At 35.6% G+C, this 57,671-nt stretch carries 50 protein-coding genes, 3 pseudogenes and 1 riboswitch (1 of these 54 only partly in view); of the genes and pseudogenes, 6 read left to right on the top strand and 47 right to left on the bottom strand.

The window, feature by feature from the left end; genetic code table 11:
- Positions 1–4 precede the first annotated feature (4 nt).
- From KI338_RS04625 to KI338_RS04570, 13 genes and pseudogenes are all read right to left on the bottom strand, one after another.
- The gene (locus KI338_RS04625; RefSeq protein ID WP_212919780.1) at positions 5–1,447 is read right to left on the bottom strand and encodes a serine hydrolase domain-containing protein; all 1,443 of its coding nucleotides are present in this window, start codon (positions 1,445–1,447) and stop codon (positions 5–7) included.
- 506 nt (positions 1,448–1,953) lie between these two features.
- Positions 1,954–2,316, bottom strand: coding sequence for a cytoplasmic protein (locus tag KI338_RS04620; protein WP_373306327.1), 363 nt, complete (start codon positions 2,314–2,316; stop codon positions 1,954–1,956).
- Positions 2,317–2,384: 68 nt separating this feature from the next.
- Positions 2,385–2,504 (bottom strand): annotated as a pseudogene (locus tag KI338_RS04615) (transposase); the annotation flags it as partial.
- A gap of 474 nt (positions 2,505–2,978) precedes the next feature.
- Positions 2,979–3,251 (bottom strand): DUF2277 domain-containing protein, encoded by a 273-nt coding sequence (locus KI338_RS04610; RefSeq protein WP_212919779.1) that lies wholly within the window; start codon positions 3,249–3,251, stop codon positions 2,979–2,981.
- 129 nt (positions 3,252–3,380) lie between these two features.
- A complete protein-coding gene (locus tag KI338_RS17915; protein WP_373306326.1) occupies positions 3,381–3,569 on the bottom strand; it encodes a GNAT family N-acetyltransferase in 189 nt (62 codons plus the stop codon).
- A 16-nt stretch (positions 3,570–3,585) separates the two neighbouring features.
- Positions 3,586–4,059 (bottom strand): GNAT family N-acetyltransferase, encoded by a 474-nt coding sequence (locus KI338_RS04605; protein WP_212919778.1) that lies wholly within the window; start codon positions 4,057–4,059, stop codon positions 3,586–3,588.
- Positions 4,060–4,596: 537 nt separating this feature from the next.
- The gene (locus tag KI338_RS04600; RefSeq protein WP_212919777.1) at positions 4,597–5,352 is read right to left on the bottom strand and encodes an SDR family oxidoreductase; all 756 of its coding nucleotides are present in this window, start codon (positions 5,350–5,352) and stop codon (positions 4,597–4,599) included.
- A 906-nt stretch (positions 5,353–6,258) separates the two neighbouring features.
- Positions 6,259–7,713 (bottom strand): NADP-dependent glyceraldehyde-3-phosphate dehydrogenase, encoded by a 1,455-nt coding sequence (locus KI338_RS04595; protein ID WP_212919776.1) that lies wholly within the window; start codon positions 7,711–7,713, stop codon positions 6,259–6,261.
- 291 nt (positions 7,714–8,004) lie between these two features.
- Positions 8,005–8,472 (bottom strand): 6,7-dimethyl-8-ribityllumazine synthase, encoded by a 468-nt coding sequence (gene ribH / locus KI338_RS04590; protein ID WP_212920048.1) that lies wholly within the window; start codon positions 8,470–8,472, stop codon positions 8,005–8,007.
- Positions 8,473–8,573: 101 nt separating this feature from the next.
- Positions 8,574–9,176, bottom strand: a pseudogene (gene ribB, locus KI338_RS04585) (3,4-dihydroxy-2-butanone-4-phosphate synthase); the annotation flags it as partial.
- 46 nt (positions 9,177–9,222) lie between these two features.
- Positions 9,223–9,873 (bottom strand): riboflavin synthase, encoded by a 651-nt coding sequence (gene ribE, locus KI338_RS04580; protein WP_212919774.1) that lies wholly within the window; start codon positions 9,871–9,873, stop codon positions 9,223–9,225.
- A gap of 872 nt (positions 9,874–10,745) precedes the next feature.
- Positions 10,746–10,894, bottom strand: a riboswitch (FMN riboswitch).
- Positions 10,895–11,073: 179 nt separating this feature from the next.
- On the bottom strand, positions 11,074–12,009 hold the full coding sequence (locus tag KI338_RS04575; protein WP_212919773.1) for a cation diffusion facilitator family transporter: 936 nt from the start codon (positions 12,007–12,009) through the stop codon (positions 11,074–11,076).
- 108 nt (positions 12,010–12,117) lie between these two features.
- Positions 12,118–12,444, bottom strand: a complete 327-nt coding sequence (locus KI338_RS04570; RefSeq protein WP_212919772.1) for an ArsR/SmtB family transcription factor — start codon at positions 12,442–12,444, stop codon at positions 12,118–12,120.
- A 219-nt stretch (positions 12,445–12,663) separates the two neighbouring features.
- Here KI338_RS04570 and KI338_RS17680 point away from each other — a divergent pair, with 219 nt between their 5' ends.
- Positions 12,664–13,389 carry a ZIP family metal transporter gene (locus KI338_RS17680; protein WP_244853338.1) on the top strand — a complete coding sequence of 242 codons (726 nt, stop codon included), beginning with the start codon at positions 12,664–12,666 and terminating at the stop codon, positions 13,387–13,389.
- A 216-nt stretch (positions 13,390–13,605) separates the two neighbouring features.
- Here KI338_RS17680 and KI338_RS04560 read toward each other — a convergent pair whose 3' ends face one another.
- Positions 13,606–14,109, bottom strand: coding sequence for a GNAT family N-acetyltransferase (locus tag KI338_RS04560; RefSeq protein WP_244853399.1), 504 nt, complete (start codon positions 14,107–14,109; stop codon positions 13,606–13,608).
- Between the two features lie 389 nt (positions 14,110–14,498).
- Here KI338_RS04560 and KI338_RS04555 point away from each other — a divergent pair, with 389 nt between their 5' ends.
- A complete protein-coding gene (locus tag KI338_RS04555; RefSeq protein WP_212919770.1) occupies positions 14,499–15,371 on the top strand; it encodes an AraC family transcriptional regulator in 873 nt (290 codons plus the stop codon).
- A gap of 132 nt (positions 15,372–15,503) precedes the next feature.
- Here KI338_RS04555 and KI338_RS04550 read toward each other — a convergent pair whose 3' ends face one another.
- The 11 genes from KI338_RS04550 to KI338_RS04500 form a co-directional block, all read right to left on the bottom strand.
- A complete protein-coding gene (locus tag KI338_RS04550; protein ID WP_212919769.1) occupies positions 15,504–16,910 on the bottom strand; it encodes a vWA domain-containing protein in 1,407 nt (468 codons plus the stop codon).
- A 198-nt stretch (positions 16,911–17,108) separates the two neighbouring features.
- Complete coding sequence (locus tag KI338_RS04545; protein WP_212919768.1) at positions 17,109–19,919, bottom strand: VWA domain-containing protein; 2,811 nt, start codon at positions 19,917–19,919, stop codon at positions 17,109–17,111.
- Positions 19,903–21,708 carry a vWA domain-containing protein gene (locus tag KI338_RS04540; protein ID WP_212919767.1) on the bottom strand — a complete coding sequence of 602 codons (1,806 nt, stop codon included), beginning with the start codon at positions 21,706–21,708 and terminating at the stop codon, positions 19,903–19,905. The genes KI338_RS04545 and KI338_RS04540 overlap by 17 nt, the downstream gene beginning before the upstream one ends.
- A gap of 4 nt (positions 21,709–21,712) precedes the next feature.
- Positions 21,713–22,591: a DUF58 domain-containing protein gene (locus KI338_RS04535; protein ID WP_212919766.1), complete on the bottom strand. Its 879-nt coding sequence runs from the start codon at positions 22,589–22,591 to the stop codon at positions 21,713–21,715.
- A gap of 2 nt (positions 22,592–22,593) precedes the next feature.
- Entirely contained in the window at positions 22,594–23,592 is a 999-nt protein-coding gene (locus KI338_RS04530) for an AAA family ATPase (RefSeq protein WP_212919765.1), read from the bottom strand.
- A 3-nt stretch (positions 23,593–23,595) separates the two neighbouring features.
- Complete coding sequence (locus tag KI338_RS04525; protein ID WP_212919764.1) at positions 23,596–25,158, bottom strand: DUF8809 domain-containing protein; 1,563 nt, start codon at positions 25,156–25,158, stop codon at positions 23,596–23,598.
- Between the two features lies 1 nt (position 25,159).
- On the bottom strand, positions 25,160–26,005 hold the full coding sequence (locus tag KI338_RS04520; RefSeq protein WP_212919763.1) for an ABC transporter permease: 846 nt from the start codon (positions 26,003–26,005) through the stop codon (positions 25,160–25,162).
- Entirely contained in the window at positions 26,002–26,940 is a 939-nt protein-coding gene (locus KI338_RS04515; RefSeq protein ID WP_212919762.1) for an ABC transporter ATP-binding protein, read from the bottom strand. The genes KI338_RS04520 and KI338_RS04515 overlap by 4 nt, the downstream gene beginning before the upstream one ends.
- The gene (locus KI338_RS04510; RefSeq protein ID WP_212919761.1) at positions 26,933–29,395 is read right to left on the bottom strand and encodes a DUF8725 domain-containing protein; all 2,463 of its coding nucleotides are present in this window, start codon (positions 29,393–29,395) and stop codon (positions 26,933–26,935) included. The genes KI338_RS04515 and KI338_RS04510 overlap by 8 nt, the downstream gene beginning before the upstream one ends.
- 171 nt (positions 29,396–29,566) lie before the next feature.
- Complete coding sequence (locus KI338_RS04505) at positions 29,567–30,187, bottom strand: CAP domain-containing protein (RefSeq protein WP_212919760.1); 621 nt, start codon at positions 30,185–30,187, stop codon at positions 29,567–29,569.
- Positions 30,188–30,322: 135 nt separating this feature from the next.
- The gene (locus KI338_RS04500; protein WP_212919759.1) at positions 30,323–30,982 is read right to left on the bottom strand and encodes a CPBP family intramembrane glutamic endopeptidase; all 660 of its coding nucleotides are present in this window, start codon (positions 30,980–30,982) and stop codon (positions 30,323–30,325) included.
- 252 nt (positions 30,983–31,234) lie between these two features.
- On the opposite strand from KI338_RS04500, the gene KI338_RS04495 reads away from it, so the two are divergent.
- Positions 31,235–31,411, top strand: coding sequence for a hypothetical protein (locus KI338_RS04495; protein ID WP_212919758.1), 177 nt, complete (start codon positions 31,235–31,237; stop codon positions 31,409–31,411).
- Between the two features lie 135 nt (positions 31,412–31,546).
- Here KI338_RS04495 and KI338_RS04490 read toward each other — a convergent pair whose 3' ends face one another.
- The 15 genes and pseudogenes from KI338_RS04490 to KI338_RS04425 form a co-directional block, all read right to left on the bottom strand.
- On the bottom strand, positions 31,547–32,410 hold the full coding sequence (locus tag KI338_RS04490; protein ID WP_212919757.1) for a 5'-3' exonuclease: 864 nt from the start codon (positions 32,408–32,410) through the stop codon (positions 31,547–31,549).
- 14 nt (positions 32,411–32,424) lie between these two features.
- Positions 32,425–36,042, bottom strand: a complete 3,618-nt coding sequence (locus KI338_RS04485) for a dynamin family protein (protein ID WP_212919756.1) — start codon at positions 36,040–36,042, stop codon at positions 32,425–32,427.
- Between the two features lie 76 nt (positions 36,043–36,118).
- Positions 36,119–36,577: a CBS domain-containing protein gene (locus KI338_RS04480; protein WP_212919755.1), complete on the bottom strand. Its 459-nt coding sequence runs from the start codon at positions 36,575–36,577 to the stop codon at positions 36,119–36,121.
- A gap of 366 nt (positions 36,578–36,943) precedes the next feature.
- A complete protein-coding gene (locus KI338_RS04475) occupies positions 36,944–38,473 on the bottom strand; it encodes an acyl-CoA carboxylase subunit beta (RefSeq protein WP_212919754.1) in 1,530 nt (509 codons plus the stop codon).
- 16 nt (positions 38,474–38,489) lie between these two features.
- Positions 38,490–39,272, bottom strand: coding sequence for an enoyl-CoA hydratase (locus KI338_RS04470; protein WP_373306331.1), 783 nt, complete (start codon positions 39,270–39,272; stop codon positions 38,490–38,492).
- A gap of 165 nt (positions 39,273–39,437) precedes the next feature.
- On the bottom strand, positions 39,438–39,650 hold the full coding sequence (locus KI338_RS04465) for an acetyl-CoA carboxylase biotin carboxyl carrier protein subunit (protein WP_212919752.1): 213 nt from the start codon (positions 39,648–39,650) through the stop codon (positions 39,438–39,440).
- An 18-nt stretch (positions 39,651–39,668) separates the two neighbouring features.
- Entirely contained in the window at positions 39,669–41,021 is a 1,353-nt protein-coding gene (locus tag KI338_RS04460; protein WP_212919751.1) for an acetyl-CoA carboxylase biotin carboxylase subunit, read from the bottom strand.
- A 35-nt stretch (positions 41,022–41,056) separates the two neighbouring features.
- Entirely contained in the window at positions 41,057–42,199 is a 1,143-nt protein-coding gene (locus KI338_RS04455; protein ID WP_212919750.1) for an acyl-CoA dehydrogenase family protein, read from the bottom strand.
- A gap of 101 nt (positions 42,200–42,300) precedes the next feature.
- Positions 42,301–42,726, bottom strand: coding sequence for a TetR-type transcription factor C-terminal domain-containing protein (locus KI338_RS04450; protein ID WP_244853336.1), 426 nt, complete (start codon positions 42,724–42,726; stop codon positions 42,301–42,303).
- A 3-nt stretch (positions 42,727–42,729) separates the two neighbouring features.
- Positions 42,730–42,849, bottom strand: a pseudogene (locus KI338_RS17910) (TetR/AcrR family transcriptional regulator); the annotation flags it as partial.
- A 91-nt stretch (positions 42,850–42,940) separates the two neighbouring features.
- Positions 42,941–43,717, bottom strand: a complete 777-nt coding sequence (locus KI338_RS04445) for a class I SAM-dependent methyltransferase (protein ID WP_212919749.1) — start codon at positions 43,715–43,717, stop codon at positions 42,941–42,943.
- A gap of 123 nt (positions 43,718–43,840) precedes the next feature.
- Positions 43,841–44,287: a hypothetical protein gene (locus KI338_RS04440; protein WP_212919748.1), complete on the bottom strand. Its 447-nt coding sequence runs from the start codon at positions 44,285–44,287 to the stop codon at positions 43,841–43,843.
- A 144-nt stretch (positions 44,288–44,431) separates the two neighbouring features.
- A complete protein-coding gene (gene parC / locus KI338_RS04435; protein WP_212919747.1) occupies positions 44,432–46,882 on the bottom strand; it encodes a DNA topoisomerase IV subunit A in 2,451 nt (816 codons plus the stop codon).
- A 39-nt stretch (positions 46,883–46,921) separates the two neighbouring features.
- Positions 46,922–48,874 carry a DNA topoisomerase IV subunit B gene (gene parE / locus KI338_RS04430; protein WP_212919746.1) on the bottom strand — a complete coding sequence of 651 codons (1,953 nt, stop codon included), beginning with the start codon at positions 48,872–48,874 and terminating at the stop codon, positions 46,922–46,924.
- Positions 48,875–49,089: 215 nt separating this feature from the next.
- The gene (locus KI338_RS04425) at positions 49,090–49,506 is read right to left on the bottom strand and encodes a CoA-binding protein (RefSeq protein WP_212919745.1); all 417 of its coding nucleotides are present in this window, start codon (positions 49,504–49,506) and stop codon (positions 49,090–49,092) included.
- 223 nt (positions 49,507–49,729) lie between these two features.
- Between KI338_RS04425 and plsY the strand changes: the two genes are divergently transcribed.
- From plsY to yidD, 3 genes are all read left to right on the top strand, one after another.
- Positions 49,730–50,311, top strand: coding sequence for a glycerol-3-phosphate 1-O-acyltransferase PlsY (gene plsY / locus KI338_RS04420; protein ID WP_212919744.1), 582 nt, complete (start codon positions 49,730–49,732; stop codon positions 50,309–50,311).
- A 143-nt stretch (positions 50,312–50,454) separates the two neighbouring features.
- Positions 50,455–51,372 carry a GTP cyclohydrolase FolE2 gene (gene folE2, locus KI338_RS04415; RefSeq protein ID WP_212919743.1) on the top strand — a complete coding sequence of 306 codons (918 nt, stop codon included), beginning with the start codon at positions 50,455–50,457 and terminating at the stop codon, positions 51,370–51,372.
- Between the two features lie 20 nt (positions 51,373–51,392).
- Entirely contained in the window at positions 51,393–51,632 is a 240-nt protein-coding gene (gene yidD / locus KI338_RS04410; RefSeq protein ID WP_212919742.1) for a membrane protein insertion efficiency factor YidD, read from the top strand.
- A gap of 17 nt (positions 51,633–51,649) precedes the next feature.
- On the opposite strand, the gene KI338_RS04405 is transcribed toward yidD, so the two are convergent.
- The 7 genes from KI338_RS04405 to KI338_RS04375 form a co-directional block, all read right to left on the bottom strand.
- Positions 51,650–51,949, bottom strand: coding sequence for a hypothetical protein (locus tag KI338_RS04405; RefSeq protein WP_212919741.1), 300 nt, complete (start codon positions 51,947–51,949; stop codon positions 51,650–51,652).
- The gene (locus KI338_RS04400; RefSeq protein ID WP_212919740.1) at positions 51,949–52,374 is read right to left on the bottom strand and encodes an acyl-CoA thioesterase; all 426 of its coding nucleotides are present in this window, start codon (positions 52,372–52,374) and stop codon (positions 51,949–51,951) included. Before KI338_RS04400 ends, KI338_RS04405 begins: the two co-directional genes overlap by 1 nt.
- A 99-nt stretch (positions 52,375–52,473) precedes the next feature.
- Positions 52,474–52,698 carry a small acid-soluble spore protein Tlp gene (gene tlp, locus KI338_RS04395; RefSeq protein ID WP_212919739.1) on the bottom strand — a complete coding sequence of 75 codons (225 nt, stop codon included), beginning with the start codon at positions 52,696–52,698 and terminating at the stop codon, positions 52,474–52,476.
- Positions 52,699–52,869: 171 nt separating this feature from the next.
- Complete coding sequence (locus tag KI338_RS04390; protein WP_244853334.1) at positions 52,870–53,052, bottom strand: FbpB family small basic protein; 183 nt, start codon at positions 53,050–53,052, stop codon at positions 52,870–52,872.
- A 41-nt stretch (positions 53,053–53,093) separates the two neighbouring features.
- Positions 53,094–53,684 carry a TlpA family protein disulfide reductase gene (locus tag KI338_RS04385; RefSeq protein ID WP_212919738.1) on the bottom strand — a complete coding sequence of 197 codons (591 nt, stop codon included), beginning with the start codon at positions 53,682–53,684 and terminating at the stop codon, positions 53,094–53,096.
- Between the two features lie 250 nt (positions 53,685–53,934).
- The gene (gene acnA / locus KI338_RS04380) at positions 53,935–56,640 is read right to left on the bottom strand and encodes an aconitate hydratase AcnA (RefSeq protein ID WP_212919737.1); all 2,706 of its coding nucleotides are present in this window, start codon (positions 56,638–56,640) and stop codon (positions 53,935–53,937) included.
- Between the two features lie 235 nt (positions 56,641–56,875).
- A protein-coding gene (locus tag KI338_RS04375; protein WP_212919736.1) for an ATP-binding protein crosses the window boundary here: on the bottom strand, positions 56,876–57,671 show its 3' portion. Its footprint extends 305 nt past the window's final position; only the last 796 of its 1,101 coding nucleotides appear in the window; its start codon lies beyond the right edge, outside the window — the gene reads right to left on this strand; it ends in the stop codon at positions 56,876–56,878.

The raw sequence follows: 57,671 nt of genomic DNA, 5'->3' as shown, positions 1-57,671 counted from the left end.
TTTTTTACCCTTTTTTTCGATAATAAATTCTCGAGATGATAAGAACTAATCCAATAATGAAAACAATAGCCAATAATACCATAGCAGCTGGCCAAAGTCCAAATGCATCTACTATCGTTGAACTATTATCCTCCAGTGATGGAACAATGAAGAATAACCATCCGATTCCAACAACAGGCACAAGCTGTGGGATTAGGCGTAAATAAAACCTCCAAGGAGAATTATTCTTACGTTTATCCGACCAATTTTTACTACGCAGTATCCCTCTAATTCCTAAAATCAAGTAAATCACTGTGATAACTCCAAGGGATAAATCGATTATTTTAGATACCGGTGCTTTTAATTCAGGTTCTTGTCCCTCGGTTAATTGGATAATACCCGAACTAATCTCATAAGCATGCTCAAATGTAGGGGTAAAACTATTTAGCATAACTGCAACGGCATAGCCACTACTTGGTATGATGTCTTGTTGCGTTTGATACGTCGTTTCCACTCCGCTATGTGAAATGCGTGCTGGCTTTACATCAGGTGAACTTAGCTCCCAACCTAGCCCGTATTTATTGGTTACTGGCTGCGGCGAATAGGATTCTTTCAATAATTTTGTTGATAGTAATTGCTCTCCTGTTCTAGACTTCCCCTGGTTCGTTTGCATGGATAGCCATTTCCCCATATCTGATGCTGTTGAAATAATACTTCCAGCCCCCATATTCATCGCTTCAAGCTCTGTCCAGGGTACTGCAATTCCATATGCAGTTACATATCCCTTAGGTAGTCCTTGTACAAAGTCTCTAGAATTACCAGTAGTGAGTGAATCATTCATTCCTAATGGTGAGAATACCTTTTGTTCTAAGTATTGAGAGAATTCTATTCCACTTACTTCCTCAACCAAAAGTGCTAAGACCCAATAATTCCCATTACTATAATAATATTTCTCTCCTGGGTTTGCGTGTAACTGCCAATCATTCAAACGTTCCACACCCTCCTTTAAGTTACTTGCTGGTGGAACAATAACTGGGTTTGGAAGTCCTGATGTGTGGCTTAATAGTTGACGTATTGTAACCTTATTCCATCTTGAATCATCGATTTTTACCTCGGGCAAATAATTAATTACTGATTCATCCAGTTGGATTTTGCCTTCATCAACAAGTTGTAAAACAGCAAATGCAGTAAATGATTTAGATGCGGAACCGATTCTCATTAACGACTTTTCTGTAATAGGTTTTCCTTCAGAATCGTGACCATATCCTTTCTCATATACTAATTTACCGTCTTTTACAACAACAATGGATGCGCCGGGTAGTCCATTGCGTTCGAGATAATTATTAATAAATACATCAATATTATCCGTATTAAGAGGACTAGCAGCATGAGCTGATAGAGGAAGATTCCACATTTGCAAGCAAATAATTGTTATAAGAAGAATAATACTTCGCTGTTTTTTACGCATACCCTATACTCCATTCTTTATTCAATATTTTTAGTTCCACCTATTTACATTCACACATAATTGATAATTCCCAATTTTTTAGATCACTCGAATTGTTTCCATTAATTTACTTCCTTTAGAAAGAATTCAATGACTAGACAACTTGTTCAAATCGCTACCTTCTCATTGCCTGACAAAGAAGTTGACTGGAGGGTTTGATACTAAAAGAATGGTCCATATTTCATTTTGAGTATTATTTCAAGTATGAAACACTGTTACAACGCATTAATTTATTATTCATATTATAACAAATGATATTGCTGAATTATTCGGAATTAAAAAAAGGCTATCGAGATTTTCTCGACAGCCTAAGAAGCCAGTTATGGCTTATTTCTCAGCTTTGTTAGTTTTTTGAAAATATAATCTAATTTTAAGGTTTAGTTCGGTAGTTAATGTTGTTCATTTAATGAAAATGGAAATACGATCACCACTTGACAATCTTGTACTAGGTTTAATAACTTGATTATTTAATAGAATAAAACCTTTACCAATCTTTTTTCTATGATCTGTGTTCTACTCCATTCCTCAATTTGTTTTGCTAGAATTTTATCTATACGATGTTTTCCTATTACATCATCTAGAACAAGGTATATCACCTTTGTTCCTTGTTCTTCTAAGCTGGTTATAGGCATGGTTGACGTATAGGAAGATTCTTCCTTCTGCTCATCAATCTCAGCAACATGCTCTGAGAACGTTTTATAAATAGCTAACTTTTTATTCCACGTATGATTTTTTTCGCATTTATAAATCGCAACTTTATATATCGTTTTTCCGTTTGCATTATGCCTTCGCACATTGGTATCTGTAAAAACTGATAATTTACCACACATTTTGCAGTGCTTCTTTACTTCCCGTACAGATATGTTAAAAAGTTTCCAGTGGAATGTTATATTTGACATATCGCCCCGATGTCTTTCCTTAACTTACCATATACTACTTTCCTTCTGTATTTTGGTATAAAGACTATATGATACTTACAATTCCATCGGGTGTGTGATAAACTATTGTCACTCGACATGAGTAGATCTCCTCTCGTTTTTTTAGATTTGGTTTGACGGCCATCTCTATTATACGATTGGAGATTCTTTTGTTACATCCCTAGAAGGTTTATTTTCACACTGGCAGAGCCTGTGGTTTTAAAAGCATTAATAAAAAGGAGATCCTATACAAGGACCTCCTTTACATCGAGATTGCAGGGTTGCTCGGTTCCTTTGTAATGAGAAAATGGGCATACTACCCCCTTTGAGAAAAACATTGTTTTTCAAGGGTGATGCTATCCAATTTGTTGATCATTACAAAGTAAATATTGGCATACGTGTTCCCCAGTACCCTTTCTATCCAAATAGAGTTACTTTCAATATACCGCATCATTACATTATAACGCAAGCACGCTTGCATCATTCTATCTCAAGTAAATACTCCAAATCCCACTGATGTGTTTAAAAATATCTCGTATTTCAATTTATTTATAATCAATTTTATTTAGCTGTAATTAGTTCGTTCCAAATCTTTTAGCTGCTCTAATACGTGCACGCTCAGCTTCTACCTCTCGATTACGAGGTTCTGCACTAGTCTCTAATGTATTCAATAAATTCCTAGTAACATTAGCTATTTCATTAATTGCCTGATTAAATGCTTCTTCGTTAATTTTTGAGGGTTTGTTAAAACCTGTAATCTTTCTTACATATTGAAGAGATGCCGCATGTACCTCCTCATTGGTAGCTGGTGGATCGAAATTATATAACGTTCTAATATTTCTACACATAAGATACTCCTTTTTAATTAATTTTGTTCTTAAGAACTTATATTTCTGATACATCTCGATAACCCATTTTTATAGATTAAGGATACCCCATTTAATTAGTTGCAAGTTCGCTCTTAACTGCGCCCTCCTTCATAGCATCCATAAGCATTTTTCCACAAAGTGCTTGGCCATTCCTTTACCTCTATGGGTATTTGAAGTAAATTCATCACTCAAAAAACATACCTTTTTATCTAATATTAAATTGCGTCCATATGATACAGGCTGTCCATTTTCCTCACCTACGTAAAAATGTAGGTTTGGATAATCTAATTTTTTCAAATTAATACGATAAGACCTAAATTAGTTTTTCCATAATATATTCATCATATGGGAGATTATAAAGTATCCGCTCTCCAACGATTCTATATCCCTTCCCCTCATACATTTTCGGTAAGTATGGGTGAGTTTGGGCGACGGTAAGCCTTATCTTAGTTTCTTCTTTCTTAGATAGCATCGATTCTGTATACGCTAATAATTTCGTGGCAAGCCCTTTCCCTTTATGTGTTGATTTTACAGCTAATCTACTTAATACATAACATTGCCAATCTTTACTATATTTTAGCCTCACAGTTGCTACTATGTTATTTGTAGTGTTTTCTTTGACTTTCAATATAATAGTATTCTGTAGCCAGTCCTTTACTTCTTCAATCTTTACCTTAGATGCGCTCGCAGGAAGCCCTAATTTTTCATTTTCAGAGTATGCATCATGATATATTTCTACTAATGACTCTGCATCAATATTTTCTGCCTTCTCTATAACTATTGTCAAAGACCTCTCCCCTTTATCTACTATTTCGAAAAAATTATCATTTACTTTAACCCTTGTTCTACAATTGTGCCCTTACTTAGATAACTTATTTTAACTTTAACATTAATTCCCGTCTGATTCACTTGAATATTAATAAGAATCAATTTATTTAGCCCTTCCAAAAGTATTATGAATACTAAAAATTTGGGAAGTGAGTAATTAGTTGTCGCAAAGGGTAAGGGGGCAGTAAGTAAATTGATGGGATTTATACACAAATATCATAAAACTTTCATCCTTATCTGTTCAGGTATTTTTACACAATGCAGCTGTTAAATCACGGTGCTCCACTAGAAGGTTCAGATCACTACAAAGTGAACCTCCAAAAGTTCATGCACAACAAAGTGGTAGTCTATGAGAAGAGCTTTTTAAAAAGTTTTTAAAATATTTAGGAGCAGCGCCAATTATACCAGCGTTTCTTTTATAAGCTATTGCGACCTTTAGTGGAACAAATAAGCTGTGTCCATTGACACAGCATCGGTTCATCTTTTATATATCTTTTTACCCTCGAATAAAACCACCTTCGGAATGAATAATTTGCCCAGTTATCCACTCAGCTTCTTCACTTGCCAGAAAAGCAATAATCCGCGCAACGTCATTTGGAGTTCCAATACGCCCCATTGGAAATTTTGGTAGAAGAAACTCTCTTATTTCATCTGTCATCCATGTTGAGTCTGTTGGACCCGGATTTACTGCATTAACTGTTATTCCCAACGGAGCAAGTTCTTGAGATAACGACCTAGTAAAAGCAGAAATAGCCCCTTTAGTAGCTACATAGGCTAACTCTCCAGGCATAGGAGCTATATCCTGTCCAGAAGTCATATTTATTATTCGCCCTGAACTTAGAGTAGTTTGTTCAAAACGACGTGCAAACTCTACACATAGTAGAAAATTTGACCTCATATTAACTGCATAATGCTCATCAAGTGTTCTTGCATCTAATTTCAAATAACCGTCGCTTGTTGAATGGGCAGCATTATTAATCAAAATGGATGGGAAATCAAGTTCATCGCTAACGGTATCAAGTATTGTAAATGCAGCATTAGCATCAGATAAATTAATTTTCATTTCTTTACAATTAACACCTAGTTCTACAATTTCTTGTTGGAAATCCTTTGCCCAACCAGCATCAGAATTCCAGTGAGTAAAAAAAACATTAATTCCCTGAGAGGCTAATTTGTGACAAATAGCGGAACCTATATCTCTTTGACTGCTTGCTCCTGTAATTAGTGCTGTTTTATTTTGAAAATGACTCATATTATTTCCCCCATTTTTAGGAACTATATGGTAAATGAGATGTACTTTCTCATATGAACAAAAGCAAATCTCTATAACGGCATCTGCCAAGTCGATAGATATTTAGACTTCTTACCACGCATCCCATGAGTGTTTACAATTTAAATAAATAGACACACCGTAACTGTAACGGTATATTAAGTTATCTACTTGTTTGTATTAACTGTCTTAAAATCTTCAATTATATTCCGATGCTTCACAGGTACTAGATGCCCCCACTCGTTGTAAAGCTGCTCCTTTGAAAGTATCTTCCAAGGATTAAGCATCGTTTGTCCATCCTTATTAAAATATTATTCTTCATCAATATGATATGTTGCATGTAGAGTAACACCTCTTTCATCTTTCCAAATTACAATATCCCTGGTTGAGTTTCTTCACCCAAGTACTCTTTATAGTTTTACTGAACTAAATTATCAATAAATGTTTGCTGATGAATCCGTTCATAAATAAACCAGTTTTGTTGCCCTTTTGAAATTGCAAACAAAACTGCTGCATTGTACCAATATTTAAATAAATTCACAACATCTTAGATTATGATAACATATTAATAACTGATTATAGTGTAATATTTAGTAATACCATTAAATTTCTATTTCAGTTTGAATGTGATTAGGTAAATAAAAGCCCTTGCGATTTTTTTAAAAAATTCGCAAGGGCTTTAAGGTTCTTTATGAAATTATCTTTCTTTAGGTCTATACTCGAACAATAATTAATTGATGTATCTATGGAACATGGATGGTGTTTTCTATTTCAAATATCCAGAATTATACAATCGCATGATAGTAGATTGTTCTGCTTTCTATTCAACGCACTAGATAACTTGTCATAGTTTCTAATTTAAAAAATCAGGGAATAATCCCTGATTTTTTATTCTTCTACGATATTTAGCACGGTTACTTTTTCGTGTGTCATTGACTCTAGACTTTTACGAATACCTTGTGCTCCCATACCCGATCCTTTTACACCGATGAATGGGAAATGGTCTGGTCCACGCTCTGTACGACCATTGATTTGAACAGATCCTGCTTCAATACGTTTGGCGATGGCAAATGCTCGATTGATATCTTTAGTAAAGATACTTGCTTGTAAGCCAAATTCTGATTCATTTGCGATGCGGATCGCTTCTTCATCAGAAGTAACTCGTATAATTGGAAGAATTGGGCCAAATGGTTCTTCCCAGGCAACCTGCATTTCACCAGTTACATGATCAAGAAGTGTTGGATAGATTAAGTTACCCTCTCTGCGATTACCTGTTACTACTGTTGCCCCTTTTTCTATAGCATCATCTAGTAAACCTTGGACAAAATCCGCTGATTTATTATTAATTAATGGGACAATAACACTATTTTCTTCAGGTGAACCCACAGATAACGTTTCAATTTGTTCTTTTAACAAGGAAACAAGCTCATCAGCTACCCTTTCATGAACTAATACACGTTTTATTGCTGTGCAACGCTGACCAGAGTAGGAAAAAGCTCCACTAATAATATGCTTTGCAGCTTCCTGCAAATCGGCATCATCCCTTACAATACCGGGGTCTTTTCCACCAAGTTCAAGAACTAAAGGAACCATAGTAGCTTTTTTCGCAAGATGTACACCGGTTTTGGTACCCCCTGTAAAAGAAATCATGTTTATCCCTTTATGTTCCACTAAATAATCTCCAATTACAGATCCACGTCCAGTAACTAGTCCTAATAAACCTTTTGGTAGTCCAGCTTTATCTAGTGCTTCTATCATCTTGATCCCGCTTATTGCTCCCTGTGTAGCTGGTTTAAAGACAACAGCGTTACCTGCCATTAATGCAGGTGCTAGTTTAGCAGCTGATAAGTTTACAGGATAATTAAACGGAGAAATTGCTAGAACAACACCACGGGGCACGCGGTTAATTATCGCAATTTTTGACTTAGAGCCACCTGGAAAACTGTCACCCATCATACTTTCCCCATGCATATGAAGTGCTTCCTCAACTGTGTAACGGATGAAATCAGCTGTACGTACTACCTCTTTCTTTGCGTCGTTCGCGCCTTTACCTACTTCTTTCATAATAGTATCTGCAATTTCATCTTGCATATTGATTAGCTCATCTGCCCACTTATATAAGTACTTCGCACGGTCTTGTAGTGAAACCTCTGCCCATTTTTTTTGAGCAGCATGAGCTGAACGAATTACTTCGTCTACCTCGTCTTGCGATATCGATTGAATTTTACCTAATGTTTCTGTAAGATACGGGGACTCTATATCAATAGTTTGTCCAGAACTACTTTCTCTCCACTCGCCATTTATATAAAATTTATATGTTGGTAGTTTCGTCTTTGATGTCATAATTATCTCCTATCTTTATTTAATGTATCTAAATTGTGCATAAGGAAAAGACAGTTTGAAAGGAATGTCTATTATTATATATAGAGTACCGTGTTTATACTAAATAATATGCTCACATTCAACTATATTATATGAACAAATTTTGAAGTTAAGAAAGGCTGCATAGCTCTACACCATATGCAGCCCCCGATAGATTAATTCTTGTCTACTAGTTTCAGGAATGGTTTTTTAATTGTATGTTGAAGCATCTTCGATTAACACCCCTGGTAGTTCACAGAAAATATAGTAACCTTAGTTGAAGCTTTTATATAGATTACCCATTTCTATTGCTCCAACAGCTGCTTCGTAGCCTTTATTTCCTGCTTTTGTACCTGCACGTTCTATAGCTTGTTCGATTGACTCTGTTGTCAGTACACCAAACATAATGGGGACTCCACTTTGTATCGCTATATTTGCTATTCCTTTCGCTACTTCACTGTTTACATATTCAAAATGCGGTGTGGCACCTCTTATTACGGTTCCTAACGTGATAATCGCGTCAAAACTACCGTTGGTAGCTAATTTCTTTGCTGCAAGTGGGATTTCAAAAGCTCCTGGTACCCAGACGATTGTAATATCATTCTCGTTAACACCATGTCTCTTTAGTGCATCGTTTGCTCCGACCAATAATTTGCTTGTAATAAACTCATTGAATCGTGAAACAACAATTCCTATTTTTAGACCTGTACCTACTAAGTTTCCTTCAAATACTTTTTCCATCATACTAATTCACTCCATTAGAAAAATATTTAATGTCCTAATTGTCCTATTAAACCTAACAACTCATATCAATCCCCTTATTCGGTAGGAGATTTATACTAGTCCTGCTTGAGTCGATACTCAATCAAGGCTTTGATTGTAATCATTTTTAAATCAAACTTATTTGCGACTTCTTTTAAGTCTTCAACTCGTGCCATTGTTCCATCATCATTCATGATCTCACAAATTACACCTACTGGATGTGATTGAGCTAATTTAGCTAAATCGATTGCAGCTTCTGTATGACCAGCACGTTCTAATACTCCACCTGCCTTAGACACAATAGGGAAAATATGTCCAGGCCGTCTAAAATCACTAGGAAGCGTTTTTTCATCAAGTAATTTTTGTATTGTTAAAGCTCTATCAAATGCACTTATTCCTGTTGTGGAATCAATATGATCAACGCTAACCGTAAAGGCTGTTTCGTGACTTTCTGTGTTAACTTCTACCATTGGCTTAAGTTCAAATCTGTCTGCAATCGACTCAGAAATCGGAACACATATGAGTCCTCTCCCCTCTTTTGCCATAAAGTTAATCATCTCTGGTGTCGCAAACTCACCCAGTCCTATAAAATCGCCTTCGTTTTCACGGTCTTCATCATCACAAACAATAATAACCTTTCCTGCCTTTAAATCTTCTAATGCATCCTCTATTTTATGGAACATAAATCTATTACTCCTTCCTAGTTTTAAACAGAAGAATCTCTCCCATTTACATGAACCCGGTATCTTTGAGAAAATCAACGGAAACACTATTTTTATGATTGCGTGGTTCTTTCTTTTCAAAAAAGGAATGTACATACTTACCGATCATATCGAATTCGATATTAACCTTGTCCCCAACCTTTTTCATACCAAGGATACTTTCCTTAGCGGTATGAGGAATGATGGATACGGTTAACTCATTACTGGATGTCCTAAATATAGTTAAGGAAGTACCATCTAGGGCTATAGAGCCTTTATACAGGGATAGATGGTTGTATTGATTGGGATATCGAATATCAATATATATTGCATTTTCTTTTGGTTCTCTCTTTACAATTTCTCCTACTGTATCAATATGCCCCGTAACAAAGTGACCTCCAAAACGTCCATTGGAGCTCATGGCCCTTTCTAGATTTACTAATGAACCTAGCTTTAGGATAGATAGAGAAGTGCTATGAAACGTCTCTGGCATCACATCCAAAAGAAATGAATCATGGTTAAATTCTGTTACAGTCAAGCAAACACCATTTACCGAGATACTATCTCCAAGCTGTATCCCTTCTAAGACCTTTTTTGCCTTTATATTTAAGACGAGTGTGTTTCCTTGGGGGATTATCCTTTGAACGGTTCCTAATTCTTCGATAATACCGGTAAACATTTTTCGCTTCCCTCCCGTATAAGTACTTTTGCAGTAGTATTGATATCTCGAACTAGCTGTTTAGTTCTTTAATAGGTATAGTTGTTCTCCTAAATTTACTGGCTTCGGATCAGATGCCCTGTCATAGGGGAAAATATCTCTTCCACTAATAACTTTTGGAGCATACGAAACTAGTTGGTGAAAATTATTTTCATTGATGAAATAAACCATCACTCACTGATCCAGCCTCTACAATAAAGGTATAAATCTTCTAATTCTAACTTCCTGGAGTAAAGATATAACACTTTCTTGAAAAAAATAGTTACACCAATCCTTTCAAATTATTACCTCCTTTTGAAAAATTATTGTGCTCGTAACGCGATCTTGAGCTACATTTACAGACATTGGAAATTTTTATTTCCGAGTCCAAATTAATTCGAATCGGATTTTTTCCACCTTGGGGTCTTCGGTGGTTAAACGAAGGGGTTCTTGAAAGATAGTGTTATTTCCTACTAGTAATACATCTTGTTTATGACCAAGATGATAAAGAGTCTTTTGTGTCTAATGAGAGGTACTCCATTTATTATCTTCTAGCTATTGCTATAGTTTTCGATTCATGAAATACTTTCTTTAAATATTAAATGGATTGCTTATTTAGATATAGTGAATAAACAATCTTGTTGAATTACAAAGCTTCTCGTATACTCAACCTCAAAATGGCCATAAGCATCTCAATATCGTTGCCTGAAGCAAGAAAATTTCCTCTAAAACCGCTATGAATAACAGCTTTCAAAAAGAATCTCCAAACAAACAAATCTCCCTTACCTATATTGGTAAGGGAGAAAAAAGAGCATAACTAACGAACGTCAAAAGACAGTATTTTTGACAAATTGTTCTTCCTTCTCCCATCCAGACTTTAACTGTCGGCTTTGGAATTTCACCAAATCCACCGTTTTCATATTAACTATGAATCCGGGTCACGGACTTAGAGGCATGCCTCATCACCGCCGGTTGGGAATTGCACCCGACCCCGAAGGAAATCCTATTGAATTAAAGAAATAATAACAAAATCGAATTAGATATACAAGGATTACGCTTTGTTTCAAATAAAATATAGACATCTGCCTTCCATTATTGGATGCGTAAAATAATGGAGGGCAGATGTCTTTTTTACTTCTTCGATTTAATTAAATGCTTAGTATTATTAATTTATTCACTACTCTAATGCTTATGGTCATGCTCATGATTTTGACACATTAATGAATCCTCATGAGGATGGTCATTATTTTCCATTTGAATGGTCACATGGCCTATTCCTTGGTGCTCTAATTCATGCTCTATTTTTCGTAATATTGTTTGTGTTTCATAAAAAGACAAATTCTCATCCACTACCGCATGGCATGAAAGTGCATTTTGTCCACTGGTAATACTCCAAACATGTAAGTCATGAATACTTAATACACCTGGTACATTTTCCATCGTCCTAATAATAGAATCCAATTCTATATTTCTTGGGGTACCCTCCATTAAAATGTGAACAGCATCTTTAGTAACGCGCCATCCACTTATTAATACAAGAATTGCTACAAGAACACTCGCTAGCGGATCTGCCCAAGCCCATCCAAAAAATATGATTAACAATGCTGCAACTATTGCTCCAACTGAGCCAAGTAAGTCGCCTAGTACATGAAGAAATGCAGCACGCAAGTTCAAATTCTCTTCTGTATCTCCGTTTCTCATTAGAATCCATGCTACAAATACATTTACTAATAAACCGATAATAGCAATTATTAGCATTCCAGTTGAGGCAACTTCAGGAGGCTCTGTAAAGCGGTGATACGCCTCGTAGAAAATATAGATTGATATTAATACGAGTGTTACACCATTAAATACTGCAGCCAATATTTCAAAACGTTTATATCCATATGTTTTACTATAGTTAGCCACTTTTTCTCCAAGTGTAAAGGCTAATAAACCAACCCCAAGTGCAATAGAGTCACTTAACATATGTCCTGCATCAGATATTAACGCAAGACTATTCGTAATGAATCCGCCTATTGCCTCGATTATCATATATGCAGTAATGATAATAAAACTTAGCAACAGTGCTTTTTTATTTGCTCCATGTGTATGGTTATGTCCATGATCGTGTCCCATTATATAACCTCCAATAGTTAAAATGATAAAATTAATATATGAACATATAACAATATATAAAACAAAGATTATTATTACATGAACCTATTCTATTCATTTTCAGCAAAACTAATTATGACAAGCGTGTTCTATTGTTTGTCTTAGTACATTCATAACATGTTCATCATCGTGTGAATAATATAAAGTTGTGCCCTCTCTACGATATTTCACCAACCGTAAATTTTTCAGAAATCGTAGCTGATGAGATACAGTTGATTGTTGTAAGTGTAAAGTTTCTGCAATTGCATTAACAGAATATTCATTATGAAACAGTAGGTTAAGAATTCGAATTCTTGTAGGATCACCTAGTGCTTTAAATGTTTGTGAAACAACAAATAATGTTTCTTCGTCTAAGTCTTTATTATTTATTCCGAAATTCTCCAAGTTCTTTTCCATATATTTTCGCTCCCTTCTTTTCAAATCCAAACTATAAATTGGTCTTTAATAAGAACAATAATAATAAGCATATCGTTTTATTAATATGTATATATTAGTATATGTTCATATTATATTATGTTTCTTATAATTTGTCAAACAACCTTTTAAATAATCCGTATATTCAGCTGGATTTAATAATATAAAAATTAAAGACAATCTATTTTTAGGAGCGATATTATGGCTACTACATGGTTTATTGGGGCATTCGCTTCTGCTATTGGCATTGGTGCTGGTGGTGGGCTAGCTTGGATGTTAAAAGGTGTCGAACGCGGATTTGGCTTTATTTATTCATTGTGTACTGGACTCATATTAGGGATCTTGTTGCTTGAAATGATTCCAGAAAGCATTGAACTCGGGGGATGGGTTAACCTTGCTATTGGAATTACGATAGGCATAATACTTTTTCAATACATTCATCAATTCATGGATAAAATTATTATTATTACGGATAGTCACCAAAAGGATATTTTTGTTCGTTCCGGTGTACTTTTAACTTTAAGCATTGCCTTTCACAATTTTCCTGTAGGTGTAGCGCTTGGTTCAACAATTGGTACAGATTTTGGTAGTCTGATGCTTACAACGCTTATTTTGCATAACATACCAGAAGGAATAATTGTTTTTACTCCATTATTTCTTGCAGGATTTGGTATTATTACTTTTGCTTTAGTTACACTTATTATTTCGTTCCCGATCGCTTTAGGTTCATTCCTAGGACAATTTATTGATGGAAGTATATCTACAATACTTGCTCTTATGATAAACTTGGCCATTTCAATCATTTTTATGGTCGCAATAAAGGAAGTTTTCAGAGAAGCAATCAGAAATTCAACAATATTATACTCCTCCATTGTGGGTTTTTTGGGATTTGTGATTATTTATGTATACTTGAAATTGTCAATCTAGTTGTACTCCTAATGTTGTCAACTCGTAATTCCTCCAAGATATTACAGATATAAAAGGATTTGTAAATAAAAAGTCTCCCCACTTCGTAGTAATACCAATGGATAATATACAATCTCTAGCTATTGATTATCGTAAAGCTTCTATCTCTGGTTTCGTAAACATCTATTAACTTTTAATATAGATGAACATGAACAGGTTTAATTATAATTTGCTCTTCTACTTACCTAATGAATCTAATATGAGTTTGTAGCTGGAGTATTCTCTTCCTTTTTCGTCCAAACCGTTTTCTGTTTTTGTAAAGCCTAAACTTTCAAACATTTTTCTCGATGCAACATTATAAGAATATATCTTATGTACATTAATTTGCTTCCAGTTTAGTTCTTTTGCTCTTTTTATTAGAAGGTTAATTACACGTTTACCTACACCTTTCCCTCTAAATTCTTTGTGACCGATTACGACTGGAATCATTTCATTTGATAATGTCGCATCACCTATTGGAATCCATTGATCACTTATTCTTATTTCGATTATATAGACTTCACCATTTTTTGTTAGGTAATTATACATTCTTTCAATAGTTGTTATGTCGTAGGGTAAGGTACCTTCTCCTTCAGAATAGTATAGTACTTCTTTGTCCTGGTACCATGGCAGAGCAATGGATAAATCCTCTGTCAACTGTATTGGTCGTAACTGTAAATCATTATCATTTATTATCTTCATATTTTTCACACTAAAGTCACTCCTCCTTTGAATTATATCCGGAAATTCAATAAAAACATAACAAAATTTTAAGGATCAAGAAGAGCTTTATAGTTCAAGCTTAAATTTGTCAATAACTTTTACCAAATGTACTTGTTCATTTTCTATAAAACTAATAATATACATCTACCAGCACTACCAACCAATTATATTTACGGTCATTTCATCCTGAACAAAATCTGTATGGTTATTAGTTTCAATACAACCCTTTCCGGGATAATATATTCTAATAACGACTATATTTAGATATAACATCCTGTATTACTTATGAAAGATCCGATATAATTGTGCACCAAAAGTCGGATAGATACATTCATTTCCTGCTATTCTTTTGGTAAGGAGGTCATACAATGGATTTGCTTAAAAACATGAATGGCGCATTAGAGTATATCGAAGAAAATCTTACGAATGAAATTGACTTTAAAGAGATATCAAGGCGAGCTTTCTGCTCCGAATATCATTTTAAAAGGATGTTTTCCTTCCTTGCTGGTATTTCATTATCGGAATACATCCGTCGCAGACGGCTTACGCTTGCAGCATTTGATCTGAAGGATACCAGTGTAAGGGTCATTGACATTGCAATTAAATACGGTTACAGCTCACCTGACTCTTTTGCACGAGCTTTTCAAAACCTGCATGGGATATTGCCATCCGAAGCAAGAGATCATGGTCATTCTCTGAAAGCATACCCACCAATGACTTTCCAATTATCAATTAAAGGAGGAAGTGAAATGAATTATCGAATTGAAGAAAAAGAGGCATTTCGCATTGTCGGTATGAAGAAAAGAGTCCCTATCATTTTCAATGGAGTTAATCCGGAAATTGCTGCTATGTGGAAAGAATTAGATGGAGAAATGATAAATAAGCTAAAGGAGCTATCTAATGTTGAGCCTAAGGGACTTCTTAGTGCATCCACGAATTTTTCAGAAGGCAGAATGGAGGAAAATGGGGAGCTTGATCATTATATAGGTGTAGCAACAACTAAAGCGTGTCCTAATAACCTAGCACTCCTTGAAGTCCCTGCTTCATCATGGGCTGTATTTGAAGCGATCGGTCCATTTCCAGATACGCTTCAAGACGTATGGGGGCGGATTTATTCTGAATGGTTTCCATCCTCAAATTATGAACAAATAGAAGGTCCAGAAATCCTGTGGAATGAGAATAAAGATATTACCTCTCCAACGTTCAAGAGTGAAATATGGATACCGATTTTAAAAAAGTAATGATAATAGATTCAAAAAACAATTGAATTTAAAAATTGACCAGAATGTTTATGGATCCATTAAAAAGCCTAGTTTCTCAATAAATGAAACTAGGCTTTTATACTTTCCATCAGCATATTTTGTTTAGACAGCTTATTCATTTTTAATGCTTTCCATTTCTTTCGTCCAATTGTCTACTCGCTCTTTGATCTCGTTAACTACTTGATCTATTTCTTCTATTTTTTTAGTTTGTAAATCATTATTGATATCCATACTAGCAGAATACCTCTCCAACATCCGATCCTTGATAGCAGAGCCTAACTCGGAGGTTACGAAATCCTCCTGATAGCGAATATTAATGGCAGTTTGAATACGGTCGTGTTCCTTTTGGATGAGGTTTCTTATTATCCAATACTCTTCCCCGTATCGATCCCTCTCAGCAATGACTTCCCACGGACCGGGAGCTTTCATATGTGCCCACACAAGATCTGCCATCGTAGGTAACCACTCATATTCAATCGTCTTCTGAATTTCATCAGCATTGTTCGCTGAATAATATTTACCATTACCTGCTTCAGATACAGCAACTAACTGTTCTTCTGCTTTTTTGTCGACATTAAATCCAATGATATTAACGGTGCGTTCTTTGTTTTCGTTCGCAAACTTTTCAGCTTCTTTGACGGGATCCCCATCACAGGTTTCAATACCATCACTAACAATATAAACTGTAATTGGTCCATCCATATTACTACTCATTTTAGTTGCTTTATTGATTGCACCTGCTAGAGGTGTCCAACCTTTACTTTCAAATGTTGTTAATGACTTCTCAAATTCATTAGCATCATAGCTGCCCATTGGATAAACCTCTTCAATTCCTTCACAGGAAAGCTTTTTATCTGAGTTCGATTCAGAACCTTTATGTCCATAAACGACTAATGACACGTCACTTTCTTGCCCAATAACATCAGCAAAACGTTTTACAGCATCTTTTGCGATGTCCATTTTGACCTCACCATTCACACTAAGGAGCATACTTGAGCTTGCATCTAGTAGAATGATTGCTTTTCCTATTTCTCCCTTGCTCTCTCCTTTGGTCACTTTTTTTGGATTTGGAAGATAAGGGTCTTTAAAGGAAGGCTTGAATGCTTCAGCTTTTTCAATTGCTTCCTTATAATTAGGACTACCTAACAATTTTATTATTTCGATAACGATTTCATTTGCATCATCTGTATTACTAGTAATTTTTTTTATTTGTTCCTGTAAATCAGTATCAATACGTGACATTAATTCATTTGTATCTGTTTCTAATTCCTTTTGCAGGGAAAGCTCCCCAACTAAAGTACCGCCTGGTTGATTCTTCAAATCTTCCAAAGTATTAGGTATCGCCTGGAACGAAGATTCTTCTGAATCAGTTCCTTTTTCTTGTTTAAGAGTATCCTTATCGATATCCTCTTTTTGTGTGACTTTAGGTTTTTCATCTTCTTTTTTAGTAGAATCCTTGCTACATGCTACTGTTAGGAATAAGAGACTAATACATAGTACTGTAAATAACTTGCGCAATGAATGACACTCCTTTTTTACCAGTTCTATTTATAGCTTGGCGTGAGGACTTGTATTCGTCAATATATCAAAGATACTATTTGTTTTATCGTATATAGGTCTTATGAACTAAATATTGTTGCAGATATAACCATTTAGATGAAATGAGAACAAAAAATAATCCCATCTAAGAACAATACCAGTAGATGGGATGTAGAATTAGTCTTTTGTTTTCCGATTTTTAGCCTCTAAGAGTCGTTTCATGCGTTCATGTTTGTCTGAGGAAGCTTTACTTGTCTTTGGAGGACTATTAGATTGATTTGGTTTATTCTCTTTACTATCTTTCTTTGGAATATTTCTAGTATCTTCAATAGATTTCAGCGTATCTGACTTCTCGCGTTTCTTTACAGTAGCCTTTCGAAAATGCTCGAATGTTCGCCCACTCTTCCCTTGTTTATTTTCAATAGATTTTACTGGTTTAGCTCGAGAGTTGATTAGTCTGCCGAGAAGATGCTGTATTCCGAACCTACGAATAGCAATTTCTATAAAGAATAACAAAAAGGCTATAAGTAACAATGGCATATATATAGGCTGCTTCCCACTAGTTTTACGATCTACGTCGCGAAAGGCGTCCCCTGGGTTGTTTAATACTGTTCCATTGCTCAGTTCAGCTATTTCATGAAGTAGCTGTTGATTTTCGCTTACAAGTGCAAACTCTTTTGAATAAGGGACAACTACGCTCGTTTGATAGGTACTGGTCACTTGACCGTTCTCTAATTTAGATAAATTAATAAAATAAACTCCAGTATCAGCGTTAAAAGTAATCTCATGTTCTCCTGGTGCAGTTGGACGAATTTCCGACTGTAACTCATTTCCTTTTTCATCAACCACGCTTACGTGAAGTGGTAGAAGATCTATTTCATCAGAGGTTACCTTTAACGTAACTTCCCTACCATTAATTTGTTCCTCAATGGCGTACAATTGTTGTTGATATGAAGGCAAGGTCCACGATAATACTTCATTCCATAGAATCGGCCAGTTTTCCCATGCTGGCCAATTTCCTGCCCATTCTCCTCTGACATCCGTAGTCCATGCTATTGTGTTGCCTAAACCATATTGCCATCGGATGAGGATTGGATCACCCTTTTCACTTTCTAGGATCTTTTCCGCTCTTGGTTTTGGCTCTGTTGCGATATAGGCATTCATTTCTGGAACTCCCTCCTGGAATATAAAATCCCAGTTTGTACCAGCGAAGAAGCTTGGATAAAAAGGATTATCCTCGATGTAGGTTCTAGTAGTTAGTACTGTCTCTCGTGAAAGAATACTAGGAATCGTGGAGGCATCTTGTACATCATAAAATCGCCCAGTGCCTTCCTCTGCAAGCTGTTCTAACAATCCTCGGTCGGCATCACTTCCAATAGCAACAGTTGATAAGGTAACATTCTTCTCTATTCCCTCGTTAATAAGTTCGAAATAATCGTTATTCGTAGCAGATTGCCCATCGGTTAAGAGAATGATATGTTTTCGTTTTAGTTCAAGTGGTTCAAGCTGTTCATAAGCTAGTTGTAAAGCTGGGAAAATCTCCGTACCTCCCCCCTCTATGATTGATCGAATCTTCTCTGACGCTTTTTCTTTTTCACCGATTACATCTGTATCTATAATTTGCCAAGGTTGATCATCAAAGGCGATAAACCCAAATGTGTCTTTTTCTCTTAGTAGTTCTACAGAGCGAGCAGCAGCCTCCTTCGCTAAATCCAGCTTATAGCCTGCCATACTTCCAGAACGATCTAAAACAATCACCATCCCTAAGGAAGGTAACTCTTTTCTGCCTTTTAAATCCATTTCAACAGGAAGTAAATCTTCAATAGGTGTCTTAAAATAGCCACCTAAGCCATAGCTCTGGTTTCCACCGGTCATCATGAATCCAATCCCAAAATCCTTTACAGCACTTTCGATAACCTCCATCTGTTCCCTTGTCACATCTGTTGCTGAAACATTACTAAATATAATCGCTTCAAAATCTAGTAACCCAGTAAGTGCTGTGGGAAGCATGTGTGGTTTAATCGTCTCTACTTGTAAATTAGAGGATAGGAATACTTGTTCAAGATTTTTACCTTCACCCTCCTTGCCCTCAACTAAAAGAACAGTCGGTGTCCCCTTTACATTTGCGATGGCATAACCAACATTATTTTGTAAGATACTATCATCTTCCGAGATAACATCTACTTGAAAGCTATGTGTTCCTGTGGAATCAATGAAGTAATCAAATGTATAAGCATTTTTCCCTTGTCTGACAGAAACTTGCTCATCAATAATAACTTCATTATTTTTTCTAATTCGTACCCTACTAGTTGAATTATGAGTGCTAGACAGTACTAATGACATCGTGACTTCTTCACCTAAATATAGATTATCCGGTACTTGAAAATCTTCTAATACGATATCTTGTTCTACGGACACAGAGAATGGGATAACATCAACTGATATTCCCTGTGAGCTTAATAGATTTACTTGTCGTTTCACATCTCCTATATTTTCGTTACCATCACTTAGTAATACTATTCTCCCTTTAGAATTTGAAGGAAGGAGACTTGCAGCAAGTTGAAGCCCTTCTTCTAAATTCGTATAAGAGGTTTTTTCGATTGCTTTAGGAGCTAGGATTCCTTTATCTCGTGATGATAACGTTTGTAAAACTTGTCCTTCCTCTGCAACTGATACAATCGCAAAACGATCGTCCTCATTCATCTGTTCAATTGCTTCTTCAATTGCCCCAAACATGATTTCTTCTTGATTTCGTACGCTTTCAGAATGATCTACTACGAAAACTGTTGTAACTCCTTTAACTGAAAACGTTATATTTGGCATACAAAGTGCAAAGATAACGAAAGTAAATACGATAACCCTTACGGTCAATATAGCTCGCTTTTCTAGTTTTGAAGATAGTTTAACAGTTCTCCAATATAGAATTAATAGACAAATTACCGGAATATACAACAGGAGGAATAAGGGCTTGTCAATTTGAAATCCCATGACGATATACCTCCCATTCAAGTAGTAAAAGTAAGAAAGCAATAAAAACTAGCAACGGCCAAATTTCGTTAGGGTTTTTTTGGTCTTTTGAATTCGTATTATGTTTGGATTGAATGGAAAAACTTTCACTTGGCTTTATATATTTATCTTGTTGGTCAATAGATACTGCAAAGAGCTTTTCCGATATCGATTTCCCATTGTACTCTAGAACTCGATATAAACCTGGGAATCTAGGGGCTTGAAAGAAACTATTATTCATATCTAAGGAAGTGACTTTTTTCCCTTCTTCCGTAACAATCTTACTTTCCGTCGCAACTGCACTGTGAGAAAATTCAACAGGTTCCAGTGGTTTTACGTACCCAAGCGTCTCCTGATTTTCTGTTAAATAGTTCATAACATTATATAGAAAAATAGGAAAGCTTGCATGTAGTGGCCAATCCGTATCTGCAATGTCAAATCCAAGAAAAACAATTGGATTGCCTTGGTAGTTTCCTTTACTGATCAAGGGAATATCTCCACTTGTAAGGATGGTGTCAAACTCCTCATCTTGATAAGACGCACTTGATTGGATATAGACCTCATCCATATTAACAAATTGAAAGATTGGATCCTGTTTGACCACTTGAGGACGGATAGTTAATTCTTTCTTTTCGCCAACCTGAAAAGTTCCTCCAGTCGGAGGTGATAGAATGAATAATGGTCCATTTGGCCATTCCTTTTCTGGTAATTGTTCTACTATAAATATTCCGTTCTTATCTATTCCTTCTTGATCGGATTTCATTTGTACGATATCATTGCTAAGGTAATTTAATACCTTCGTGATAAATGGATTTATATCCCCAATTAAATAAAACGTTGGCTTTGACTCTGTAGCTAAAAATGCAATGGCAGTATTATCAGCTTCATAATTATCTACAGTTGTAATCATTGCTTTATAATACGGTTTAACAGGCAAATCCGGAAGAGAAAGTTGATGCAGCTTTCCTTGTTCGACTATGTCTTGAATTTCTTGAATAATCTTTCCTTCACTTTCTATCGTAATCCGAACAAGCTGTTCTTCTTCATCTTCATTATAAATAGTGAGTAGCCCATGAACGTTACCGTCTTTTTCTGCTACTCCAAAATTGTGTAATGAAATATTTTTTGTAGTTATCCCTAAATTGTTGACAATCAAATCACGAGATAAATTAAGATCGTTCACATCGGCCTTATTTACACGATCTGAAAAAACATGAATTTCCCCGGTAGTATCAGAAAGTAATTGATTTGCTACCTGTATAGCCTTCCGAACATCAGCGTGTCGATAGCTGGAAGTGACTTCACTTATCATTGATTCCATCTTTTGCTTTGACGTTTCATTAGCTAGCAATATTTTAGGTACGTCTTCAACAAGAATAATGCTTAATCTCTGGTTATCTAAGTGATCAATGAGGTTTAATAATTCATTCTTTGCTAAATCAAGGCGAGTTAAGTCACCCTCCTCTGTTGTCATCGAAGCGGAGCTATCTAATACCACTATAATATGCTCCCCTGACAGTTCAAGATATGACCAAAACGGCCTAGTAATGGAAAGCATTAATAGGAATAATATGAGAAGCTGTAAATATAGCAGAATATGGTTTTGTAGCTTTTTCCACCATTTTGTAGCCTGCCATTCGCGCATTACCTGCTGCCATAAGAGAGTTGATGGAATTATTTGATTTTCATACTGTTTACGGAATAAGTAAAACAAGACAGTAATAACTAAAAATATACTAAGTAGGAAATATATTGGAGCTATAAATTGCATGGAATCACCTCACCTGGATCCACCCTTTTGCAATCAATTGACCACAAATGATGTCTTCTAAGGAATCATCTGTCTTGCATTGGATAAAATGGATGCCCCGTTCATAGCATAACTTTTGAATTAACTCTGTGTGACTTGATAAGCGCTGTTGATAGCTGTTTTTTACCGCTGTACTCATGGTTACATGAATCGTTTCACTAGTCTCGCTATCAATTAATTGTAAATCCCCTTGGTAAACTGGTCGTATCTCCTCATGTGAAAGGATTTGAACAACATATAACTCTTGTTTGTAGGCTTGTAATTTCTTTAAGGCATTTTCTATTAAGTCGTACGGTTCCAATAAATCACTGATTAATATTGAAAAACTAGATTTCGGTTGTATCATTTTTTGTAGAGATTCAGAAAAGCTATTACTCGTATTGCTTGATTGTATCTTTTCGGCATATTGAACAAAGCGATTTGCGAATGCTCGTCCCTTTTTATATGTGAAAGGATGATTTGGTGCACCGATAGGGAATATGCCAACTCGATCATCCGCACAAAGTGACATATACCCCAGTGAAGCGGCAATTGCTTTAGCAAAAGCCCACTTACTCGGAAGAACAGCCATCGACTTCGTACAATCAAGATAGATAGACACAACTAACTCCTGTTCATCTAGGAAACGTTTAATGTAGTGCTTATTTGTTCGAGCAAAAACATTCCAATCAATTTGTCTCAGATCATCACCAGGCTGATATGGACGAAAATCAGAAAACTCTAGAGAAGTACCCAGCCTATTAGATCGTCGAGTCCCTTTATGATGTCCCCTTTTCATAGTTCTAGATTGCAAGCGGTACATAGGCAAGCGATACATTAATGTACTAGTTAGTAGCTCTTTCATCGTCAAGATTCTCCAATGGAAGCAAGTATATCTTCCATTATTTGGTCACTCGTGAAGCCATTAGCTTCCCCTTCGAAATTCATGAAAAGGCGATGACGAAGTACTGGTTTTGCTGCTTGCTTAATATCACCAGTTGATACATGATATCGTCCAGCACAAAGTGCACGAACCTTTGCAATCTTAATTAATGCTTGTAACCCACGTGGCCCAGATCCATAACGTACATATTTTTTGACTGATTCAGGTGCTTGTTGCTCATCTGGATGTGTTGCCATTATTAATGCTATCGCGTAATCAATCATTTCCTCTGATATGAGTATTTCTTTTCCTAGATTTTGAATTTCGATGATTCTATTTCTGTCGATTACTTTACGCACCTTTGTTACTTCCGTTCCTGTTGTAAGATGGACAATTTGCTTTAATTCTTCTTTTGAAGGATACTCGACGTATAGTTTCATCAGAAAACGGTCCATCTGTGCTTCGGGTAAAGGATAGGTTCCTTCTAAATCAAGTGGATTTTGAGTAGCCAGAACAAAAAAGGGTTCTGGTAGCTGCTTCGTTTCGCCCATTACAGATACGGTTTTTTCCCCCATTGCCTCCAATAGTGCGCTTTGAGTCTTCGGTGTTGCTCGGTTAATTTCATCCGCTAATATAATATTTGAGAATACCGGTCCTTTATGAAAAGTAAACGCTTGTCTTTTACCATCCTCAGTAGGTTCGATAAGCATTGTCCCCGTAATATCGGATGGCATTAAGTCAGGTGTAAATTGAATTCGAGAAAATTTTAAATCGATTACTTCTGATACTGTTCGCACAAGCATTGTTTTACCAAGACCAGGCAATCCTTCTAGCAAAGCATGCCCTCCCGAGAAAATTGCCCAAAGTACTTGATCAATTATAGCTTGTTGTCCGACGATAAATCTTGCAATTTCACTCTTAAGTTCATTGATTTGTTCAGCTACTTCCTGTAATTGCTTCTCTTTTGTTTCAATATTTAGCACAACCTATTCCCCTCTCGGATTTAAATCACTAAAATAATCTTTTACTACATCCTCTAAGTAGGCTGGTAATTGTAAGCGGTCAACACTTTTGCGATAGGAATCAGCATATTGTCCATAAACTTCCTCATGGGATCGAACAGATCCCTTTAATATTAGCCCATCTGGTGTCTTTTGCATTTCGCTGCTCCCTTTTCCCAATTCCCCAAAATCACGCTCAATTGACTTCTCGCTATCTATTCTTTCTGGGATCGTAAGCTTACGTGAGCCTTGACCTAATCCGGCACCAGAACCCACACTATTATTAGCCCCGCCATTTCCACCTTTTCCATTACCTGAACTAGAGCCTGAGCTACCATTTGAGCTGTTACTTGAATTACTGCTTTCTCCAGTTCCATTTCCTGTATCAGCATTTTTCCCATTGTCTTCATTACTATCATCGTTCTCCCCATTCGTTTGACTCGGGTTACTAGACTTACTTTGTGGACTAAAGGCTAGCTCTGTTGTACTTGTCATTCCATTATCGTTCATATTTTTATGAAGCTTCGTAGCAATATCCTGAATTTGTTGCTGTAGAGATGCAATTTCCCCCAAGGCGTTCACACTATTTATAAGACTTTCCAATTCATTTTCCAGTTTAGCTAGTAATTCTTCCAATTGCTCATCGGTCAGCTCATTCAATTGCTGAATATCCTCATTCAGTAAGTTAGATATTAAATCTTCTAATGCTTTTTGTTGTTCAGGGGTTAGAGTAGACACATTATTTTGCATAATATCTTTTAAGGCACGCTTCATATTTTCTGAATCAGCTTGTTTAAATGCATCTGCTAACTTATTAAGGCTCAATGCTTCTTGTGCCATTTCTTTTAATAATTGCGCTTTTTTCATTGCGTCCTGCTTATCTTTTTCAAGTGTTGTTTCTTCCTGGAGTAATTTCTTTAATAGTTCTTCACTCTCTTTTATTTTGTCTGTCTGTTCTTGTAAATCTTTTACTCTATCTTGTTTCTCAGTTGATGCTATTTCTTTAATAGCTTCTCTCGTCTCTTTAACGATCTCTTGTTCTTTCTCTTTTTCTTTTGCCAGATTCATGGAATCGGCTGGAAATATAAACGCAGCTACAATGAATAAACTCAATAAGCCTATGATTAATAGGTGCCCAGAGTTGAATAACTTCTGCTTAGCAGCTTGAAGGGCTGGGATTTGATTTTTCATATGTGAAATAGCGTCTTTTCGCTGTAATTGGCTTAATGGATCATCTCTTTGCAAAAAGTGAAGTGCTGTTTTTACACGATCCTCTTGGACAAACTCATCAAAGTAACGCGCTGCATCACGAAGCGAGGGCCGTTTTATAAGAGAGATTGCGGTAACAATAATTAGTGAAATAAAGGCAATGATTCCTAAAATATCGGTTAGATTTGTAACAACCACGAATCTAGCTAATACGACAACTAAGAACATGGAAACGCCTGCAATTAAACACCATCGTTGGATAAAATTTAAAAAATGTTTAAGATAAAGTTTTCGCTTAGCAGTCTTTAAAAGTGCTAAAAACTGTTGATAATCATTCATCTTATCCAATCCTCTTTTGAGCCTTCATTCTTGGCCGTAGTTTTTTGATACTAATGCCTATTGCTAGGACACTAATTAGTACATAAATAATGATAAAACTTGCCATTAAAGGAAAATCTATTCCTGATAATCGTTGAATTTCATCTGTCAAATAGGATTCAAAGTTTGATAATAAAATAAAAAATGGATTAAACATTGCTGTTAAGTATGGAACAATTGACTGGCTATATTGTTGATACATAAATAATTGACCAATAATGGTTGTTAAAAAAGCAGTACCTCCTGCTAGAAATACAGTAACCCCATACGTGACAATAGTAGAGATAATCGTTTTACGAATTAAGGTAGAAAACATGACACCTAAACTGGCAATTGCAATCATCGTTATGAGGTATATACAGAAAGTTGAAATTAATAAGCTTGGCGAAACACCACCGAATAAAAACACAATACTATACAAAGGCAGAGATGCAATCATCATTAATAATAAATATGAAATGGACGAAACTAATTTGCTAATAATAATCGTTACAGATGATTGTGGAGTTGTTAATAATATATTCAATGTTTGTCTTTCTCGCTCACCACTAATTGCTCCTGATGTAAGTCCTGGTGTCATAAATAGAATCAAAACCATTTGAACAAAGGATAGTACTGTGAACATCATACGACTTTCCTCTGGACGAAAAATAGCAGCTTGACCATACATTGTTGAGACAATAATAAAGCCTAAAGCCACTAAGCCAAGGGCAAATAAATAGAAGATTACCCCTAAAAATCCTTTAAACGATCGAAAACGGAGCTTGATTTCTTTATTTAATACTGGGTTTATCCATAAAGATTTCATGAAAAATCTACTCCTTTCGTAATTTCTAGGAATACATCCTCAAGATCTGTCTCTTCTTGACCAAAGCTAATGATTTGTAGTCCGTTACTAACCGCCTTTTTTAATAATTCTACTTGTTCTACATCCGTACCAGAATATGAAAAGGTAATTGTATCGTCATGCTTGTCGTTCTTTGAAAGATTTGAAATTTTCGGTTCATCCTCAAAAAACACAATAGCCTTTTCCAAATCAGCAGTTAATTTAACATGAATAATTTTATTTGCTTTCAGTTGGTTTTGTATCGATGTAACAGAGCCTGAGGCGACTAACCTTCCATTGGTAATTACGCCAATTTCATCACACATCTCGGCCAACTCTGGTAATATATGGGAGGAAATTAATATGGTCTTCCCCATACTCTTTAATTCCTTTAATATTTCTCTCATTTCAATTCTTGCCCGGGGATCCAGACCTGATGCAGGTTCATCTAAAATTAACACCTCAGGATCATGTATAAGTGAACGTGCTAAACAGAGACGTTGCTTCATCCCTCGTGACAATACATCCACATATTCATTTTTTTTATGGGATAAATTAACTAGCTCTAATAATTGTGGAATGAGGATCTCTCTTTCATGCTTAGGAATCCCATAACTAGCACCATAAAAATCAAGGTATTCCACTGTTTTAAATTGATCATATACACCGAAGAAATCTGGCATGTAACCAATATGATTTCGAACCTTTTTAGGCTCTCTTGTAACATCATAACCGTTAACATAGGCTGTTCCTGACGTTGGAGCAAGTAAAGTTGATAGAATAGAAAAGGTTGTAGATTTCCCTGCACCATTATGTCCTACAAAGCCAAAGACTGTACCCTTTTCAATCTTTAAATTTAAGGAATCTAATGCTGTAAACGAACCATATTTTTTCGTTAAGTTAACTGTTTCAATCATGGTCGTACTCTCCTTTCAATTCGAGAGTAGGAACATAAACCTGTGGATCCGTATCATTGTTTTTCTCAAATGTTATGATAATTTCTCCTTCATCAGTAATAAATTCATTGACATTCTCCTCAAATGTCACACGGTTATCATCTAATGTGATATATTCCTTCTCCTTCGCATTATATATTTGAAAACTATTTCCATTTCCTGAAGAAAGTCTTACCAATAAATTACGTAACGAAATATTATCCATATTTATTTGTACCGGTATTTGGTATGTAAGCTGGTATTTACCATTTTCTACATCAACAAAGTTCTCGGCATACAATAATCCATTATAATGAATGAATCCCGTATTCGATACAATACTTAGTTTTGGTGTCATGCTTTCACTTTTTAACACAAATTCCCCACCCTTAAGAGACTTAATTTGCACATCTACTTGTTGTGTAAAAAGGGTTAATGCATTAATATCTGCTTGCTTACTTGTTGAAACAACCTCTGTCATCGATTTAGATGTATACCCTGCTATTAATGGACGATTTAAATCCTTCTGATGAATATCGTAAGTCATTAACGTATCAAGCATTTCAAATTTCTTCCATTCCGTCAGAGACTCTTTATCTTTTGGTCCTGCGCTTCCCCCATATGGAGAACTATTATGTCCAGGGTAGAGTGACGAAGCAATAGAAGTACGCGGTGCACCGATTAAATTTTGCATTTCATTATTTTTATTGTTAATTTCAATATTAACCTCAACTGTTTCACCAGCTTTTAGTTTACCGAGTTCATATACCCTTGAGCCACTTAATAGATATACTTCCTCTAAATCGACTTGAAGAGAATTCGTAACAAAACCTAGCATTTTATTATCTACTATTTGTAAGTCAGTGTTTAGCTTACCAGATTCTATTCCTTGTATTGGTCCCATAGCTGAACGTGTAGACCAATATTCCACATTGGTAAAGGTAATCTTCGTTTGTTTTCTACCTTTTTCTATCATAGGATACTCACTAAACGAGCTAGTGTCATCAAAACCATAATTGTTAATTGGTAATGGCTGGTACTCTATTGGTTTAATCGTAATTGGATAGTCTCCTCCACTATTCGTTAAAATAGAAAATGCACTAAATCCATTAGCCATACCTTCCTCGTCGATGGATAGTAGGCTAATATTATTTATCTGTGTACCCTCTAATCTATCATTAGCGCCAACAATAAAAATAGCAATACTAGATAATATAGAAACTGCTGGGATAATAATCCAGGAAATTTCACGTTTATCTATTTTTTTTAATAGAAAGTACAGTCCTGGAATTACTAATACTAAATAGAGGACAAATAAGATTACTAATGCCTTTACGGGTATAAAGGATGAAGGATACATTTCAACAACATTTCCTAAGCGGCTGGAAAGCTCTTCTAACATGTAGAGCTGTTGTCCACTCAGGTCCTTATCAACAGCCTTTTGTAAAAATTCCGACCAAAACGAGGGATAACTATCCCATTTAATTAAGGTATCACTTCCAACATCAAAGGAAAATTGGGTTACTTCTCCTAAACCGTAGTTTTTTGTCATCACCATAGGTAAAGAATGATCTGCATATAACACTTGCGTATCTTCTACTAATATTCCTTTATTTATTTCAACTTGACTAAAATTAGGTATTTCTCCCTTTTCACTATCTTTAGTTGAATTTAAGAATTCCAAATTTTCGAATGAGGTTTGATCGTTTATTTGTAGTAGAAAAAGCTCTTGTAAACCTTTATGCTGTTGAAGTGAGGGGTCACTTCCTAACATCAAATGTCCACCAGCTCTGACCCACTCTTTAATAGCTATGATTTGTTCATCTGAAAGCTTAGAGGCATTATAATTGTTGATTAGGATTACATCAAATACCTCTAACGCTGTGGATTCATTTGCAATATTATCCTCTGTAATCGTTAAGAATTCTGTTGCTTCACCGTTATAACGAGAAGCTTTTAGTGCATTTAATGAATCAGGGGAGTCTGTTAAAGCTCCAATGACTAGCCGATTATCAGGGAAAATAGATGGCATTAGGTTTGTATTTCCTTTTAACTTTATTTCTTTCCCTCTTTCCCAGCCACCTTCAAAAAACTTTATAAATTGCTCCTTTTTATTTGTTGGATAGTAGGAATAGTAATCATTGAATCCTGGTGAAGCTAGAGTAATAACACTCTCTTCTCCTTTAGATAACTCTACTGGAACAACGTTATTGCCTAGCATATTATAATTTGGACCTGCAAAAAACACTAGATCACCAGTAATTGCATCCCCTTCATTTTTGATTTTTACAGTCATTGGAAAGCCTTTTCCTACTTGTACTTTCCCATTAACCCCATATGTAACCGTTACTTCAATGCTTTCCTCTGCTGAAATGGAAATCGGTATAAGAAATAAAAGGATACTTAAAACCATCACTCTTCTAACAAATGAACCCACAATAATCCTCCCAACTAAACGTACTTTTGCTTGTCTGTAACATTATTGTAAATTAACTATAACATTTTGAAAACTATATTTATATTAATTTACAGATATTTCTGTCCCCGTTTAGAATAAAAAAGTCCAATTAGTTTTAACCTAATTGGACTAATGATTGTCATCTATACTTTATGAGCCTGTAAACTCCTGTACCCAAACACCATTATAATAACCAACTCCAATTGAATCAAAGTTTGGATTTAAGATATTTGCCCGATGTCCAGATGAATTCATCCAAGCATTCATTACTTCTTGTGGTGATTTTTGCCCCTTGGCAATATTCTCACCGGCAGTTCGATAACTAATTCCAAAGGTCTTCATCATATCAAATGGAGAACCGTAGTTCGGACTATTGTGCGAAAAGTAATTGGAGTTAACCATATCCATCGCTTTTTTCTCTGCCACATTTTTAAGGTCGGCCCTGTGTAACAAAGCTTTAAGACCTTGTTTAGCTCTTTCCTGATTGACAAGCTGTGCTACCTGCTCTTCAAAGGTAGTTGGGCTTGAAGCAGTTGCTCGTAATCGAATAACTGAACCAATTTGCATATTAGTTGGTACAACAGTAGGATTCAAGCGCATTAATTCACGATAATCCAATCCATAACGTTTTGCAACAAACCAAAATGTATCACCTTTAGACACTTTGTAGAAGTCAAATGGTGGTTCTTTAAATGTTTTGCTTTGTGCACTTATACCTATAGGTAAAACTAGCATGAACACAATAAACAAGGGAAAAAGTCGTTTCAACATTTTTTAGTCACCCCAGGTGTAATTTATTTGTTATCCCCTGCTTCTATTTTTTCTTATGCCCATATACTAATACATTGTTTTTCCTGGAATTTTTTTGAAGAAAATCCTTATCAATTCAATTTACATCGTTAGAACTTAATAAAAAAATGTTAACCCTATTAAAATAATCATTATATCAGCACAAATATGAATCATCCAAGAAGACCAAATGGTTTGGCTTTTTTCATTTACTTTGTGAAAAATCAAACCGATAAGCCATAGCCCGATAAAACATAGTGCAATAATCAGTGGCTTAAACCATAGGAAGATCATGGGAATGTGATAAGAAGCAAATAGTAAGGGACTAAAAATATATCCAATCCTTCTTGGTAAGTTAAAAAAGACAAATCCCCTAAAGAAATACTCCTCAATAAATGAATTTCCGAACGTCACATACAGACCAACTAATATATATGTTGATGCTGTTATTCCTAATCGATCAGTTAAATCACTTTTTATTGAATCGAGTTCAATAATTGGTAGGAATATTAAATAAGCAGCTAAAACAATAAAGGCAGATGTTAATCCTAGAGTTATAATTTTTTTCCACTCTTTTAATGTTATCTTTTTAATACTAATGACATCACGAAATCGAAAATCCTTAAACATAATTATGTAAACAAAAATAATAAGGAAAAACATCGATATTTTACAAATCGTTTTTATTCCATAATTAATCTCCATACCATGCTCTATAAATGCTAATAAACAACATACTAGTGTAGTGCTTACGATAATATACAATATTTTTCTCATGATTATCCCCTTTTGTTCCCAATAATTAGAATATTACTAGCAAATGAAGTATTGACTAATTATCCCATAAACTCTTATGACATGACAATATAATCCAAGGTTATCAGGAAAATGTTATAAAAGATGAATTAATATAGAGAATCGGGGAAAGATACTCTTGTAAAGTGAAATCACTTACTTAACATCTGATGAGAAATGTAATCAGATAAAAGTAAGAAAATTTCACTAAAAACAATTACAGGAGGGCTACAAATGGCGAAAAACAACAATCGCAACAACAACAACAACAATAATCGTAACAACAATAACAACGATAATGTTGAATTTGCGAACGAGTTTCTAAACGATGATTTAGACAACAACAATAACAATAACGATCGCAACAACAACCGTGACAACAACAATCGCAAAAATAATCGTAACAACTAATTGAAGTTTTTCGGATTGGAAAGCTATCCATTCACCACATGAGTTGGTGAATCCCTTGGTTACAATGAATAGAAAATCGTTTTTTTAGCTAATGTTAAACAAAAACCTGTATTTCAACATACAGGTTTTTGTTCTCTATATTAATTTAGCTAAATTTGGAAGTTCTAATTCCTCAAAACGCTGTATTACGCTTTCTCGATTGTACTTCCATTTTGCTTCATCTAAATTAAACTCAATAGGCACATCACAGCGAATTTCAGCGAGATTCCTGGAAAGATGTAACATGTCCATGTTTGCCATTATTTTAGTCTGAACTCCCTTAGGTAACTTGTCCAGATTTTCTAATAATCCTTCAATCGTATCATGTTCCTGCAAAAGCTTAATTGCAGTCTTTTCTCCGATTCCCTTCACTCCTGGATAATTATCAGATGTATCCCCCATTAACCCTTTTAAATCTATAATTTGTTTTGGGCTTAATCCTTTCTTCTCATAAAAGTTATCCATCGTGAATACTTCATAGTTTCCTTGACCTTTACGCATGATTGCTACATTTACGCCTTGTCCAACTAGCTGGAGAATATCTTGATCACCTGTTAAAATAAGCACCTCACTTTCCGTTGACAACTGCTTTGCAAGTGTACCGATACAATCATCTGCTTCATAATTTTCAATACCAATATTCGGCATTTCGAATGCATCCACTACCTCTTTTACTAAGTCGAACTGTGGTATTAATTCCTCTGGTGGTGCAGAACGATTAGCTTTGTACGCTTCATACATCGTAGTTCGAAAGGTCTTACTACCCATATCCCAGCAGCAGATAACATGTGTTGGCTGAAATGTATCTACAGCGTCCAGTAGGTAACGAAGAAATTGATATATACCGTTCGTGGGAACTCCTCTTTCATTTCGCATAAAATTTCCTCGGAAGGATGTTGCAAAAAATCCACGGAATAGTAGTGCCATTCCATCTACTAATAGTATTGATTGTTGCATCATTAAACCACCTTTTTTTAATTTAAGCTAGCTAAAATTTCATTTACTTTTAAATGTTTAGCTGTTAATAATTCTGAATCAATTGTGTTATCAACAAATGCTGTATTGCTTGCTATATAATCGTTTATTTCCTTCATGAATTCAGCTTTCATTCTTTCCACTAAACTACTCCATTGTTTACCATAATCATTTACCATATAAACCTGAATATCGCGAAGGTATTCTTCAATGAAAGGAGCTAATAACTCATAGAGAGAATCCTTCATTTTTTCCTTTTCATTTTTCTCAAAGAAGGCCTTTGTTCCTTTAAATAATGAAAAAGCAGATTGGAATTTCGATAAATCAATTTTTTGTAAGGCCTGGTGGTATTCTGGAGTTACCCAGTCTATTTCCTTAGAAATGGATAAACGAAACTCCTTTTCGATTTGATTAAATTGATACTGATAGCTCTCTCTACATTCCATAAATTGTTCATTTAAATAGGATTCTACACGTAATGATACTGCTCTTGCCTCCTGTAGAAGTTCAAATCCTGTATAGTCTAATAAATCCAACGTATTTTTTTCTAGCTGGCGCATAGCTTTTCTACCAGATTCAGTTACGGTTGTTGGATTAAAATAATCTTTGAAAATATCATGAAAACGAATTCCTATTCTCTCGCCTACATAGTGCAATTGCTTCTGAATCTTTTGTCGTATTCGCTCTAGGTATAGGTTACCCGGATCTGTTTCAGCTGCTAGTAGTAAATCCTTTTTCTTTTCTTGTAATGATATCTTATAGGAGGCTTTTTCCATTTCATCTAAATTAGCTTTTTTTATCATATGGGATAGTTGTTGACCTACCCTTTCTAGGTCAAAGATTGCAGCACTTACAGCTATTTGAGATAGTTCATTTTCTAGGAAGGCATAAAAGTCATTCTCAAAAGTAGCAATTTGCCTATTTAAAGGTTGGTTAGTCAATTTCTCTTCTAATGAAATTTTACTTGATACTGGATATAGTCTTGGGTTTCGGATTCCAAATTTAAGTAGCTGATCTTTAACATAATTTAGGACAAGATTTAGTTCTGGTTCATCTTGAGCTAAGTCCGCAGCATTAACGAGAAAGAACATTTTATCCATCTGGAAAGCATCCTTTACACGACCAAGCTGAGTGACAAAGTCCTTATCCGCCTTTGTAATCGCGTGATTATAATAGGTTACGTAAAGTATAGCATCCGCATTTTTAATATAATCAAACGCTACGTTCGTATGTCTTGCATTGACTGAATCTGCTCCTGGTGTATCAACCAAGGTAATTCCTTTTCGAGTTATCGGGCAATCATAATAAAGATCAATCGACTCTACAAAACAAGCTTTCGATTCATCTGTTACATAAGATGCAAATTCCTGTAAGTGAATAGTCTTATTTTTTCCGAGTACTTCTTGATGATCCGAATACCCCTTTAATAAAGCCTTGAGATAGGATTGATACATATGATTGAGTTCTGAATGATGTTGTAACTTATTTTCACTTATCCAATTAACTAGTTCAGTTAGATTATTCGTATTAGGAGGGGAAAAATGCTTTACCATTCCAAGTAAATCTTGTAGTAAAGTCTCCTCTTTCTTCAAATGAATGCTAACCGTACCATGTGAAAACTCCTCTGATACTGGAGCAATTCGATTTATTACTGCAGTCGTTGGATTAGGAGAGGATGGTAAGATTCCTTCTCCAATCAAAGCATTAGCAAAGGATGATTTTCCTGCACTAAATGCTCCAAATAATGCAATCGTATATTGCCTGTGTTCTAGCTTTTCTTTTTTAGCAGACAGCTCATTTAGGACGGAAGTAAATATATCTGTTCCAGTAAAGGTTTGAATTGTTTTATCAATTGCATGAATTACTTGTTGAACATTTGGGGCATTTGCTACTAAATGACCTTGAATATTGTTCTTTTCATCCTTTGATTTTATTTCTTCTTGTTTTTCAAGAATTTCTACACCCTTTTTAAACGTTCTTGGTGCTAATTTTATTTTTATCAGCTCAACCGTTTCATCTAGTACCGTTGGGTGTTCTAATTGTTCATCCAAATATAGAGCCTTTTCTTTAAATTTCTCTTTAACATTATTGTATTGTTTATGGGCTAGTAATACATTGTTATATTGCTGTAATTCAGCCTCATATCTCTGAAGAGCTAACTCACTATCCTTCTTAAGGAAATCCATGATACTAGATAATAATTCTTTAGATGCCTGACGATATTTGTTTTTTATAAATTGACCTAGTTCATTCGTATAATTTAATACATAGTCCCCATTAACCTTTGCACCCGTTTTTACTAATGACAATAAATCATCTTCAGTTAGTGAAACGGTTAATTGCTGAGTCAAATTGTATAATGATTGCTCTGGAATAGAATAGGCTTTTAATAGCTCACTGAATTTTTCTCGAAGCTTCCATTCAATATTTGCCCTCATCGTCTCTTCTAAATTCTTCAAGAAAATTCCTGTTCGCCTGTCTTTTTCTTCATCCGTTTTTCTCTTTGCATTCAAAAAGCCAATCTTAAAATCCTTTTGCTGAGACTCTAAAAAGCTTTCTGCATAATCTCTCACAATTGCAGGCATCAGATACGCATTTTTCAAGGTATGATCCATATCATGTAAAAAAGCATTAGAAAAAGCATTGGGGCGAATTTTTAATTGATTTACAGAATCTCTAAGCGATTCCATTTGGATGAATAGATTTTCATCGAAAGTGTTATCTGCTAATAAGTTAGCGATCTCCTCATTCTCTTTCTCTTGTAAATATTCCTTATGGCTCACAATGAGATTCTTAACAGCTGCATCAATTCGAAGTGTTCTTTCATCATGAAATAGACTATAAAGCTCCCTTTTCACATCCTCAAACTGATTATAAGGTGAATCTGTTTGGACAAGTGAGGTAAAATATGTTGCTCGGGGAGACAAATCCCATTGTTCAAACGTTTGTTTTACACTCTCTTCAAAGGATTGAAAGGATAATTCCTTTTCATTATGTTTATCCACTTGATTAATAATTACGTAAAAAGGTATATGCATTGCTTGAATCGTTTGCAAAAATTGTAAATTCACTTCGGATTGGACATGGTTATAGTCCATTACATAAAACAATATATCAATCAAATGTAGAGATGATTCGGTAATTAGTCGATCTGTGTCGTCTGCAGCATCAATACCAGGTGTATCGATAATGGCACATGAGCTGGGGATAATTGAATTAGCTGTGCTAATTTCTATTTTCTTAATAGTATCCTTATCCTTGCAATATTCTTTTATCATGTCTAAATCATATGGTTCTTCATACTCGGTTGGTTCTTCATGATGAAAAAAAACACGTGCTACACCTTCTCCAGATGTCAATTTAACGATATTTGCACTTGTTGGTATAGGACTCTTTGGTAAAATCTCACTGTCAACTAACGCATTTATCATAGAAGACTTTCCAGCAGAAAAATGTCCTGCGAAACTAACGACATATTCATTATTTTGCATTTTTTGATATAGATCTACTACTTTTTTAGCATTTATTAGATCCCCATGGTCATTTAATACATGGTATATCCCAGTCAAATTTTGAAAAGTTAATACCGTTTTATTCTGTTCCGTTGCCCTCAACATCATAAACCCCTTTGCCAAAACTTATACATTAATTATAACGTATTCCCCAAAACTATGACATAGCTAGTTTTTTCTATTATTGTATAAGATGATTAGTAATATGACGAAGTAAATCTCCCCTACTTATCACACCTACTACACGGTGACTATCATCTATAACAGGTATCTTTTTAAAATGATAACGTGCAAAAATTTGTAGTGCTTCATCTAGTTTATTATTAGGATGAAGTGTTTTTAAGTCTCTCGTTCTCATCATCCTTTTAACTGGGTTCTTTAGTGCGTACGTTAGCTTATCTACTAATTCCTCACGATCACTAAATAAAATAACTGAGAACATATCAAATACATTCCGGTTACTAGGCTGAAGATATCGTATTACGTCACCATCACTTATTACACCAACTAACACATTATCATTGTTAACAACTGGGACTCCACCGATTTTGTTGTTGACAAGAATTTGTAGAAGTTCTTTAACTGTCGTATCTTCTTTTACACTGATTACATCAGAAATCATAAAATCTTGTATTTTCATATCCTTATCACCATCTTCAATAATTAAATATTATTTTTTATAACCTTACTTTATCATTTAGACATTGCTTAGATTTGATGGTTATAAATTGATGCATCTATTCCAAGTTGAGATTTTCATATTGCTCTTTTGAATAGACCATCACCATTAACTTCCCCTTTTTTCCCTTTTTCACTATAATTTCATCTCATCTTAGATATAACACAAAACATTTCAAATTGTGAATTAAGTTCATTGGTTTACATAATAAAATTATGGTTAATTTATATCCATTTTTCTTCTATTCGTATAAGTATTAATTAAAATAAAATTTAGATAGTAGTTCATTGAAAAAGAGCCTTGGAAAATCCAAGACCCTAAAATTTATTATACAGGATAGACACCATGTTTACGTTCGGTAAATATTACGTTTTTCGCTTCGTAAATACGATAACGATTAATTAACTCTGTTCTTAAGTTATTAGGCTCGATGATGGCATCAATGACCATCTCACTAGCTAAACGATAAATATCAATATCACTTCGATATTCATCTTGTTTTTCTTGTATAAAGCTAGCCCGCTCTTCCTCTGGTAATTCTGCAATTTTATTTGCATATACTGCATTAACTGCTGCTTCAGGACCCATCACAGCAATCTGTGCAGTAGGTAAAGCAATACAACAATCTGGTTCAAATGCAGGACCGGCCATTGCGTATAAACCAGCTCCATACGCTTTGCGAACGACAACTGAAATTTTTGGTACCGTTGCCTCACTCATGGCAGCAAGCATTTTTGCCCCATGGCGAATAATCCCTGCGCGTTCAACCTTTGTACCAATCATGAATCCTGGAACATCCATTAAGAATAATAATGGGATATTAAATGCATCACATAATTGAATAAATTTTGCAGCTTTATCTGCTGAATCTGGGAATAGTACTCCGCCCTTCATACGTGGCTGATTGGCTATAATGCCAACTGACTTCCCATCCATTCGAGCGAGTCCAGTAATTAACTCTGGAGCAAACTTCTTTTTAATTTCGCAGAAGCTATCTTCATCAATGATGCGATTAATGAAATCATACATATTAAATGGTGCATTCTGATTCTCTGGTATAATTTCCTCCATGCTTTTTTCGAATTCTTTTGCATTCTTCGCTTCCCAAGCCCTCGGTTTTTCACGGAAGCTTTTCGGAAAATAGGTTAAATAATTTCGAGCATATTCGATTGCTTCTGGTTCAGTTTTCACTAATACATCGCCAACACCAGAGACTGAGCAGTGCATTTTTGCTCCACCCATTTCCTCTAGTGTTACTTTTTCCCCGATAACCTTTTCCGCCATACGTGGTGATCCGAGGTACATGGAAGCATTACCATCAACCATCACGACTATATCACAAAAGGCTGGAATATATGCTCCGCCAGCTGCTGATGGTCCAAATAATAAGCAAACCTGTGGCACTCTTCCAGATAGTTTTATTTGATTATGGAATATTCGTCCAGCGCCTCTTCTACCAGGAAACATTTCAATTTGATCGGTAATACGTGCACCTGCAGAGTCTACCAAATAAATAATAGGTAATTCTAATGTTAGCGCAGTTTCTTGAATACGGAGAATCTTTTCCACCGTTCTTTTTCCCCAGGACCCTGCTTTTACAGTAGAATCATTCGCCATCACACAAACATCCTGACCGTGTATCTTACCGATACCTGTCACAACACCATCAGAAGGCAGTGAATCATCCATACAGTTTGCGAAAAATGCATCTTCTATATCAATATTTTCATCAAATAAAAGCTCCAGACGTTTTCGGACAAATAATTTTCCTTTTTCTTCATTTTTTTGGTGGTATTTTTCATGTCCACCCTTTTCGATTTGGCTTATACGCTTTTGTAGTTCATCTACATATGACATGGATAAACCTCCTATTTTATTCTCCTCGATACACTGGTAAACGCTTTTCCCTAAATGCCTCTAATCCCTCTACTCTATCCTTGGTTGGAATCGTTTGTTTATAGCATTCATGCTCTATTGCTAATCCAGAAGGTAAATCCACTTGCATTCCTTGGTTAATAGCTGATTTCGCCATTCGTAATGCTATGGGACCATTTTTAGCAATGGACTTTGCCATGGAAAATGCAGCCTCTAATAGGTCATTCTTTGAAGTGATTTCTTCCACTAACCCAAATGCTAACGCTTGTTCTGCTGAAATCGCCTTTGCAGTATAAATTAATTGCTTGGCACGCCCTAAACCAATTAATCGAGGTAAACGTTGTGTTCCACCAGCACCTGGAATAATTGCCAAGGATGTCTCAGTCAACCCTAATTTAGTATTGTCTGCTGCTATACGAATATCACAAGCAAGAGCTAACTCTAAACCACCACCAAAGGCTACACCATTTAAAGCCGCTATGACAGGTACTTCCATTGCTTCCAATTTGGAAATGGTTTTTCCGATATAAGAAACAGTCTCGATTACCTGTTCATCTGACATTCCTCTTCTTTCCTTAAGGTCTGCACCAGCACAAAATGCCTTCTCACCTGATCCAGTAACAATAACACAATGAATGGTTTTATCCTGATTGACCCTATCTATCATTACATTTAACTCATCTAATAGCGCTTTTGACAAAGCATTCGCAGCGTCACTCCTATTCAATTTTACAAGGGCGATATGATGATCTACTCTTTTTAATTCTACTAAGGCCATAATGTAAGTACCCCCTAAATGCGTATAAAGACTGAGTCAGTGCTATTTTCTCAACAATTAATACAATGTAATATTATGGAGGAACCAATCCGTTCCAAAATATACTACGCTGAATGAGAAATTCATTTGATGTTGAATGGATTTAATAGCATATTCCAACTTCATATTTTACTCAATCACTGCAATTAAATCGCCTTCATTTACAAAGTCGCCTTCTTGTACCTTTATTTCTTTTACAATACCGCCATCCTCTGTAGCAATTGGAATTTCCATTTTCATCGATTCTAAAATGACAATATCTTGATCAGCTTCGACCGCTTCTCCCTCTGATACGACTATTTTCCAAACATTACCTGCCATCATTGCTCTTACTTCTTCCATCCTTATTTCCTCCTTCAGTTACTTCCTTTTTAATGGTCTAAGATAATCTACTATAAAGCTTGTTGTTGTATTACCAGCTTGATATTCATGATGTTGCGCAATCTCAAGTAGTAAGGGGATATTGGTCTTAATCCCTTCGACCTTTGTTTTTTCTAATGTGTGTATAAGTAATTGAATTGCTTCTTGTCTTGTATTGCCTTTAACAATAAGCTTACTAATCATTGGGTCATAAAAAGGTGTTACTTGATAATCACTAGTAACTGCAGACTCAAGCCGGATATTCTCTCCTTTAGGTATATCAAATACTGTTATATGTCCAGGAGATGGGAAAAAAGTATTTGGATCCTCCGCGTAAATTCTAGCTTCAATTGCATGACCCTTAATGGTTAAATCTTCTTGCTTTAAAGATAAGCTATTACCATTTGCTATGTTAATTTGTTCCGCTACAATATCAATACCAGTAATTTCTTCAGTTATCGGGTGCTCGACTTGAATTCTAGTATTCATTTCAAGAAAGTAATAATTTTCGTTCGCGTCTACTAAAAATTCAATCGTTCCAGCATTGGTATACCCTAGAGCTTTAGCTGCGTTTACTGCAGCCTTTCCCATTCGTTGACGAGTGGTCTCCGATAGAAAAGGAGAAGGTGCCTCTTCAACAACCTTTTGGTTTCTTCGCTGAATGGAACATTCCCGTTCAAACAAATGCACAGCGTTCCCAAACTTATCTGCTAATATCTGTATCTCTATATGACGAGCATGATCAATCTTTTTCTCTAAAAACATTGCTCCATCACCGAAAAAACTCTCCGCCCGCTTCGCGTTATTCTCAAATGCCTTAAGTAGCTCTTCATCGGAATGTACCACTTGCATACCGATACCGCCACCACCTGCTGAGGCTTTCAGCATAATAGGATAACCAATACTTTTAGCAACTTCAATTGCTTCCTCTTTCGAATGAACTGCATCCTCTGTACCTGGCACTATTGGAATATTAGCCGTCTTCATTGCTTTTCGTGCTTCAATCTTACTACCCATCATTTCCATCACTTGACTAGTTGGACCGATAAATGTAATGCCAGATGCTTCACATTTTTCGGCAAAACTACCATTTTCACTCAAAAAACCATAACCTGGGTGAATCGCATCTGCACCACATCTTTTGGCTATATCTAATATCCTATCAACGTTTAAATAACTCTCATTCACCCTTGCAGGACCTAAAAGATAGCTTTCATCAGCCATCTGTACAAATGGTGCTGCTTTATCTCCCTCAGAATAAACGGCAACCGATGAAATTCCTAATTTTTTACACGTTCTCATAATCCTTACTGCTATTTCGCCTCGATTGGCAATCAGTATTTTCGAGATCATCACTTCACCCCTAACCATATCAAGAAATCTAGTTTCTAGCAGCCTAACTGTCTAGCAATTACTAGTCGTTGAACTTCCGATGTTCCCTCACCGATTTCAAGTAATTTAGCATCCCGTAAATATCGTTCAACCTCATACTCACGCATATAACCATAACCACCATGTATTTGAATGGCCTGATTAGCTGCACGGAAAGCTGTTTCTGTTGCAAATAATTTCGCATAGGCGGATTCTTTCGTAAATGGTTGGTTATTATCCTTTAACCATGCTGCCTTATACACCATATTTCGAGCAAGCTCCACCTCCATTGCAATATCAGCAAGCTTAAATTGAATTGCTTGGAAGCTCGAAATAGATTTACCAAATTGCTTTCTTTCTTTAGCATATTGTAAGGCTTTTTCTAGTGATGCTTGAGCAATTCCAAGTCCTAAAGCAGCAATAGAAATTCTTCCACCATCCAGCGTGTATAAGAATTGACTAAAGCCTTTATCAGGATCTCCTAAAAGGTTCGTTCTTGGAACACGTACATTGTCTAAAACAATTTCAGCTGTATCTGAACCACGAACACCCATCTTATCATAATTACTTGTTATCTTGACCCCTTCCACATTCGTCGGAACAATAATAGCGGAAATAATGTTTCTACCTTTTTCATTTTTACCAGTAACTGCAGTAACAATTAACGTTTCGGCATAGCTTGCATTCGTTATAAAGCATTTTTCACCATTTATGACAAAATCATCACCATCGATGATTGCTGTCGTTTTAGTTCCTCCTGCATCTGATCCGGCATTTGGTTCTGTTAATCCAAATGAACCCAAGGCTTTTCCTTCTGCAAGAGGAGTTAAAAATTTTTCCTTCTGCTCTTCTGTTCCAAAATAATATATTGGGCTTGCACCAAGAGATACTGCTGCAGCATAGCTTAAACCAGTACTACCACATACACGGCCAATTTCCTCTACAGCAATAGCGTAGGATAATGTGTCTCCACCTGAGCCACCATATTTCTCTGGGAATGGAATCCCTAGTAAACCAAGCTCACCCATTTGTTTAAAAATATCCAACGGAAACTTAGCTTCCTTATCAATCTCAATTGTTCTAGGCTTAATTACTTCTTCAGCAAAATCTCGAACCATTTTACGAATCATGGATTGTTCTTTGGTTAAATTAAAATCCATATGTTTCCCTCCTAAATCAGTAGATAGACCGACTGGTTGGTCTGTAAAAATAGAAAAAAATGTTACTAAACTAGTATTCTATCAAAATAGAGCGCTTACATTTAGTCGTTTACTATTGATCTCATGATTAAGTCGACATATAAGTCACCGATTTCGTCAATTGATTTTTCTCCTGATTTACGGTACCACTTATAGGTCCAGTTTACCATTCCAAGTATTGCCATACTGGTAATTTCATCCGAAAGATCATGACGAAATTCTCCACTTGCCTTACCCTCACGAATGGTTTCAAGGATAATATTCTTAAACTGATCACGTTTTGCTTTAATCAATTCTTCATAATTTGATTTTAAGTAAACATTTTCCTGATAGAATACAGAAATATGTGGCTTATACAAATCAAATACTTGTACAAAGCTCTTTATAATTGCTTGTAACTTTTTAGTTGGAGATTCGTAGGTGTTCTTTGCTATGTAGGCTTTTTCAAGCACATACGTAATAAATGTATCGTGAATGACAAAAAGCAATTCATCCTTTGACGTAAAATGATGATAAAATCCACCTTTTGATGCACCAGTTTTTTCTACAATTTGGTTTACTGTTACACCATGGAAGCCATATTTTTCAAATAAATGTAGCGCATTATAAATGATTTTTTGTCTGAGATCCGTTCGAAGCCCTCCTCTCCTTTTTTCATTTATAGCGTATCACACTTTTCAGAATTTAAAAAGAAGAAGTTACCTATAAAAGTTCTATAGTCCCATAGTGAAATAAGGATGTTTTCCGTATATGCTGTGTGAACCCAAGCCTTTTAAATCTCGCACTTTTATAGTAGTCCTTCATAAGGATACACTGCCTAGCAACTCGTTTTGCTTCGGTAATTACCTCTGAGCTTATATCAGTCCATAATGCTTGCTCGCGTATAGAATTTATACCACTTGAAGATTCGATAGCTTCTTGAAACATTGGGTCAAAATAAACGACATCATAGGATTTATCAGGAGTTTGTCGTAAATATTCAAGATGATCAATATTGACGACATTTATTCTTTTCATAGCAGTATCGATTTCCCTATTTGCAGTTGAAAAGTCTTTTAATCCTTCTCTTGCAAGCAAGTACAATAAGTCATTACCTTCAAGTCCCGTTACAGCACCAGAAGTCCCAACAGCAAGACTAGCAATAATACTATCAGATGCTAAGCCCAGCGTACAATCGAGAAACTTCATCCCCTCCTTAAGTTTTGCTGTCTGAATAAGCGGATCATGCTCACCTTTTAAAACACGTTTTGCTCTTACCATAGCTAAATTAGGGTGAAAGAATAGACGTGTTGAACTATTTAAAGGTGAAATAAATAAACCATTTTTTGCCACGACGATAATATGTTCTTGTAATTGATTTTTCATTGCTTCAATTGATTCACTATTTCTTTCTTTATACAAAAATCCATATTGTTTGGCCAGCTTTTTAGCCTTTAGTGATAGAGGACTAGAAGCTCGCCCTGCTGTTGTAATTATCATTCTACATTACCTATTCCATAAATTTTTATCTTTTTTATAGCCTTCGTATTAATTAAAAAACAGACTACTAAAAAAATCTAGCAGTCTGTTTGATTTTTTTTATTTTACCAAAATAAATAATTATTATTCCGCCTTTGTCTCTTGAATCTGTTCAGTTGTTTGGTTCTTACTACCAAGTTGAGCTGGTAACTGCCATGCAGTAACAACTGCAAGTAAGACGAAAACAATATCCATTCCACCAAACAAAACAGAAATATTATCACCAAAATGCATAATTACCTCACTATTAAATATGCCTGAAATACTGTTCTCATAGTAATAGCCTAATATAAAATATTTACCTAGTAAAATTCCAATTAAACTTCCAACTACGGCAATTACTTGATGTAATGAGGTTACGCTTCCTTTTGCCAAGTAGAAAACGATATAACCAGTTAGTCCACCGATTGCCCAAGCAACAATGCCAATTTCGTATTCTGTTATAATGGCGATTAATGCCCATACAACTCCCCCTACGATAGCTGCTAGTAATGCCCCTAAAATCGGTAACCCATAATTTTTACTTTCCATGAAACTTTTCCTCCTAATGAATTTGTCTAGTATTAATTCTACAAATCGACATAAAAACCCTTTATTTTCCATAAACTATTTTTATTCTTTACAAAAAGTCTATAAAAAGACAGACTGCTTCATAAACAGTCTGTCCTCGAAACATTAATCAATAGTTGGGTCAAACGGCTTTTCATAATTTGCTTCTTTCCAAACCTCTACAACTTCTCCTTGTTTGTCAGAATCGATAATAAAGGAGCCATTACTACTTCGATCACTTGTGGCTAATTCAAAAGGAATAATATGGTGTGTCTCTCCTTTAGCAGTTTGGAAGCAAATCGTATCATTTTTATTTGTTGCATAAAATCCAACGATACGGTGAGGTTTGTTTTTTAGCTCACGTAGCATCATTAAACCACGTTTTGCCCGTGTTGTCTTCTCAAATTCCCTTAGTTTCATTCGTTTGGCAGCACCGCGTTGTGTGACTATCACTAAAGAAGGTTCGGATAAATCATCAAAAACCTGTCCACTAATGACAAAATCATCATCTTTCAAGTTAATTGCCTTTACACCAGCAGCTCGTTGTCCAACAATAGGTACCTCTGTTTCATGATACCAAAGTCCGTACCCCTTGTGAGTAGCAATGAATACATCTGAATATCCCTTCGTCTGACAAACGCTAACAACCTCATCACCCTGCTTAAGATTAAGAGCAATTAAGGCCTTCGAATATCGTTGTGCCTCATAAATCTTTAATTCACTTCGTTTTATCATTCCGTTCTTCGTGAAGAAAATAAGGTATTCTTCTTCCTTAAATTCTCGTACCGGTATGCATTCAACAATATATTCGTCCTTATCGATTGGAACAATGTTAGATATATGTTGACCAATATCCTTCCATCTAATTTCTGGTAATTCAAAAACCGGCACATATAGGTATTTACCCTTATTCGTAAATAATAGAATTTTATCAGTTGTATTCGCTTCGATAAGCCCAACTAAGTAATCATCTTCTTTTATTGCAAGGTCTTCACCATTTGAAGCAGCATAAGAACGTAAACTTGTCCTTTTAATATAACCTTCCTTAGTAACGGAAATTAAAACATCTTCACTCGCTACTGTAACTTCGATATCGATTGTTAATTCTTCAATTTCCTCTTGTATAATGGTTTTACGACGGTCGGCATACTGTTTTTTCAATTGTTTTAAATCCGTTTTGATTGTATCAAACAACTTCTTTTCACTAGCTAAAATAGACTCATATTCAGCTATCTTTAAACGTAGTTCATCCGCTTCACGTTCAAGAGCTGTAACGTCTGTATTGGTTAAACGGTAAAGCTGTAACATAACAATTGCTTCTGCTTGTCTTTCAGTAAAATCATATTTTTCCATAATAGAACGCTTCGCATCCTGCTTATCTTTTGCAGCTCGAATGGTTGCTATTAGCTCATCTAATATGGAAATAGCCTTGATTAACCCTTCTACAATATGTGCACGATCTTTAGCGTGTTTTAAATCATATTGTGTTGCTCTTGTTACAACTTCCTTTTGGTGCAGAATATAAGCATCAAGCATTTCCGGTAAAGATAGAAGCTTTGGTGTACGGTCTTGAATCGCTACCATATTAAAATGGTACGCAATCTGCAATTCCGTATTTTTATAAAGATAGTTTAGAACACCTTCACTATTTACGTCTTTTTTTAATTCAATTACAATACGTAATCCAGTTCGGTCTGTTTCATCACGAACCTCTGCAATTCCTTCTACCTTACGATCAAACCGAAGCTCATCTATTTTCTTTACAAGATTTGCTTTGTTAACATCAAAGGGAATTTCATCAATAACAATTTGTTCTCTATTTCCTCGAAGTGGTTCTACTGTCGCCTTGCCTCGAAGAACAATTTTCCCTCTTCCAGTTTCATAAGCTTTTTTAATTCCATCAATCCCTTGAATTATTCCACCAGTAGGAAAGTCTGGACCTTTAATTGACTTCATTAATTGATCAACTGTACTATTTGGGTTATCAATACGTTTAATTACCGCATCAATAACTTCACCAAGATTATGTGGTGGGATATCGGTAGCATACCCAGCAGAGATTCCAGTTGACCCATTTACGAGTAAATTAGGAAATTTTGCTGGTAAAACAACAGGCTCTTGATCCGTATCATCAAAATTCGGAACAAAATCGACTGTTTCTTTATTTAGATCGCGAAGCAATTCTGATGAGATGCTAGACAGTCTTGCTTCTGTATAACGCATTGCTGCAGGTGGGTCACCATCTACGCTACCATTATTACCATGCATCTCAATTAATTCATTTCGCATTTTCCAGTCCTGACTTAAACGAACCATAGCATCATAAACGGAAGTATCACCATGTGGATGATAATTACCAATAACATTACCGACAGTTTTTGCCGATTTACGAAAATGCTTATCATGAGTATTCTTTTCTCGAAACATCGCATAAAGTATACGACGTTGTACTGGTTTTAATCCGTCTCGTGCATCTGGTAGTGCACGATCCTGGATAATGTATTTACTATATCTACCGAATCGATCACCAATTACTTCTTCTAGTGGTAAATCGAGATATTTTTCAGACTGTGACAAGTCATTCCCCCCTTATAAATTCCCAAGGTCAGTTTAGTATTATGAATGTATTTTATCGTTTTCTAATATGTTTGGATCATCGTCTAAACCAAACGCTACATTAGACTCTATCCATTTTCTCCTAGGCTCAACCTTATCTCCCATTAGAGTTGTAACACGACGTTCAGCACGTGCAACATCATCTATCGTAACACGAATTAGTGTTCGCGTTTCTGGGTTCATGGTTGTTTCCCATAGTTGATCTGCATTCATCTCACCCAAACCTTTGTAGCGCTGAATGACATAACCATTCTTAAAATGGTGAACTGCCTTCCTCATTTCATCCTCATCCCAAGCATAAATAATTTCTTCCTTTTTACCAGTTCCTTTGGATATTTTATATAAAGGTGGAAGTGCGATATATACTTTACCTGCTTCAAGTAATGGACGCATATAGCGATAAAAGAAGGTTAGCAGTAACACCTGAATATGTGCACCATCCGTATCTGCATCTGTCATAATAATTACTTTATCGTAGTTAATATCTTCTAAGTTAAAGTCTGCACCTATTCCAGCACCAATTGTATGAATAATCGTGGAGATTTCTTCGTTTTTAAAAACATCCTGAAGTTTTGCCTTTTCCGTATTGATAACCTTTCCACGCAGTGGTAGTACAGCTTGGAATTTTCGGTCTCTTCCTTGCTTTGCTGACCCACCAGCAGAATCACCCTCAACTAGATATAGCTCATTTTTATCAGGATTTTTAGATTGTGCAGGTGTTAATTTCCCGCTCAAAATTGTATCCTTACGACGTTTTTTCTTACCGCTTCTTGCGTCATCGCGTGCTTTTCGCGCTGCTTCTCGCGCTTCTTTAGCCTTTATTGCCTTTTTAATCAATGTCCCTGAAACGTCTGGATTTTCTTCAAGGAAGAAATTTAATTTTTCGGATACGACAGCATCAACTGCAGAGCGAGCTTCTGAAGTACCCAATTTACCTTTCGTTTGACCTTCAAATTGAAGCTTTCCCTCTGGAATACGAACAGATACTATCGCTGTTAATCCTTCGCGAATATCTGTTCCCTCTAGATTCTTATCCTTTTCTTTTAACGCGTTAGTTCTTCTAGCATAATCATTGAATATCCTTGTAATTGCAGAGCGTGCACCAGACTCATGTGTTCCCCCATCCTTTGTGCGGACATGATTTACAAATGAAAGCATGTTTTCTGCGTATCCATCATTAAATTGAAAAGCAAATTCTACTTCAATTCCTTGTTGCTCTCCCTCAAAGAAAATAACCTCATGAAGTGGATCTTTGTCTTCATTTACGTATTGTACAAATGATTTTAAACCATCCGGGTATTCATATACCTCTTTCTCCTCTATTCGCTCATCCGTTAATACAATCTTAAGTCCCTTTAATAAAAATGCTGATTCACGCAACCGTTCTGAAATGGTTTCTAGATTAAATACCGTTGTCGAAAAAATAGCAGGATCAGGTTTAAAATGAATTAGCGACCCCGTTTTTTTACTGTTTCCAATTTTTTTAATCTTGCCTACTGGAATACCTCCGTTTTCGAAACGAAGAAAATAAGATTCCCCATCACGATGTGTGGTTACTTCTAACCATTCAGATAATGCATTTACAACAGATGCCCCTACACCATGTAAACCTCCACTAGTCTTATAACCACCTTGGCCAAACTTACCACCGGCATGGAGGACGGTAAAAATAACTTCCAACGTTGATTTACCAGTACTATGCTTTCCGGTTGGCATCCCCCTACCGCTATCTTCAACTGAAATACTATTATCCTTATGTATTGTTACATGAATAACATTTCCAAAGCCCGATAAGGCTTCGTCAACCGCATTATCAACAATCTCAAAAACTAGATGATGCAGACCACGATGATCTGTACTCCCGATATACATTCCGGGCCTTTTTCGAACAGCCTCAAGACCTTCTAATACTTGGATGGAGTCATCTGAATAGTGTAAAGATGTCTTGTCCAAAATTAATTGCTCCCTTCACCGATAAATCAAATTACTACATTTATTCATAGTAGAACATGTGTTTGTTATTGTAAAGATTGTAAGGAATTATAACCAAAATAAATAATGTATAAATGGCAATATCTTAATTAGTATACTACAACCTTTTTAAAAAGGTAAGAAAATCTAGTAAGCACAGTCCGATAGGAAAAGGATGACCAGAAGCCATCCTTTTCTCATTTCTTATTTACTAGAACTGCATGTGCTACTTTAATACATAAATCCATAATAACAGTAAAACCACGCTCTTGTAAGTAATTATAGGCTTCCTCATTAACAATTCCTTGTTGCGCCCAGAAAACCTTGCAACTCGTTTGAGCTGCTTCTTTAGCTACTTCCGGCAAGTACTCAGGACGACGAAATACATTAATAATATCAATAGGTTCTGGAACGTCAAGTAAGGATTTATATGCCTTTTCACCTAATACTTCATCAACAGTTGGATTGACAGGAATAATTCGGTATCCAACTTCTTGCATAATTTTTGAAATTTGGTAAGATGTTTTTCCGGGGTTATCCGATAAACCAACCACCGCTATGGTTTTTGATGATTCTAGGAGATCTTTAATAATATTATTACTCGGGTTTTGCATGTAGGTAACTCCCTTCCATTTAGCTTATACTTATAATAATGTAGCATGTCCATTGAAATCATACCGTTTTTTTAATTTAATAGCCATCATTTCACACAGCTATGGCATTTGTAATAAAAAAAGAATAAAGTTTATTAGTTTTAGTACCTTCTATTAATACTTCGTGTTAAAATAAAAAATAAGCTTACATATTGTGATAATAACAAGGAAAGTAGGAATTTTTATGGAATTTGCGCTCTTTGCAGTAATTGCCTATCTTCTTGGTTCTATTCCTTCAGGTCTCATTGTCGGTAAACTCGGTTACAACATTGATATACGACAGCATGGAAGTGGGAATTTAGGTGGAACGAATACCTTTAGAGTGCTAGGTGTAAAAGCAGGCATCATCGTAACACTCGCTGACATTCTTAAAGGAACTCTTGCAACATTACTTCCTCTATTTTTTGATGTCGAGGTTTACCGACTTGGAATTGGGATTTTTGCTGTTTTAGGTCATACATACCCACTTTTCGCTAAATTTAAAGGTGGCAAAGCAGTGGCTACTTCAGGTGGGATAATTCTAGGTGTTAGTCCAATATTATTTGGTGTAATGGTGTTAACCTTTTTAATCACTCTATACATTTCTAAATATGTGTCACTTTCATCTATGATTACTGGTATTATTTCATTTATCGTTTCCCTTTTTATTGGTGACATCGGATTAAGAATTGTAATCGCTGCACTTACTCTATTTGTCATTTTAAGGCATCGCGCAAACATTAAACGGATTATTAATAAGACGGAACCAAAAATTACATGGATGTAAGACGGGATAATTGAAAAATAACAATAACATGACTTATACTTTGAGAGTAGTGATGTTATACGAGAACTTGGCGTTCGCTTATTGCGGATGCCTTCATTGTATATAACATAATTGTTGGGGACAGAAAAGAAAGGGATTATTTTATGAATGTAAAAGACAATTCGCAAAAAATTTTACCAAATAAAATAGAAAGACTTAAGCTGTTTGGTTCAGTTGAGCCTGGGCCAAAACATAAACCTACAGAAAAGGATAAAATGTCGGATTTGCAAAATTTACAAAAGGACTTTCTATTTGAGCTAGATGCAGTAGGAATAACGAATGTAAAATATCCGGTCATCCTAAAGAGCAAGTTAAAGCCCTATACTCAGAACAGCATTGGTACCTTTACCTTCACCTCAAGTATCAAACAAACAAGTAAAGGAACGAATATGAGTCGTTTTATGGAACAACTCGAGTTGTATAGTAAAAACGGGTTTATTTTCGAACTTAATACACTAAAAGAATTTACAAAAGAGCTCGCTGAACGACTTGGACAACGGGATGCTACCGTTGAAATAAACACCACCTGGTTCTATGAACGTAAAGGGCCAAGTAGTCAAATTGCTGGACTAAACCATGCAGACATAAATCTAATCGTATCCTATCATCAAGATTCGGGTTACAAGGTAAGTGCTGGGCTTTCAGTATTCGTTACAACACTTTGCCCTTGCTCCAAGGAAATCAGTGAATATAGTGCACATAATCAGCGAGGCAATGTTTCGATTCAGGTCTCGCTTACAGAAGACTTTAACGAAGATGAATTTGATTGGAAATATGCGCTATTAGAAGCAGCTGAAAGTAATGCTAGTTCAAGGCTGCATCCAATTTTGAAGCGTCCTGATGAGAAGATGGTCACAGAAGGAGCATATGAAAATCCTAGATTTGTTGAAGATATGGCACGACTTGTAGCAGCTGATTTATATGAATTACCTTATGTGAAAAGCTTTGAGGTTACTTGTCAAAATGAAGAGTCAATTCATATGCATGATGCTATTGCAACAATACGTTATACGAAAGAATAACGTTAAAGAAGGGTACTAAAATGAAATATATTTTTATTGGAATTATAAAGTTTTATCGGAAGGCTATTAGTCCCTTGACACCCCCTTCTTGTCGCTTTTATCCAACTTGTTCGGAATACGGACTTGAAGCGATACGAAGATTTGGAGCATTTAAGGGTGGGTACTTAACGATTAAAAGGATTAGTAAATGCCATCCATTTCACCCTGGTGGTGTCGATCTAGTTCCAGAAAAAAAGGTTAAAAATAAGCGTTCAGAATAAATATACTGAACGCTTTTTCACAATTTAAATCTATTGATTTGTTCCCACTGTCCCTCTTTCAATAGTATTTCTTTTTGTCTTTCTCCAAATAAATCAAAGTGAGGATATTTTTCATCACGATGGATCCAACTAGGCTGCAAGCCATACTTTTTACCCCAAGCAACTAAGGCATTAATATCTTTACAACCAACTTTTGTAACAGTGGTACAGCCTGGGAAACGATCATCGAGCCAATAATGTGTTATGAATGCTATCTCACCACTATCAATGCTCGCCTTCCATTTTTTTACATCTTGTCTTTTTAAACCGAAAGCCACTATTTTTCACCTTCAACATTCTTTAAATATAGTTCATGCCATGTTGGAAAAGCTTTTCGCAAGGATAAAGGTCGGAAATTGTCCTTTATTACTATTACATGCTTAGTAGACCCAGTCACGAAAACCTCACCTTGACTATCGATGATTTGATAACCATAAACAGTTCGAATTCCGTCATATTCTGCTAACCATGTTTCGACGAATACCTTTTCCCCATAGCGCACCGGTTTTTTATAGGAAATATGCGCATCTAGTACAGGTGATACTATATTGTTCTTTTCCATTTCTATGTAGTTTAAACCTAAATGTTCAATGAATTTAGTCCGTCCAATTTCAAACCATACTAAATAATTCGCATGATAAACGACACCCATCTGATCGGTTTCTTGGTATCTAACTTCTATTGGTGTTTGCACGCTTTTCACATTTACTTCCTCCTATCAACTATTGGTAAGTTTATCATATTCTCTTTATTAATTCATAAATAAGGCCTCAAATCTATTTAGATTTGAGGCAATTTATTCCTATTGCTGGTCACGAACTTCATCTTTAATCTCTGCACGAAAACCTTCAATCGCTTCCTCACGGCGTTTATTCTTTTCTACAATCTTTTGTTTTTCTTCACCAGAAGTAATCTGCATGGTTTCATGTGCAGCTTCAATATTTTCAATGGTATCTTGAATCATGTCTTGAAGCTTTTCAACATTATCACTACGGTCATCTGGTTTTGGTGAATATTTATCAGTCACTTGACATCCTCCTTGAATCGTTGTTGCCAAAGGCAATGTTATTTTTTGATATTACGACAAGCTCTATACTCAAATAACAGCAATTCAAAAAGGAAAAACCTCATTAATATGTAATAAACTGGTTACATTTTAATGAGGCTTACATGTAATTGGATTGGATCATAGTCTAGACTATGCTTCTCGACGCCTAGAAATTTCTTCCCTTGCTCGTTTTTCTAAATTATCCTCGATACGGTCCAAGATTTCTCGATCTTCCAAAATTTGTTGGCGATTGGCTTGAACCAGCTCTTCAAAAGTAAGACGTTTCTTTAAAGAAATGGTAATCACTCCCTTTTTACAACTAAGTATTACCATCTCTTATTCTTTTTATAATAATTTTTGCAAAATTATAACCGTTAATTTAAGGAGTTCAGCATGTCTACCATGAAATCATAGGTCATTGGACCAACATGTCTTGGTACTTGTATGACCCCATCTGAACCAATAAAATAGGATGTTGGAATAGTCATTGCCAAATACTGATCAGTTATTTTATTATCCTTATCAATACCTACCGGGAACGTGTAGTCGTTTTCCTCAAGAAAATTCCTTACTGCTTGCTCATTACGCTCAGATCCAGTTGCATTTATTGCAATAATTTTGATTTGATCTCCATACTCCTCATAAAATCGCTGTAATTCAGGCATCTCCTCCTTACAGGGTGGACACCATGTAGCCCAAAAGTTCACAAGTACCTTTTTACCTTTTAAATTGGAAAGCTTAATCCTTTCACCATCAATCATTGGAACCTCAAAGTCAGGTGCCAGTTCCCCCTCGTTAAGAAATTTAGCATTCGGTGAAACAATGGAAACACCTTTGACTGAGGTGTCACCTGTTACGTCAACCAAATTTGGACCAGACTCCTTTTTATTTAAGTCAGTTACATTTATGATAAGGATGACAGCTAAAGCTATCATGACAATTATGGCAATAATTCTTTTCAGCATATGGTTAACTCCCTATAAATTATTGTATATGTTTATAATATACATCTTAGAAGGTATTTATAAAGTGTTTGTACTTTTATTCATAGAGATTTCACATTTGGAATCGATATCTTCAAATAAAAAAATCATTATAATCATTTACATAGAATATTTAAGTGCTTTCATAAAAAAAACGAGCCCTGTTAGGAACTCGTTTTTTTTATCATTTGGAGCTAGTGGCCGGAGATTTCGCAACCTCACGATCTTGAGCTTAGTTAGCCAATTTATCACGTAATACCATCTGTAAGATACCACCGTGACGATAATAATCAATCTCAACTTCACTATCAAAACGAACTACTGCTTTGAATTCAGTTATTTTACCATTTTCATCAGTAGCAGTTACTCTTACAAGATCATGTGGTTTAACATTTTCACCTATTTCAAGATTGAATGTTTCTTTACCTGTCAAACCTAACTTGTCAGCGCTTTGCCCTTTTTCAAACTGTAATGGTAGAACACCCATCATTACTAGGTTAGAACGGTGAATACGCTCGAAGCTTTCAGCAATAACCATTTTAATACCTAATAGGTTAGTACCTTTAGCTGCCCAGTCACGGGATGATCCCATACCATAATCTTTACCTGCAAGTACTACTAATCCAGTATTATCTTGCTGATACTTCATAGCAGCATCATAAATAGGCATAACTTCACCAGTTGGCCAATAAGTTGTGTAGCCACCCTCTGTTCCAGGAGCTATTTGGTTACGGATACGGATGTTTGCAAATGTTCCGCGCATCATGACTTCATGGTTACCACGACGTGATCCGTAAGAGTTGAAGTTTCTTGGTGAAACTCCTTTTTCCTGTAAATATAAGCCTGCTGGCATATTTTTAGCGATTGCACCAGCTGGTGAAATATGGTCCGTTGTTACTGAATCCCCAAATTTTCCGATAACACGTAGGTTACTAAGTGCTTCAACCTTACCTGGTTCTTTTGATAACCCTTCAAAGTAAGGTGGGTTTTGAATATACGTTGAGTTCTCATCCCATTCAAAAATAGGTTCATCTGTTGTTTTAATTTCATTCCATTTATCATTAGAGCTGAATACATTTTCATACTCTTTACGGAAGATTTCAGGGTTTACAACCTTTTGTACTTCTTGTTTAATTTCATCCATTGAAGGCCAGATATCTTTTAAGTATACTGGTTCTCCATCAACGTCTGTACCTAATGCTTCGTTAGATAAATCAATATCTACAGAACCAGCAAGCGCATAAGCAACTACTAATGGTGGAGATGCTAAATAGTTAGCTTTTACTAATGGATGTATACGACCTTCAAAGTTACGGTTACCAGAAAGTACCGATGCAACAGTTAAATCATTAGCTGCTATAGCTTCTTCAATTTCAGGAAGAAGTGGACCAGAGTTACCGATACATGTTGTACAGCCATATCCTACTAAGCTAAATCCTAGTTTATCAAGGTATGGCATTAAACCTGCGTCCTCTAAATAACGGGTAACTACTTTCGATCCTGGTGCCAATGATGTTTTAACAAATGCAGGAACTTCAAGTCCTTTTTCTACTGCCTTCTTAGCCAATAGACCTGCACCTAACATTACATAAGGGTTAGATGTGTTTGTACAAGAAGTGATAGCTGCAATCGCAACAGAACCTGTTTTCATTACTGTTTCTTTTCCATTAGATAGCTTAACTGTTACTTCTTTATCAAATTCTGATTTATCTAAGCCAAATCCTTGGTTTCCTGAAGGAGCAGTAATAGCTTTATTAAATTCCTTCTTCATTTGAGAAAGAGGAATTAAATCCTGTGGACGCTTTGGTCCTGAAAGGTTTGGTTCTAGCTCAGAAAGATTGATTTCAACAACCTCAGTATATTCTGGATCTTTAACATCAGAAGAGTACCATAGGTCGTTCTCTTGACAGTATTTTTCAACTAGCTTAATTTGTTCTTCACTACGTCCCGTTAAACGTAAATAGTTAAGTGACTCCTCATCAATAGGGAAGAATCCACATGTTGCACCATATTCTGGAGCCATATTTGAAATCGTTGCACGATCAGCCAGTGGCATATCCTTTAATCCTGGACCAAAATATTCTACAAACTTACCTACTACGTTTTTCTCACGTAAAACTTGTGTTACTTTAAGTGCTAAATCGGTTGCAGTTGTCCCTTGAGGGAAACTACCTGTAAATTTAACTCCAATTACCTCTGGAGCTGGGAAATATGATGGTTGACCTAGCATTCCAGCTTCCGCCTCAATACCACCTACACCCCAACCAAGAACACCTAAACCATTGATCATGGTAGTGTGGGAGTCGGTACCAACTAGTGTATCTGGGAATGCATCATATTCACCGTTTTCGTTTTCATTTGCATGAACGACATTAGCAAGGTACTCAAGGTTAACTTGGTGTACAATACCAGTTGCAGGTGGAACTGCACGGTAATTTTCAAATGCTTTTTGAGCCCAGTGTAGGAACTCGTAACGCTCACCATTTCGTTCAAATTCAAGATCCATATTTGCTTTCAACGCAGCTGGCGTTCCATATTGATCGACCTGAACGGAGTGGTCAATAACAAGATCTACTGGTACTTCTGGATTAATTTTGTTTGGTTCTCCCCCTAAGTCCACCATTGCTTTACGTAAGGAAGCAAGGTCAACTACTGCAGGCACACCTGTGAAGTCTTGAAGGATAACACGTGAAGGCTTGAATGGAACATCGACACCTTCTCCTTCCTTTGTTCCCCATTTTGCTAGTCCTTTTACATGTTCATCATTAATTACGCGGCCATCATATTGGCGAACTAGAGATTCTAATAGTACACGAATTGAATATGGTAATCTATCAATTTTACCTAATCCGGCTTCTTCTAATGCCTTTAGTTGATAGAAATTATATGTCTTACCATTCAATTCAAACTTCTTTTTTGCATTGAAGTTCTCTCCCATATTCGCTAACCCCTCTCTTTCATTGTTGTACTTTAAAAAACATCATCGCTATAAAAGCCTTTCCAAAATCTATTGGATTACTACATTATTCATCATAAAGTAAAATCAGGTATAAAACAATTGTTTTATACCTGATTTTACTATACGAATATCTTATTCAAGGCGATAAGATTTCCTTATCATTATAATATGATATAATTCAGCAAAAATTATTGCGTTAATAAATATGTAAAAATTATAATGGTAATCTAATTCGAAAGGTGCTTCCTTTAATTTCATTTTGTAAGATTTCAAGATTCGCTTGATGTCGTTCTAATAGTTGCTTCGTGATCATTAAGCCAAGTCCGGTACCGTGTTGCTTAGTCGTAAAAAAAGGTTCCCCTAATTTGTGTATCACTTCTTCAGGAATGCCTGGACCTTCATCTGCAATATCAATGATAACTTCATCATCTTCCAAACGAATAGTAACGGTGATGCTTCCAGGCTCTTCCATCGCTTCTATCGCATTTTTAATAATATTGATGAATACCTGCTTAATTTGTGACTTATCACAATAAATAGATGGTTCTTCGCCTAATACATCTAGCGTGATATTTTTTAATTTTGCTTGTGGTCTGAGTAGCTCCAAAACATCTTCTATCATTTGAGATAAAGATTCCTCTTGCTTATTATCTGTTAGAGGCTTGGAAATAAACAAGAGTTCTGAAGTGATTGTTTCCATTTTTTCAATCTCATCAATCATAATTTTATAATAAACATCCTTACGATTAACGCCAGCCTGTAATAGCTGAAGAAAACCTTTAATAGATGTTAAAGGATTACGGATTTCGTGTGCAATTCCGGCGGCTAATTGGCCTGCGATTGACATTTTTTCGGAACGAATCATCATTTCTTCTACTTCTTTTTTTTCAGTCATATCACGAATAGTTGATACGTAGTAAACGTTACCATTCATAGGATCAACTAACTTAGAAATCTTGCATTCACACCATATTAATTTTTGATCGAAATTCTTTAATCGAAGCTGAAAT

Origin of the sequence: Ornithinibacillus bavariensis (assembly GCF_018333235.1) — a bacterium.
Lineage (GTDB): Bacteria > Bacillota > Bacilli > Bacillales > Amphibacillaceae > Ornithinibacillus > Ornithinibacillus bavariensis.
Note: the sequence above shows the minus strand (reverse complement) of the source record. Positions and strands in the feature narration are given on the sequence as shown.

What these genes read in the sequence shown, in the direction of transcription:
- KI338_RS04390 (WP_244853334.1), bottom strand. Translation starts at nt 53,052, where the DNA reads ATGGTAATACTTAGTTGTAAAAAGGGAGTGATTACCATTTCTTTAAAG.
- KI338_RS04595 (WP_212919776.1), bottom strand. Translation starts at nt 7,713, where the DNA reads ATGACATCAAAGACGAAACTACCAACATATAAATTTTATATAAATGGC.
- KI338_RS04490 (WP_212919757.1), bottom strand. Translation starts at nt 32,410, where the DNA reads ATGATGCAACAATCAATACTATTAGTAGATGGAATGGCACTACTATTC.
- acnA (WP_212919737.1), bottom strand. Translation starts at nt 56,640, where the DNA reads ATGGGAGAGAACTTCAATGCAAAAAAGAAGTTTGAATTGAATGGTAAG.
- KI338_RS04560 (WP_244853399.1), bottom strand. Translation starts at nt 14,109, where the DNA reads ATGAAGATAATAAATGATAATGATTTACAGTTACGACCAATACAGTTG.
- KI338_RS04500 (WP_212919759.1), bottom strand. Translation starts at nt 30,982, where the DNA reads ATGAGAAAAATATTGTATATTATCGTAAGCACTACACTAGTATGTTGT.
- KI338_RS04600 (WP_212919777.1), bottom strand. Translation starts at nt 5,352, where the DNA reads ATGAGTCATTTTCAAAATAAAACAGCACTAATTACAGGAGCAAGCAGT.
- KI338_RS04485 (WP_212919756.1), bottom strand. Translation starts at nt 36,042, where the DNA reads ATGTTGAGGGCAACGGAACAGAATAAAACGGTATTAACTTTTCAAAAT.
- KI338_RS04460 (WP_212919751.1), bottom strand. Translation starts at nt 41,021, where the DNA reads ATGATCTCGAAAATACTGATTGCCAATCGAGGCGAAATAGCAGTAAGG.
- KI338_RS04480 (WP_212919755.1), bottom strand. Translation starts at nt 36,577, where the DNA reads ATGAAAATACAAGATTTTATGATTTCTGATGTAATCAGTGTAAAAGAA.
- KI338_RS04575 (WP_212919773.1), bottom strand. Translation starts at nt 12,009, where the DNA reads ATGGGACACGATCATGGACATAACCATACACATGGAGCAAATAAAAAA.
- KI338_RS17680 (WP_244853338.1), top strand. Translation starts at nt 12,664, where the DNA reads ATGGCTACTACATGGTTTATTGGGGCATTCGCTTCTGCTATTGGCATT.
- KI338_RS04545 (WP_212919768.1), bottom strand. Translation starts at nt 19,919, where the DNA reads ATGGGATTTCAAATTGACAAGCCCTTATTCCTCCTGTTGTATATTCCG.
- folE2 (WP_212919743.1), top strand. Translation starts at nt 50,455, where the DNA reads ATGAATGTAAAAGACAATTCGCAAAAAATTTTACCAAATAAAATAGAA.
- KI338_RS04385 (WP_212919738.1), bottom strand. Translation starts at nt 53,684, where the DNA reads ATGCTGAAAAGAATTATTGCCATAATTGTCATGATAGCTTTAGCTGTC.
- KI338_RS04475 (WP_212919754.1), bottom strand. Translation starts at nt 38,473, where the DNA reads ATGTCATATGTAGATGAACTACAAAAGCGTATAAGCCAAATCGAAAAG.
- KI338_RS04610 (WP_212919779.1), bottom strand. Translation starts at nt 3,251, where the DNA reads ATGTGTAGAAATATTAGAACGTTATATAATTTCGATCCACCAGCTACC.
- KI338_RS04425 (WP_212919745.1), bottom strand. Translation starts at nt 49,506, where the DNA reads ATGCAAAACCCGAGTAATAATATTATTAAAGATCTCCTAGAATCATCA.
- ribE (WP_212919774.1), bottom strand. Translation starts at nt 9,873, where the DNA reads ATGTTTACCGGTATTATCGAAGAATTAGGAACCGTTCAAAGGATAATC.
- KI338_RS04440 (WP_212919748.1), bottom strand. Translation starts at nt 44,287, where the DNA reads ATGGAAAGTAAAAATTATGGGTTACCGATTTTAGGGGCATTACTAGCA.
- KI338_RS04625 (WP_212919780.1), bottom strand. Translation starts at nt 1,447, where the DNA reads ATGCGTAAAAAACAGCGAAGTATTATTCTTCTTATAACAATTATTTGC.
- KI338_RS04465 (WP_212919752.1), bottom strand. Translation starts at nt 39,650, where the DNA reads ATGGAAGAAGTAAGAGCAATGATGGCAGGTAATGTTTGGAAAATAGTC.
- KI338_RS04495 (WP_212919758.1), top strand. Translation starts at nt 31,235, where the DNA reads ATGGCGAAAAACAACAATCGCAACAACAACAACAACAATAATCGTAAC.
- KI338_RS04505 (WP_212919760.1), bottom strand. Translation starts at nt 30,187, where the DNA reads ATGTTGAAACGACTTTTTCCCTTGTTTATTGTGTTCATGCTAGTTTTA.
- KI338_RS04555 (WP_212919770.1), top strand. Translation starts at nt 14,499, where the DNA reads ATGGATTTGCTTAAAAACATGAATGGCGCATTAGAGTATATCGAAGAA.
- KI338_RS04525 (WP_212919764.1), bottom strand. Translation starts at nt 25,158, where the DNA reads ATGAATGATTATCAACAGTTTTTAGCACTTTTAAAGACTGCTAAGCGA.
- KI338_RS04570 (WP_212919772.1), bottom strand. Translation starts at nt 12,444, where the DNA reads ATGGAAAAGAACTTGGAGAATTTCGGAATAAATAATAAAGACTTAGAC.
- KI338_RS04455 (WP_212919750.1), bottom strand. Translation starts at nt 42,199, where the DNA reads ATGGATTTTAATTTAACCAAAGAACAATCCATGATTCGTAAAATGGTT.
- KI338_RS04445 (WP_212919749.1), bottom strand. Translation starts at nt 43,717, where the DNA reads ATGATAATTACAACAGCAGGGCGAGCTTCTAGTCCTCTATCACTAAAG.
- KI338_RS04535 (WP_212919766.1), bottom strand. Translation starts at nt 22,591, where the DNA reads ATGAAAGAGCTACTAACTAGTACATTAATGTATCGCTTGCCTATGTAC.
- plsY (WP_212919744.1), top strand. Translation starts at nt 49,730, where the DNA reads ATGGAATTTGCGCTCTTTGCAGTAATTGCCTATCTTCTTGGTTCTATT.
- ribH (WP_212920048.1), bottom strand. Translation starts at nt 8,472, where the DNA reads ATGGAAAAAGTATTTGAAGGAAACTTAGTAGGTACAGGTCTAAAAATA.
- KI338_RS04520 (WP_212919763.1), bottom strand. Translation starts at nt 26,005, where the DNA reads ATGAAATCTTTATGGATAAACCCAGTATTAAATAAAGAAATCAAGCTC.
- KI338_RS04540 (WP_212919767.1), bottom strand. Translation starts at nt 21,708, where the DNA reads ATGCAATTTATAGCTCCAATATATTTCCTACTTAGTATATTTTTAGTT.
- KI338_RS04515 (WP_212919762.1), bottom strand. Translation starts at nt 26,940, where the DNA reads ATGATTGAAACAGTTAACTTAACGAAAAAATATGGTTCGTTTACAGCA.
- yidD (WP_212919742.1), top strand. Translation starts at nt 51,393, where the DNA reads ATGAAATATATTTTTATTGGAATTATAAAGTTTTATCGGAAGGCTATT.
- KI338_RS04620 (WP_373306327.1), bottom strand. Translation starts at nt 2,316, where the DNA reads ATGTGTGGTAAATTATCAGTTTTTACAGATACCAATGTGCGAAGGCAT.